This window comes from Subsaximicrobium wynnwilliamsii (genome assembly GCF_007997225.1).
Lineage (GTDB): Bacteria > Bacteroidota > Bacteroidia > Flavobacteriales > Flavobacteriaceae > Psychroserpens > Psychroserpens wynnwilliamsii.
The window spans coordinates 230,686-288,356 of sequence record NZ_VORM01000002.1; the positions used below are offsets into that span (position 1 = coordinate 230,686).

Sequence of the window (57,671 nt, forward strand, 5' to 3'; positions counted from 1 at the left end):
ATGGTGAAGCATTCTCTTATGTCATCACTTATGATGGTCGTTTCAAAAATCAAGAACAGTATGAGAATATCATATTGAAATCTTTAGGAGATGGAGAATTCTTGAGATTAAAGGATGTTGCGAAAATTGAATTGGATGCACAATCGTATGCCTCAACCGCAAATACAAATGGTAATCCCAGTGTAGCCTTAGGTATTTTTCAAACAAAAGGATCTGATGCACAAGCTATTATTGAGGAAGTTAAGGCCGAGTTAGCGTCATTAGAAAAAGATTTTCCAGAAGGTATTGACTATTTGATTCCTTATGACACCAATGAGTTTTTGAATGCTTCCGTAGAAAAAGTGACGACCACGCTCATTGAAGCTTTTATATTGGTGTTTATTGTGGTGTTTGTCTTTTTGCAGGATTTTAGGTCTACATTGATTCCAGCGATTGCAGTGCCAGTCTCTATTATTGGTACTTTTTTCTTCTTGAATTTATTTGGGTATTCCATCAACTTACTAACACTTTTCGCGATGATTCTTGCGATTGGTATTGTTGTAGATGATGCTATTGTGGTCGTAGAGGCCGTACATGCCAAGATTGATGAAGGCGCCACAGATGTTCAAAAGGCAACTATTGAGGCCATGAGTGAAATTTCTGGAGCCATCATATCAATTACCTTGGTAATGGCTGCGGTATTCATTCCTGTTACCTTCGTGACAGGTCCATCGGGGGTGTTCTATGAGCAGTTTGGTGTGACGCTAATTGTGGCAATCATGATTTCAGCAGTGAACGCATTGACCTTAAGTCCTGCCTTATGTGCTTTGTTTTTAAAGCCACATTCTGAAGAAGAAAAGAAAAAAACCTATTTGCAGCGTTTCTATAATGCCTTCAACAAAGGGTTTGGTGCGATGACCAAGAAATACGGACAGTCGATAGGATTTCTATACCGACACAAATGGATAAATGTGGTCATTCTTTTAGCAGCCATTGCGGGTATTTGGTACGCGTCTGAAACCACACCCACGGGGTTTGTACCAGATGAAGACAGGGGCTTGGTCTTTGTGAATGTTGAACTTGCTCCAGGAGCATCTGTAGATAGAACTGCGGAAGTGAACCGGGATTTACGTGCTAAAATTAGACAAGTTGAAGGTGTTGAATCCGTGACCTTGATTAATGGTAGAAGTTTGATTAGTGGTGCTGGTAGTAACTACGGATTGGGATTTATTAAGCTGGAAAACTGGAGTGAGCGCGAAACCGACGAAACCTCAATAGATGCCATCATCGGGAACTTGTTTGGTGTAGCATCCACAATCCCAGAAGCTAAGATTATTTTCTTTTCGCCACCAAGTATACCCGGCTTTGGAAATTCTGCTGGTATCGAAGTGAATTTGTTGGACAGATCTGGGGGTGATTTCGAATCACTTGATCAAGTCAATCAGGAATTCATTGGCAAGTTGAGCCAAAGACCAGAATTTCAATATGCGCAGTCATCATTCAGTACAAAATACCCACAGTACAAACTGGACATCAATGTGCCATTGGCAAAAGAATACGGCGTTGATGTGAATAACATATTCAACACCATGCAAGGCTATATTGGAAGTATCTATGCCGCAGATTTTTCGCGTTTTGGGAAGCAGTTTAGGGTGTATATCCAAGCATTGCCTAGTGACAGAGCAGATAAACAGGACTTGAGTAATTTGTTTGTGAGAACAGGAACAGGCGAAATGGCGCCAATCACGCAGTTTGTAAGTTTGGAGCGTACATTTGGTCCGCAATCGGTAACGCGTTTTAACCTCTTTAACTCCACATCAATCACAGGCGCTTTAAACAAGGGCTTTAGTACAGGTGATGGCATTGCAGCGGTAGAAGAAGTAGCAGCCACCTTGCCTAGTAATTATTCTACGGCGTATTCTGGATTGACACGTGAGGAGCTGAAAGCAGGTAACCAAACGACCACAATTTTAATATTGGTTATTGTATTTGTGTATTTCTTGTTGGCAGCACAATACGAAAGTTATTTATTGCCATTTTCGGTGTTATTTTCACTGCCTTTGGGAGTTTTTGGAGCTTTCATTACCACAAAACTAGCAGGGCTGGAGAACAATATTTATTTCCAAATTGCGCTCATCATGTTGATTGGTCTCTTGGCGAAAAACGCAATCTTAATTGTGGAGTTTGCCATACAAAGACGTAGACAAGGCGAAAGTATCTATGATGCCGCGATAGATGGAGCGAAAGCACGTTTGCGTCCAATTTTAATGACCTCCTTGGCATTTATCTTTGGGTTGTTGCCATTGGTGTTAGCCACTGGAGTAGGGTCTGAAGGTAATAGAGCAATTGGTACCGGAGCCGTTGGAGGCCTGTTAATAGGAACTATTTTGGGGATTTTCATCATTCCCATCTTATATATGCTATTCCAATGGTTACAGGAAAAAGTGAGTTCTAAATCCAAACCAGTAAAAGAAGAAGCCTAATAGCCAATTTGAAAAGTAAAAGAGAAATGAAAAATTCAATAATCATAAAATTCAGTGTAGTCATCGTTACAATGCTTACGCTTCAATCGTGTTTCGTAGCTGAGGACTACACTAAGCAAGAATTGAAAGATGTCAATATAGATGAAGCGAAGTTTAGAACCGATAACCTTTCACAAGACACGCTCACAATGGCAGACGTATCTTGGAAAGAGATGTTTTCCGACCCTGTTTTAACACAGTATATTGAAAAGGGACTGGAAAACAACATCGATATTCGTGTGGCTTTACAGCAAATCATAGCATCCGAAGCTTATTTCAAACAGGGTAAAGCTAGTTATTATCCAACGTTTTCTGTAAATGCACAATACACCCATCAGGAATTGGCACCAAACAGTCAATTTGGATCCTTTTTTGACGGCGCATTGGATCAATATGATTTGACAGGCGCCTTATCTTGGGAAGCCGATATCTGGGGAAAAATTAGAAGTAATGAACGGGCCTTTCAAGCCAGTTATTTACAAACCGTAGCCGCCCACCAAGCAGTAAAAACTCGGTTGATTGCTAATATTGCATCGGTGTATTATCAATTGCTCGCTGTGGATGAACAGATTATCATTACAGAAAGCACCATTGAAACCCGAAGCAATGGTTTGGAAACTACCAAAGCCTTAAAAGAAGCTGGTAACCTTACCGAGGTAAGTGTAAAACAAACGGAAGCGCAAATATACACTGCCCAGGGGATTTTGGTTGATCTAAAGAACCAATCGCATATTTTAGAGAATACATTGTCAATTCTTCTAGGCGATATGCCAAAGGAAATGGAACGTTCCACATTGGCCGAGCAAGTGGTCACAACCGATCTAACCCTGGGGGTGCCATCGCAATTATTGAGCAATAGACCCGATGTGATTGCTGCGGAATTCAATTTGAGAAATGCCTTTGAACTCACTAACGTCGCGAGAAGCAATTTTTATCCCTCATTAACACTCTCGGCAAGCGGAGGTCTGCAAAGTTTGGAATTCGATAAATTATTTAGTGCCAATTCAATCTTCGCCACCTTTATTGGTGGTATTGCGCAACCGATATTGAATGGTAGAAAAATCAAGACGCAATACGAAGTATCGCAAGCACAGCAGGAGCAAGCCAGATTAAACTTTAAGCAATCCCTGCTCGTGGCCTCTAAAGAAGTGTCTGATGCCATGTTCAATTATAAGTCGGCTTCGGAAAAAATAGAAATCAAACAAAAAGAGTTTAATGCCTATGATCTGGCGATTGAATATTCTCAGGAATTATTGAATTACGGTTTGGCCAATTATCTTGAAGTGTTGAGGGCTGAAGAAAATGCGCTCAATTCAAGTTTAGATTTAGTGGGTGCTAAAAACAGCCAGCTGCAAGCGATTGTAGATTTGTACCAAGCCCTTGGTGGCGGTTGGAAATAAAGAGCATGACGGCTTTTGAGATATTTTTTTTGTGATCGGGATGCCCAAGGGAGGTAAACGATCCAAATTTTCGATCGTGCATCGCGGCAAAACTATTCAAACCCTTTTTGTTTAGCGTTAAGGGTTAATGCAATCGTGTCAATGGAACTGAAGACTATTAAATAGCTTTATTGCATAGTAAGGATTCAATCTCTTTTGGATTTTATTTACAGTTTAGCGAGAGTATTTTTTCAGTGACGAAATAGAATACTAAAACAAACATGGCATGTTCATTATCGCTAAAGATTTACCAAAAAACAGTATTGGGATTAAAGCTTCGGGAGAGACTACAGCACTGAATTATGATGGGATCAATCCAGTTTTGGAAATTCGAGATGAGTTCAATCGCAAGGCAAAATTGTTTATTGAAATCAGTGATTTTGATGCTTCAGCGAGCCAATTTTTTGAGGATGTTAAATCGAGCTTTAACCATCTCGACGATATTTGCGCCATGGCTGTGGTTGCAGATAAAATAGGGTTGCATAAGGACTCAGATCTTTTTTCATTCCTATTCCCTGGTCTTTTGATCAAGGAGTTTGGCGCTCATGAATAGGATAAGGCGCTGGCTTGGTTGAAACAGAAGTGAAAACGAATGTCCCAACTAGAAGTTTAAGTGTCCTCAAATCTAGGTCATGCGCAATGCGGAATTGTTGAGCCAGAATAAATGCAGTTGTTAATTGTCTGAAGTCTGATTTTTAAGCGCTGTTTTAAAAAATTTGGTTATCGATAGAGCCTTCAATATTTGGCGACTATAAAACGTACAACCTGATAAATTTAAAAGCCGAGAACATTTTAATTGAAAGTTTGCAACAGGTTTAGGGACTATTACGATTAAAGCTTTTAGGGAATTGGGAAACCTCAAGTTCTGAGTGATACGTTCTTAAATGTTGTAATAATTGGCTCTAGTTCAATCAAGCGATGATTCTTTAAATTTAAAATTCAGATATTTTGAGCTGTCTCAATTCTAGAAAATACAATTATTCCCTTTAGGGTCAGGGCAAAATTAATTGAATTTTCGGCATCATGTTCTTGTCCCTACCGATAGATATCGCGTCTAAAGGGCCACATGATGCCGAAAATTGTAGTATTCAGTTATAGTACCTGTTTTAAACTAGAGCCTAATAATTAAAAAGTATAAACCAACATGAAAGAAAAGCACATTGTAATTATAGGAGGCGGATTTGCTGGGGTTCACTTAGCCAAGGAACTTGCCGGTAAAAAAGGCGTTAAAGTCACTTTGGTAGATCGTAACAACTACAATTTCTTCCCACCGCTTTTGTATCAAGTGGCAACGGGCATGTTGGACATTTCTAGTATTTCCATCCCTTTCCGAGCGCTTTTCAAAGGAAAGAAGAACCTCTTTTTTCGCTTGGGAGAATTTGAGGAAGTCTTTCCTGAAGCGAATAAAGTAAAGCTCTCCACGGGAGAATTGCATTATGACGCTTTGGTAATTGCCACTGGTACAGTGAGCAATTTTTTCGGTATGGAAAATATCGAAAAAAATGCCTTACCAATGAAAACCGTAAACGAAGCCATAAAACTGAGAAACTACCTCATCATGGAAGGTGAGAAATATACCTATTGCACAGATGAAGATGAAAAACGCAAGATGCGAAACATCGTTATCTCTGGAGCAGGACCTTCAGGCGTTGAAATCGCGGGGATGATCGCAGAAATGCGTAAACGTACCTTAAGGGACATCTATCCCGAGTTGATTGACGAGCAATTGAACATCTATTTGGTAGATGCCGCTCCAACTGTGTTGCCTCCAATGCGGGAAAAATCACAGACTTACACAAAAAAGAGTTTGGAGGACATGGGAGTCATCGTGAAACTGAATAAAATGGTTTCCGATTACAAAGGGGATAAGGTCTATTTTAAAGATGGTGAAACCATTGAGACCAAAACATTGATCTGGACCGCTGGAGTTACAGCCATGAAATACAAGGGGATGCCTGAGGACAGCTATGAAAAAGGAAACCGACTAACTGTTGACGCCTTCAACTTGATAGCACATACAAAAAACATCTATGCCATTGGTGATGCCTGCATTCAAAAAACAGATCCTGAGTTTCCAAAAGGCCATCCGCAATTGGGAGCAGTCGCACAACAACAAGGAAAAGCTTTGGCAGCTAATTTTTTAGCCATGGTTGAACATAAAGAGCGCGATCCTTTTAGATATAATGATAAAGGCGCCATGGCGATCATTGGAGATCAAAAAGCGGTCGCAGATTTAACCACACCAAAAACAACATTAACAGGCTGGCTCGCATGGATCTCATGGTTATTTGTCCACCTTTATTTGTTGGTGAGTTACAGAAACAGATTTAGAACCTTCTGGAATTGGTTTAACGCCTACCTCGGCAAAGGGCAATCCCAAGGCATTATGATTGGTCGCACTGCGACAGATACCACAGCTTTGGAACCAAAAAACGAAGTTTGATGTTTTAACAATGAGTGTCTGGTAAAACTATTTGTTAGTGCCAACCAGACTCATTTTGAAGACCTTTTGCGCTTAGTTGAAATAGCAGGGTCTGCATTTTGGTCTTGTTCAGCAAACCTAAAGAGTTCGCCCAAATGTGATTTTTACTATAAGTCTTCGTTCTCAACTGGAGATTACTACCTGGAAGATTGTGGTATTTTAATTTTCTGATTTCAATAATCTGTAGGCATTGATCTTGTGGGTTGATGAAGCTAAAAGAGACAGCTTTAAAAACTTAAGCATTCAATTCCAAACTGAAGCTTGAAAATGAAATGATGATGGATCACGTCGGGGCGAACATAGCTTGCTGCCCTATGAAAATCTCATAAGTTTTGCTTAAGGACCTTTTGATAACAGTATCGCAATTTACTCACACAGTTATGAGATGCATAAAGTAGACGCTAAGCATCATGTAAAACAGTAAAAGGTCCAAAAAAAACGGCTTGCTTTTATTTAGGGTTTCAAAATGGAAAATTTATTAAATCCACTACAATTTTTACCGATTAGGTCAAGATGCAATCAAGGTTTTTTGTTCTTTTTCCTTGTTAATAGATCCATTTTTTCAGTTATAAATATTTTGGCATTTTATTAAGATTGAATTGAGATATATTAATTAATTTAGAAAAAGTACGAATCAATAACCAAAAAATAAACATTAAATTATGAAGACCAACATTGGAATTTCAAAAGAACATAGAGAAAAAACAGTAGGAATATTGTCAAAATTACTGGCAGATGAATTCCTGATTTACACGAGAACACTCCGTGCACACTGGAATTTAGAAGGCCATGATTTTCATACCAAACACTTGTTCTTTGAAGAACATTACAACGCCATTAAATTGTTTACCGATAGCGTTGCAGAACGTATTAGAAAATTAGGGCATTACGCACCCGCAACCATGGCAGAGTTTTTAGAACTAACCCACCTTAGTGAGAAGTATGAGGGCGACAATACAAGTTTAGAATACATAGAAGTGCTTCTAAAAGATCATGATAGCGTGATTAAATACATTCGTGAGAACATCTCCAAAGTCGAAGATGAATATAAAGACGTAGGTACCGGGGATTTCTTGACAGGACTCATGCAAGAGCATGAAGAAATGGCATGGATGCTAAGATCGACCATAGCTAAGAAATAAAATTACAGTTGGTGCGGTAAGTAGATCTTCTATGTAGTGATGCACTCAAACTTTAATGGTGGTTAGAAATTTTTTCACGAAAATTCTAACCACTATTTTTATGAGGTGTAGGGAACATTTGGTCAAGCTAGTGCTCGCTAATATTAAAAAGCTCAAAAATTCCAAAAGAAGAATTAATCAATTCCCTCGGGGCAAGCCCACCAGGTATGAAATGAAAGATGTATTTTGTGTTTCGAGGCAAGCCTCTGGGAATAAAACCCTGTGGAGGGATTTAAAATACCTTTAAACATAATGGCATTGCAACAAAGCATTTTTTTTGAAAACAATTTTAATATTTGTTAGAACTATGGAACAATTTTTAGAAACCTATAAACCACATCTTATAACTGCCGTTGTGATAATTGGCGCGTATTTGATGCTCCGTTTGCTTACCAATTTACTGCACAAATGGCTTTTGAAAAAGGAATTTCAAAAAATTCCTGATGCCTCACGTAGACCCATCAACTTGGTAAAAAGGGTACTCAATGTACTTTGGCTCATTCTAGGGTGTATCGCTTTGAGCTCTATATTTGTGGATCGTGAAAAGGATGCAGCCTTGACAGCTTATTTTAAATTGGCTGGCTATTTGGGATTCTTGGCAGTACTCACAATTGTGGCAGCTACAGCGGTAAATGTATGGTTTAAGGTCAAGATCAAAGAGAAAATCGAAAATGAGTTTGATCCCACCAGTTATAAATTTTTACGCTATGTTGTTGTTTTTATCATTTGTTTTGTAGGCATCCTATTTGGCCTCTTGGCCTTCCCTTCGCTTCGCGGGGTTGCCCAAACCGCTTTGGGTGGGGCAGGGGTAATAGCGCTTATAGCAGGTGTGGCGTCTCAAGAGGCGCTGTCCAATTTGGTGGGTGGTGTTTTTATAATTTCCTTTAAACCTTTTAAAATTGGCGATATTGTTAAAGTCACAGATACCATGGTGGGCAGGGTCACAGATATCACTTTGAGACATACCGTCATTAGAAATTTTGAAAATAAAATGATCGTGATCCCAAACGCTATCATCAATAAGGAGAAACTGATTAATTATGATTTAGGGGAATTGAAATGCTGTGAGCACGTAGAAATTGAAATTGCCTTTGATAGTGATATTGATCTGGCAAAGAAAATCCTTCAGAACGAATGTGAAAAACATCCGCTTATTTACGATAACCGTACTTTATTGGAAAAGAAAGATGGAAAAGCCATGGTGCGAACAGCTCTAATTAAACTCAATGACTCCTCCATGACGATTAGGGCCTGGGCTTGGTCTGAAAATTTCACAAATTCCTTCGCACTCAAATGTGATGTGTTTGAGAGCGTGGTTAAGCGTTTTGCCAAAGAAGGTGTGGAGATACCATATCCTTACAGATCGTTGGTTTTTAAGCAAACTCTAGCCAATGAAGGCGAAGACGAACAAGCGGAAACAAAAGCGCAAACCAAATGAATACTACTGAACAAGAACTAAAGGAACGTATTAAGGAGCTTACTTGCCTCTACGAGGTGTCTTCCATAATTAGTCATGCCAATTACGAACTCATCCAAGACACTTTGAAGGCGATTGCCTTTAGTTTGAAAAAGGCATTCCAATATCCCGAAAAAACCGATATTACCATAAATACCAGCGTATTTTCATTTAGCACCAAAGCCATTCAAGATCCAGCCATAACACTGCGGTCTAATGTGCTCGTCTTCAATAAAAACAAAGGGCAGATCATAGCTCATGCCTTGGCTTCAGAATTCAAGCCGACTGATTTCCCGAAGGAGGAACAATTACTCTTGGATAATGTGGCGCTCAAACTGGGCAGTCTCTTTGAGCGCATAGAAATTGAAACTAATGAACGCTCCCTTAAGCGGCAAATGGAACGTGCAGACCGATTGGGTATCTTGGGTGAAATCACTGCGGGTATAGCCCATGAGCTCAACACCCCTTTGGCAAACATTCTCGGTTTTGCCGAATTATTACAAAACGAGCTCAAAAACGATCCCAAACATGCCGAGGATTTGGATAAAATCATCCAAAATGCCATATTTTCACGAGAAGTGGTCAAAAACTTAATGTTCTTTGCCTGTGAAATGCCTCAGGAAATGAAACGGGTCAACATCATCCCGAACATCAAAAATGCCATCCATCTTTTGGATGCCACCTTTAGAAAGGAAAAGATAAAATACTTGGTAAAAATTGATGCAGAAGAATTGTGGCTTCGTGCAGATCCCATACAGATCACACAGATTTTCTTTAATTTGTTGATCAATGCCATTTATTTCTCCCCGGAAAATGGATTGGTTGAAATTGAGGCGCATCAAAGCGAAACAGACATCATCCTTAAAATAGCAGATGAAGGCAAAGGATTTACTGCGGAAGCTTTAGAGCGTATTTTCGAACCCTTTTTCTCAACAAAGCCCATGGGAGACGGTTCTGGTCTGGGCCTAAGTGTGGTGCATGGCATCATTACCTCTCATAAAGGTACCATAGTTGCTGAAAATAACAGTAAAAATGGGGCTACCTTCACCATAACCTTACCTAAAAATTAACGCATGCAATTACGCAAGGAAAACATACTAATAGTTGATGATGATATCAATATACTTGAACTCTTGCAGCGACATTTGCAGTCTTGGGATTACCATAGCTTCAAAGCCGTTTCGGTCAAGGAAGCCGTTGCCATTTTGCGGGATACTAAAATCGATTTATTGATTACCGATTTAAGAATGCCTGAAATTGACGGGTTTGAGCTCATCAAATTTGTTTCTGAGCATTATCCGGGGCTCCCTAAATTGATGGTTACCGGCTATCCTTCGGTTCAAGATTCGCTTACCGCTATCAAATCGGGAGTGGTGGGCTATTTAACAAAGCCCTTTACTAAAGCCGAGTTGAAGTCGGCCATCGCCGCATCCCTGGCGGCTTCGGAAAAAGAAATAGCTCCTTCCTCAAAGCCTTCCGCAGCAAAAAATGAGGCTTATGGAGACATTATTGGTGCTTCAGAAAAAATCCGGGATGTCATCCAAATTATTGAACGGGTCAAAAATAACAAAGCAACGGTTTTTATCAAAGGCGAGAGCGGCACTGGGAAAGAGCTTGTGGCGCGTGCCATTCATTATCAGGGCCAATTTTCACGTGCACCATTTATTGCAGTCAACTGTGGCGCCATTCCAGAAAATCTGTTGGAATCGGAATTGTTTGGCTATGTCAAAGGTGCTTTTACAGGTGCCGATACCAACCGCAATGGCTTTTTTCAAGCGGCCGATGGGGGCAGTATTTTTCTGGATGAAATAGGCAATGCCTCCTTGGCTGTGCAATCCCGATTGTTACGGGTGCTGCAAGAGAAAGAAGTGATCAAGGTGGGGGCCACTAAATCAGAACCCGTAGATGTGCGTATCATCGCTGCCACCAATAGCGACCTGGGTGATATGATTCAGAAAAAGAGTTTTAGGGAAGATCTGTTTTACCGTTTGACTGTGGTTGAAATTGAGGTGGCACCACTTCGTCAACGCAAGGATGATATTGTACCTTTGGTCAATAAATTCTTGTTCAAGTACGGTGTGGAATACAAAGACCGCTATGTGAAGATCGCTCCAGAAGTTATGGCGATTCTAAAACGTTACGACTGGCCAGGTAATATTAGGGAACTGGAGAACATCATTCAACGCGCGGTGATCATGTGCGATAAAATAATTGAATTAGAGCATCTGCCAGACCATTTAAAATATAAGCTTAAACTTTCTAGCGATGTACTGTTGCCTCTTAAAGATATAGAAAGACAGTATATCGAAAAGGTGTTAAGAGCCACGGGAAACAATAAAACCAAAGCTGCAGAAATCCTGCAAATAGACCGCAAGACCATTCGGCAAAAATTAGCCGAGTAATGGCCTAAATAAGCGATACATTCGCACCCAGTTGGGTAATTTAGTACCGCATGAAAAAATATGTTTAATTTCTAAAAAACATGTAAATCATTTATTTCCAAGGAGTTAATTGTTTTTGATTCACATTTGAGTATTTATGGTATGGGCATTGCCTTTAAAGACTTGAAAATGATAAAAATTGAATTATGCGCTCAAATGATTTTAATATATGCCCATCATGTTCATATCTCAATACTTGTGTATTGACTGCTCATAAGGACACCGTTTGGTCATGTAGCGAATTTGAGGAAATGAAACCTCTAAAAGCTAAAAATACCCCAGTAAAGAAACCAGTGCCGCAATTTTTACATTTTAACCACTAAAAATAAAAGAATGATATCCAAGAAAATAATCAAAAAACTAAGAGAATTAATGCCATCTGGCAAGCTTGTTCAAGTGCGTCCCATTCCCATTGAAAATTTGGGAAATCACAAAATTTTTAAAAGAACACGATTGAGATAAAAGCATACCGAAAAACAAAATAACAAAAAATTAAACAAGAATTACATGACACTAGTAGCAGATCAAAAGAAACAGAAGAAACCAGCCGTAAGAGGCATGATGGAAAATGTTATGGAGCAGTTCAACAGTGCTGCAGACCAAATCAATTTGCACCCTAACATACGTAAGATCCTTAGTATTACCAATAATGAGATCGTTGTCAATTTCCCTGTAAAAATGGATAATGGCGAAGTAGAGATCTTTAGAGGCTATCGTGTACAGCACAATAATGCATTGGGGCCTTATAAAGGAGGTTTGCGTTACCACCCAACTGTTGATATCGATGCAGCACGCGCTTTGGCAATGTGGATGACCTGGAAGACCTCTTTGGCAGGATTGCCTTACGGTGGAGGTAAAGGTGGCATCCAACTAGATCCTTCAAAATATTCCAAAGACGAATTGGAGCGTATCACAAGACGTTTCACATTTGCTTTGGCAGATAATATTGGACCAGAGCATGATATACCGGCTCCAGACATTAACACCAATAGCCAAACCATGGCTTGGATGGCCGACACTTACATGAGTACAAGACCACCTGCAGAGCGTACCGCTAACCAGCATGTGGTTACCGGTAAGCCAGAAGGCAGTGGCGGACTCGAAGGCAGAGATAGAGCTACAGGTTATGGCGTTTATTTAACCATTAAGTTTTGGGCCGAAAAGAACGAAATGACTTTAAAGAACAAGAGATTCATCGTTCAAGGTTTTGGCAATGTTGGGTATTGGGCAGCGCATTTTCTTGAAAATGAAGGTGCTAAATTAGTTGCCGTTCAAGATGCTTATGGCAGTATTGAAAACCAAGATGGAATCAATGTGGCATCGCTTTTCAATTATGTACAAGCTCACAAAGGCAGTTTTGTTGATTTTCCAGATGCAGACCCTATAGATAAAGATTCTTTTTTTGGTACCGATTGTGACATTTGCATCCCTGCAGCATTGGGCAACCAAATCACAAAAGAAAACGCGTCTCAACTCAAGGCGACACTTATTGCTGAAGGCGCCAATGGCCCAATAAATGTGGAAGGTGAGAAAGCATTGTTGAAACTTGGCAAAACCATCATTCCAGATATTCTTTGTAATTCTGGTGGTGTGATTGGTAGCTATTTTGAATGGCTGCAAAACCGAAACGGTGAACTTTGGCAATTGGATGAGGTCATGGTCAAATTGGATAAGAAACTCAATGAGTCCTTCAATAAGGTCTGGGAATATTCACAACGCAGATCCATGGATATGAGAACTGCCGCTTATTGTATCGCTATTGAGCGTATTGAAAAAGCGTATGTGCAAAGAGGTATATTCCCATAAATAGATCAATGCAAAAGTCATAATGAAGTACGGAAGCTTAATATTGGAAAAAAAAGAGTATGTCTACCTAAAGCGTATTCTCAATATATCTGGCTATGTTGGCGACCATGAGACCCAAAAGTCTTTGGTAAAATTGGCCGAGGAACTTAAAACAGCTCATATCGTGGACGAGGAAAAAATGCCAAAAGATGTAGTGCGCTTTAATAGCCACGTCAAGGTGTCGTCAGACAAGGGCTGGGAGCGTGCGTTTCAAGTTGTGATTCCGGTGGATAAGGATTTTAAGCTAAATAAGATCTCTGTCTTAACGCCCATGGGATCAGTATTATTGGGCTATTCTGAAAGTGATACCGTAGATTGGAATTTACCTGGTGGTAACGAAAAATTGAAAATTACCAGCGTTCGCCATGAAGAAACCTATAATGGCATAGACATTACTTTGTAAATAATTGGGTTGTGCCCGTTTGTGGCACAACCTTGATTTTCAAACTCCATTTTGATTTTAAATGAAAATTTAAAATAGCGATTTTTGAAGATCTTTATGAGTGAGATTCAGGAACTAAAAAAATTTGAAACCATGAAAGCAAAACCTTTAGAAGTATTTGATCATGATACCGACGTTGATACTACCCATAAAAACAATTCCATTGAGCTGGATCATTGGATCAATCATTTGAGTTCCATCAAAAAAGAGTTGTTCAATCTTGTTGAGCTATGCAGTGCAGATTTAAACTTAGGCAAAGCTGAGAATGATGTGTTGAAGCGCCTTCAGAAGAAAGAAGATGAAAATGAGAATTTGTTGAATGCCATGTTGAGTTATTCAACTTCAAGAACCAATATCATTGAGTGTGAAGATACCCAATGCGACATATTTTACATTGCCGAGCATGAAACCTACAGAAGTAGCTATGACTATCAGATTGATAAATACCAAGGCTTAAAAGATAGATTCTTCAAGGAAGAGCATGGCAAAATCTCCCTAATTGAAGTACCTAAAAAATAGGGAAAGTTGTAGCGACTTTGTCTTCAAATGATGATAATGTCTTAGTGCCCATGCACTATACATGCCAAAGTGAAGTTTAAAGGCTATAGTGAACCAAAATCCAGTTTTAATGATGCGTTTAGCTGGGCACCAATTAAGAGTTTGAGACTATAGCATTAAGATATTTTTTTGTTTTTTGTTTTTCGATGAATATGGCAATACTTAGATAATTCTTATCTTTTTATTGTCATATTCTTATTTAAGACCTTTCCTAAAAAATAATGGTTTGTAAAAGGTAAATACAAATTTATGCTGAAATAATAGCCTTAACATTGTAACTTTGCACTACAAAAGCATCAATTATGGCACATAAAGCAGGTTTCGTAAATATTATAGGCAATCCCAACGTGGGGAAATCCACTTTGATGAATGCCTTTGTGGGCGAAAAATTGTCCATCATTACCTCTAAGGCACAAACCACGAGGCACCGTATTTTGGGCATTGTAAATGGCGAGGATTTCCAGATGATCCTAAGCGATACGCCAGGCATCATCAAACCCGCTTATGAGTTGCAGGCGTCAATGATGGATTTCGTTAAATCTGCCTTTGACGATGCCGATATCTTGGTGTACATGGTAGAGATTGGCGAACAGGAACTCAAGGATGAGGCTTTCTTTGTAAAGATTACCAATTCTAAGATTCCGGTGTTGCTGCTGCTCAATAAAATTGATAAGTCCAATCAAGAACAATTGGAAAGCCAAGTACAATTATGGACTCAAAAAGTACCCAATGCTGAAATTTTTCCCATCTCGGCCTTAGAAGGTTTCAACGTCAAGGAAGTTTTTGAACGCATTGTGGAACTTTTACCAGAATCACCTGCCTTTTATCCCAAAGATCAATTGACCGATAAGCCAGAACGCTTTTTCGTTAATGAAACCGTTAGGGAGAAAATCTTGATGCACTACAAAAAGGAAATCCCTTATGCAGTCGAAATCGATACTGAAGAGTTTTTTGAAGAGGAAACCATCATCAAGATGCGCTCGGTAATCATGGTTGAACGTGAAACCCAAAAGGGCATCATCATTGGCCATAAGGGCGCAGCGCTCAAAAGAGTAGGTGTGGAAGCCAGAAAGGATCTCGAAAAATTCTTCGGCAAGCAAGTGCATCTCGAGCTATACGTAAAGGTCAACAAAAACTGGCGTAGTGACCAGAGACAGCTCAAGCGTTTCGGGTATAATAAATAAATTTTCTTTGATTTCGCGGAAGGCTCTTATGCTCAAAACACCCGATAGACCGGATAGTTCAAATGTGCCTGTTCATAATTCGGGCTTTGTTTGTGTAGCCAATCCAACTGTGCGTACCAATTATTGGCGAAGTCTTGATCCTTATTTTTTTTCTGAAGAAACTCTGCTTTCAAATTGGGATGTTTTTTCAATAATTCAGCGGCCATATCTTCCCATACGTAAGGCGAAAATCCTTCTTTCTGCTGAAGTATGGTATCAAAGAAATTCCAATTGAAAAACGAGTCGGTTGCTTGTGGCTCTAAGGTTTCCAAAAGGTAGCGTATCCCGTCTTGTTGGGTGCTAATGAAGTAATCGCCTTTGCGGAAGCTCATTTCTTTTTCAGAAGTTTCCACGTTCACATCATAATGCGCATAATGGCCTTCATAGGCAGCAGTTCGGGTATCGTAATCCTTGATGCGGTAAGCACTAACGCTAAAGCTCGTATCTCGCTTGAATTGGGTCATCTCAATCGCGTTGATTTTTAGAAGCTCAATGACCTGCCACCAACCTTGGGGGATCACATAAGCCTTCGGGATTTGAACTTCCAGACTTGGTTTGAAATAATTCTGATAAGCAACTGCTTTGGTAAACGGTTTGGAGCGATCATACTTTAAACGATCGGCTCCAGTTAGGGTACTCTTTATCATTTGACCTTCATACCCTTTAAATTGCAAGGTTGACCTTTTACTGCTGTCCACTTCCCATTGTATGGGATAGCTGCTCTGGTTTTTAAAAGCTTCAAACGCAGCTTTTCGCAGTGCTGCAATTTTTTCCCCGTCTTTTTCGGTCAGTTCAATCATGCTTTTCATGAGCTCATAGGTGCCTTCAACGCGCTGTTTGTAGGGTTTGAGCATGTGTGTTTCTACCATCATGCCCAAACTATTCCAAAGCGTGGAGTAGCCAGTGGAATAACGTGGATGATCCATAAATTGGGAAAACCCTTTTTCTGGCACCGTATTGAAAACATTCACGTAGGGCGTAACGTCCCAGGATTTTTCAGTCAACTTTTGCTCTAAACCTGGCATCAATTCCTCATTGAGGTAAGTGCCCAGATTCCCGCCCAACTTATTGTGCTGCGTAAACAAGTGGGTCAAGGTATATTGATAATCGGCACCATTGCTTACGTGGTTATCAATAAACACATCGGGTTTTACCAAGTGGTAAATCTCAGCAAAGCTTCTGGCGTTTTTGGTATCACTTTTTATAAAATCGCGATTGAGGTCAAAATTGCGGGCGTTGCCTCTAAAACCATACATTTTTGGGCCGTTTTGATTGGTTCTGGAAGTTGGGTTTCGGTTCAAGCTACCACCCACATTGTAAATGGGAATCGTTACCAATACGGTAGTTTTTGGCATCTCAATCTTACCCTGAACAATGTCCCTAAACAAGAGCATGGTCGCATCAATGCCGTCGGGCTCTCCAGGATGAATGCCATTATTGATGAGCAGGATGCGTTTGTTTTTTCTAATTTCGGTAAAATCAAAATCGGCATCTGCATTTACAGTCACTACATGCAATGGCATGCCCGAATCGGTACTGCCCATGGCCTTTAAATTGATTTCAGGATAAGTTTCGGCCAGACGCTCGTAGAAATTGATGGTTTCCTCGTAGGTCGCGGTCTCTGTGCCATTGGAACTTTCAAATTTGGTATTGAAATCAAAAGTTGCTTGTTTTTTTTCCGAAGAACACGCGTAAAAGAGAAGGAGAATGCAGCAGAATTTTTTCATGGAATGGTGTTTAAATGCCTTCAAAATTAATCAAAAATAGGCTAATAAATTTGTGCTGTATTTGCAGGAGGTTCGCCCCTAAAATCCTTAATTTTGCAGATCAATTCATTTTAGATATGTCACAAATTACCAATACCATACTTATGATTCGTCCTATAAGTTTCAGGATGAACGAGGAAACTGCAGTCAATAATTATTTTCAGCAGGATTTGAGCATCAAAAATGCCGAAATCAATGCCAAAGCCCAACATGAGTTTGATGCTTTTGTTGAAAAGCTGAAGGCGGTTGGTGTGAACGTCATTGTGGTGCAGGATGACAAAACTCCAGATACACCAGATTCCATATTTCCAAACAATTGGGTAAGTTTTCATGAAAATGGGGATATTGGTCTCTATCCCATGTTTGCTGAAAATCGCCGTAAAGAACGCCGAGAGGACGTATTTCTGACTTTAGAGGAAGCAGGATTTAAAATCAACAACATTGTTGATTATACCACAGCAGAAGATGAAGCGCTATATTTGGAAGGCACTGGTAGTATTCTTTTGGATCGGGTGCATAGAAAGGCGTATTGTGCGTTGTCACCGCGCGCCGATGAGGATTTATTCATTGAATTTTGTGAGGATTTTGAATACACGCCTGTTGTGTTCAATGCGTATCAAGATGTTGATGGTAAACGCTTGGCAATCTACCATACCAATGTCATGATGTGTTTGGCAACCGATTTTGCGGTAATCTGTTTGGACAGTATTGATGATAAAAAAGAACGCAAGACCGTTGTAAACAGTTTAAAGCAAGATGGAAAAACGATAATTGCCATAAGCGAAGCACAAATGCACGAGTTTGCTGGTAATATGTTACAGGTGGAAGGCAAGAACGGTCAAGCCTATTTGGTCATGAGTCATGCTGCTCACGAAAGCCTAACAACCCAACAAGTTGGAACCATTGAAAAATTCTGCCCCATACTCTCCAGTTCTTTGGAAACCATAGAAACCTGCGGTGGCGGAAGTGCGCGATGCATGATGGCTGAAGTGTTTCTACCTAGGGATTAATGATTGACGATTTTTGATTTTTGATTTTCGAAGGTCGGGAATTTGGAACCTGCCGGCAGGTTTGAATCTTGATCTAAAATACTTTGAACCTTGAACCTTGAACCTTGAACCTTGAACTCTGAACTCGAAAACCCCTCTAGCTTACCGGTTTCATTTTAGGTAGCTCCACATAGAATTTTGTACCAACATTGAGTTTGCTTTCTACCCAAATTCGCCCACCATTGAGTTCTACCAATTCTTTGCAGATGGTCAAACCGAGACCGTTGCCTTTTTCATTGTTGGTACCGGTGGTTGTGAAGTTGGAGTTCAGGAAAATTTTTGAGAGGTTTTCATTGGAGATGCCAACGCCAGTATCTTCCACACAAATTAAGCTTTTGCCTTGATGATCGGTATTTGAGATCGTGATCACATCGCCCACGCTGGTAAACTTCACAGCATTTGTGATTAGGTTTTGAATTACGATTTCTACCATGCTCTTATCGGCATAGATGAAATCACGGTGAGATTCGTCAATAAATGCGATGCGTTTTTGCTCCACTTTCTGCTCCACCAAACTCATCTTATTGTGAAACACATCTTGGATGTTGAATATCTCAGGTTTCGGTTTTAGATTCTGCATTTGGGATTTGGACCAATTGAGCAGATTGAACAGCAAGTCTGATGCGCTATCGGCGTTCTCGCTCAATTCTGGAATGAGGTCTTGAAATTCCTCGCGAGAGAGGTTGTCATCCTTCAGCAAATCAATAAAGGCCTTTATCGAGGAAATGGAATCTTTTAAATCATGTGAAACTATGGAGAACAAACGATCCTTGACTTTATTGACTTCCTCCAAATTTTTGATCTTATCAGCATAGACCTTGTTTTGGGAAACGAGGCTTGCATCTGGTTGGGTGGAAACACTGTGTTTTTGCGATTTCTTCCTGCGTTCTATATAATAAAGTAAAAACATGGTGCCAACAATCAATAGCAATACAGATAGCACAGCTATTACAATTAGAAGTGCACCGTCAGTTTCCTTGTTGGTGTTGAGGGCCTCTTTCTTTTCGGCCAATGCTTTGAAATAGTTGATGTCCTCAAGTAGATCGGGTTGAGAATCTTCTGTTATGGTTGGGAGTATGGGAGTGTTTTCCTTATCCAAAGCTGTTTTGAGCGTGTAGTATTTACCTTGCCAGAAAAATGCATTTTGAAAATTCTTGTTAATGGAATCCCATTCTTTTTGCAACCGGTAATTGGTCAATAACTGGGATTTGTCAGTGATGCGTTCTGCAAGGTCGTGGGCTTCATTGATTTGGATTCTTGCCAAGCGCGTTTTTCCCTGTTGCATGTTCAAACTGCCCATGGCGTTCAATGAGCGTACGATGCCGTCACTGTTTTTGATGTTTCGATTGAATTTCAATCCTTCGGCCAAATAGTTCCCTGCTTTCTCATAATTCTTGAATTCCAGGTACTCCACGCCAATTCTTGGTAGGATTTCTCCTTTGAGCGTATCGTCTTCCGCAGCATTTAACAGTCCTAATACGTCTTCATAATACTCAATGGCTCTGCGATGTTCTTTACGTTCAGAATAAAGCATCGCGATGTTTTTTGTCGACAACTTAATGCCCAAACTATCGAGAAGATCTTGTCTTACTCGCAAGGCCTTTATGTTGTACTCTAAAGCTTTGTCTGTTTGATGTGTTCTGTAATACGCTTCAGCAAGACTGTTGTAAGCGCTGCTTAGTTCGGTTTTTAAGTTCTTATCCTCAAAAATTTTAATGGCCGATAGTGAGTTTTCGAGGCCAACGCTATAATTGCCCCGTTTGATTTCTATAATGCCAATGCTGTTATTGACCTTGGCAATGCCAATGGTATCGCCCAATTGTAAATAGATTTTGAGTGATTTGTTAAAACCGTCAATGGCATTGTAATAATCGTTTTTGTCTGAATAGATAAGTGCTTTGTAGTAATTGGCATCGGCAACACCTTTAGAGTGGTTCAATAGGTTGGCAAGACGCTCAGTTTTGTCAATATATAACAGTGCTTTTTTATAGTCCGCATTATGGTACAGTGCATTTACCAAGAGCAAAGAGGTCTCTACCTTGGCAGAGTCTTGCTTTTGATATGCTAACTGCACGGTCAGGCTGTCTATATTATCTGTTTGGGAAAAACCAAATAATGTAGCACATAAAACAGCTAAAGTCAATAACTGTTTCATAGTCTGGCTAGGGCAACTGTAATTGCAAAATTATTTCGGCGAAAATACCTTTTGAGGGATGGGTAAATAAGTCTCGAAAATAATAAAGACAATCTAAATAAAGATTGATTATTATATTTCATCAAGTTTGGGACTTTGATTAATAGCTACCCAAAAATGATTAAAAGGGTTCTAAATATCTAATTTTTGGGTTTTAATACCGATAAATTAGTTGAAGTGGTTTTAAGGCGTTTTTCAAATAATCGACGAATAGTTGAAATGCCAAAATCTAGGAGAAACGACACTATCATCGATGAACGGTAATCTAAACTTAGGCTATTGGTACGAGTCAACTAAAATCAATTATCCTCAAATACATCAAGTCCTGGCAAGGCCTTGTGTTCAAAGTCAAACAGGCATTGATTTTCGCAGGCCGAGCCTTGTGTTGAGGTGTTTTCATTTCCTGCAAAGGCCAACCAATCTGGCGCCCAACAGAAAAATAAATTTACGCTGTTGGGAATTCACTTTTAGGGTATCTACTTAACTCGAGAATTCTATCCTTTGAAGAAATTAGGGTTCACTTGAGATGCAAGGGCAATAATATCTTCGGAAGGATGACAACAAAACAACACCAAAAGTAAACCTAACAGCAAATTACGGTGCATCCTTATTTTTTTACAAATCTAAGCCATAAAGCTTAAGGCTCCATCAGGGATTTTTTGATAAAAACCGCTATCTTTGGCAGCTTAAACCCAATACAGATGACGCTTCAAGAGACATTAGGACAACAAGTAAAAGCTGCGGTACGACAGCATTTTGGTGCCGAAATAGAAACAGTCGAATTTCAGGCCACGCGCAAGGAGTTTGCTGGCGACATTACAGTAGTGGTATTCCCGATGTTGCGAGTGGTCAAAGGCAATCCAGCTCAGATTGGCGAGCAAATTGGTCTGTTTTTGAAGCAAGAAATGGACTTGATTACCGATTACAACGTGGTTAAAGGGTTTTTGAATTTGGAGATCAACGATCGATATTATCTGGATTTTTTCAGTAAAATACAGGACGACCCTCAGTTTGCATTTCTAAAACCCTCTGAAAACAACAAGGCCGTCATGGTTGAATATTCGTCGCCAAACACCAATAAGCCTTTGCATTTAGGGCATGTGCGTAATAATCTGTTGGGCTATAGTGTGGCTGAAATCATAAAAGCTTCAGGAAAAAAAGTCTATAAAACCCAGATCATTAACGATAGAGGCATTCATATTTGTAAAAGCATGTTGGCTTGGCAACGTTTCGGAAATGGAGAAACGCCAGCGTCAACAAACTTGAAAGGCGATAAACTGGTAGGCAACTATTATGTGAAGTTTGACCAGGAATACAAAAAGGAAATCAAACATTTAATTGCCGAAGGGAAAACCGAGGAAGAAGCCAAAAAAGAAGCGCCCATACTTTTGGAAGCACAGCAAATGCTCCAACAATGGGAAGCTGGCGATACTGAGGTAGTCGCGCTTTGGAACACAATGAATACTTGGGTTTACGATGGTTTTGATGTGACCTATAAAAATCTCGGGGTTGATTTTGACCAACTCTACTACGAAAGCCAAACCTACTTGTTGGGTAAGGAATTTGTGGCTGAAGGTTTGCAAAAAGGTGTGTTCTTTCAAAAAGAGGATGGCTCGGTATGGTGCGATCTAACGGAAGACGGTTTGGATGAAAAAATCGTGCTTCGAAGCGATGGCACTGCGGTGTACATGACTCAGGATATTGGCACTGCCATTCAACGTGTCAAGGATTTCCCTGATGTTGGTGGCATGGTCTATACGGTTGGCAACGAGCAGGAATATCATTTTCAGGTCTTGTTTCTCATCATTAAGAAATTGGGTTTCGATTGGGCCGATAATCTGTTCCATCTCAGTTATGGGATGGTCGATTTACCTTCCGGAAAAATGAAGAGTCGTGAAGGCACCGTTGTGGATGCTGATGATTTGATTGATGAAATGACGCAGACCGCTGCCGAAATTTCTGAGGAATTAGGAAAATTGGACGGCTACTCTTCTGAAGAAAAAAAGGAACTTTATAAAACCATTGGTTTAGGCGCGCTAAAATATTACATCTTAAAGGTGGATCCTAAAAAACGAATTCTCTTTGACCCGAAAGAGTCTATCGATTTTCAGGGCAATACGGGGCCCTTTATTCAATATACCTACGCGCGTATCCAATCTATTTTGAGAAAAGCAGAGGATGCTAAAGAAGTTAATTTTTCAACCTTGGAACTTCACGAAAAGGAACGCGAGCTTATCAAGCAGTTGGAACTGTTTCCTGAAGTGATTCAGAATGCAGCAGAACATCACAGTCCGGCATTGGTTGCCAATTATACTTATGATTTGGTAAAAGGCTTCAATTCGTTTTATCAAAATGTGTCCATTTTGGGCGCAGATGATGATAATGAAAAAGCATTTAGAACGCAATTGGCGCGCTTGGTGGCCAATACGATCAAGAATGCCTTTGGCCTTTTAGGCATAGAAGTGCCAGAGCGTATGTAGATTCATTCATTTTAAATTTGGAAAAGGCTACCCTGAGGTGGTCTTTTTTAGTGTTAAAAGCCGGTGTGGTGTTTTTCGCCAACATCTTCTCAATTTCGATAAATAGGCGCGTTTTCTGCAATCCTCTCGTGGGATTTATGCTTCTGAAAACTCAACTCGCCTAAATCCCGTATCTATTCACATGCAGCGATTAATCTTAACAATAGGTTTGGCACTTTTTTTCTTCGGAATCGGGAGGGCTCAGAAAATCCAACATCTGGAAGCCTTCCGAAGCATAAACAGTGAGCGCTATTTTCGATTTCATTATGACAACGATTTTTTTGCCGCCACCGATGAGATTTACACCCAAGGCTACCATTTTGAGTTTGTGGCACCTGTTTTCAGTAAAAACCCCTTGAATTTTATGTTGCTGAAACCGGAGGGATTCAAAACCAAATTCGGACTCTCACTGGAGCACATCGGGTTTACGCCCAATCATTACGAATTGCCAGAGATTCAGTACGGCGATAGACCATTCGCATCGGCCATTATGCTGAAAAGTTTTTCGGTTTCAACGCATACTCAACAAAAGCTGCGCTGGCATTCTTCCTTGAGTCTCGGGCTAATTGGCCCGGGTGCGTTTGGTGAGGAGATGCAAGTGGGCATCCATAAATGGACCGGTAATAAAACACCGCTCGGCTGGCGACATCAAATCAAGAATGATGTGGTGATCAACTATCAAGTAGGGATTGAAAAGCAAGTGTTTCAGTTCAATGATATTTTGTTTTTACAAGCCCAATCCACTTTAGACGTTGGGAGCTTGTTCACAAATATTTCCGCAGGTGCAAATTTAGTTGTGGGCCAATTTGAAAATGTGTTTTCTTCCGAAGCAAAAGAAGGCAGGTTCCAAATTTATGCCTATGCCCAACCTGTCGTAACCGCAGTGGGCCATGACGCGACCTTGCAAGGCGGACTCTTCAATACGAGAAGTCCTTACACCATCTCAAATGGAAACCTTGAACGGTTTACAGCACAATTTAATTTTGGTCTCGTCATCCAAACCAAAAGGCTTTACTTTGAATATTCGCGCTCCAGTATTTCAAAGGAATTTGAGACCGGCGAAACCGCTAAGTGGGGTGGATTTAGAGTTGGGTATCGATTTTGATCTCCAGAGGCTTTTATTCCCCCGAGGGTATTGATTTCATAGAATAGCGGGGTATTATTTCTCCAAAGTAAATGCTATTCCATGGGAAATGCTGAGATTTTGAGTTTACACAACCCACAACCCACAACCCACAACAAATTCACTCCGCACCCACATAAAACAACGCGTTGACAAAAAACAGTTTTCCATTGTCCCAAAAATTACGGAACAGCACATTGTCAACCATATAGATCACGCTTCCCTGACCTATAGGCTGCTCGCCGAACACCAAGGAGTTGTCCAATTTTTTGGCGGCCTCGTTACCCACAAATCCGGCAACACTTTTGGGGTCTTCGCCCAAATAGGCCACATTATAGCCAGATTCCAGCAACTGGTAGGAATCTGCCCCTAACTTTAAGCTAAAATAATCGTCGCCATATCCAAAAGCCATGGGATGGGTTGTATCGACTTTAGTCTTGAAAATGGCGCCGGTAATGCTATTTTTAATGGCTTCTCGCTCTCTGTCGGCATAAGGGATGAGCTTGTTTTTTTTAGCTACTTTAGATGAATCTGCTTCTTGCTTGTTCAAGCTCAGTCCGAAGCCTTCCTTATCCACAAAACTGCGCATGGCAGCATCTATGGCAATCAATTTGCCACCGGCACGAATCCAATCCTTAAGGTCTGCGAGCAGCTTGTCGTTTAGCAATTCGCTATAATTACCATTTGGCATGATGAGGATATCGTACTTTGACAAATCGCTGCGATACAGATATTTGGTGTTGATAGTGGTCACGGGATACTGTAGTTCCTGCTCAAAAAAGTACCAAATTTCGCCATAATTCAAGGAATAGGTGTAGTCTCCAGAAAGCAAGGCAATTTTAGGAGGATGCACCAATTTGACATCTGGCGAGCCAAAATCGGGCGCTGAGGTTGAGAATCCGGATTTGATGCCAATCAATCGCCGCTGGTGCTTGTTGCTTATTTGAAGCAGTTGGGCATCAAAATCGGCCAGGGTTTTATTATCGCCTCTTATAACGATCAAAGAACCTCTGTTGTAAACAGCACCTTGGGTATCCATTGGTTTTTCGGTAAATCGCACGCGTATGTTCGCTTTTAAAAGTTCAGCTAAAAATTGGGCGTCTTGCAATGAATTCCATTTGAATATGTAACCGGTGGCATTGTTACTGACCGTGTTTAATTGGGGCGATTTGCCAAGCGTGGACGTGGGTATCAAACTTTTACTTGCCAAAGCATCCAAGCCATAAGCAAAGGGTATGCTCCAAGCGGTAATATCATAAGTGAGCGAATCCACCAATTTGGTTTGGGCTTCAAACAGCACTTTTACCATTTTTCCTTTCGGTTGGTTGGTACTCACCACTAGATCTTCAGAGTCTGTACTTCGTTTACCTTCATTATTGCTGGCATAATCGTAACCGCTCACACTTCCGCCTTGAGCGAAACCATAGCTAATGGCATGTTTATCTAATAACTGGGTAAGGCGTTCTATTTTATCGGCGTTGCCTTGAAGCACATAGCTTTTGGTTTGGAGCGCGCTATTGTCAAAGAATTTTGCAAATTCAAGATTCAGTTTTGCGGCATTCTTGGAGGCCATTTCCACGGTGGAAAGCCCAGAAGTCGTATGATGCTTGAGTCGATCAATGAGCGTGAGTTCTTCGCCTTCATCGGTCATAATTCCCAATCCTGCGCGGCCGTGGCCAGCTTGCTCGTAGGTCATGCCAATCGCGCCCATGTACGTTGGGTAAGTGTCGCCGTAACTTGGGTATAGCAAATCAAAACGCTCCCTTGTAAAGTAGAGCCAACCATTTTGGTCAAAATATTTGGCGTTGTTTTTACCGATTTCCGTTTGAAAATCCCGCTGCCAATCGCTAATGATTTCATGAAAAGGGGCTGCGGCTGGCGCAAAATAATAAGGCTTTTCGATGCCTTGCTCATGAAAATCGACATGAATTTGCGGCAGCCATTGGTTATAGACTTTTAAACGCGCTTGGGTCTCTACTTGTGTAGCCCAAACCCAATCCCGGTTGAGATCAAAAAGGTAATGGTTTGGTCGCCCACCTGGCCAAGGCTCTTGATGTTCACTGGCCTGTTGGTCCTTATCATAAGGTAGGCTGGCGGTTTCGTTATACCAATTGACATAGCGGTCGCGACCATCTGGATTTACGCAGGGGTCTATGATTACGACCGTGTTTTTGAGCCATTCCTGTTTCTCGGTCAATAGCTTGTAGATGGTATTCATGGCAGCCTCAGTACTGGAGGCTTCATTGCCATGCACATTATAACTCAGCCAAACGATGGCAATGTTGTTTGCTTCAGAATTGCCTTGAGCAACACCCGCGTGCTTCAGGTTATTTTCACGGATTTGCTCCAGGTTCTTAAGATTTTCTTCGGAAGACACAAAGGCCAGCAACAGCGGTCGTCTTTCATTCGTCTTTCCGTAATACTGCAATTTCACTTGTTGCGGTGTTGCTTTTTGCACCTGTTCAAAATAATCGACCACTTGCGACTGTCTTGAGAATTGTGTGCCCAGTTCATAACCCAAAAATGCTGAAGGCGATTGAAGCTCTTGTGCTTGGATCGAAAATTGGATGAAAAGTAGTACTACTGCTAGAATGAATTGCCGCATGGGATTATTTAAAATTTGAATCGTAAAGATAGCGAGTGACTTTGAATTAACTAAAATTTAGCACTTGAAAAATGGCGAGAACCTTATCTTTACAGCTAATCGAAGCCAGTTTATGCCAACCCAATACATTCCGTTTAGAGAGACCCATTACTTTTCTTCATTGATTTGCGATTATTTGGATGAAAAGGAAGCGTTGAAACCCTTCTACAACCGATTTCCGAAGCTCGAAAATTTTGAGGGCCAAATTGCCGAAAAGCAGTCTCAATTTAGCGACGGTACTCGGAACATATTGGTAAAAAGTTTGATGTCACAATACGCGAATTTAAAGATATCGGCATTGACGCTTAGCAATCTTGACCTTTTAAAGGAACATACTACGTTCACTGTTACAACAGGGCATCAGCTAAATTTGTTTACCGGCCCTTTGTATTTTTTCTACAAGATCATATCAACCATAAACTTGTGCAAACAACTCAAAAAAGAACATCCCGATCACAATTTTGTGCCGGTGTATTGGATGGCCACAGAGGATCACGATTTTGAGGAAATCAACTTTTTTAATTTCGACGGAAAAAAAGTGCAATGGAACCGGGACGCATCTGGCGCCGTTGGCGAGTTGAGCTTAGACGGTTTGGAGGCGGTGTTTGAAGCCTTCGGAAAAGAGCTGAACACCACAGAAAATGCCAATGAATTGAAGCGTTTATTTAGTAAAGCCTATCTCGAGCATCACAATTTAACCGATGCCATGCGCTATTTGGTAAACACGCTCTTTAAAGCTTACGGATTGGTAATTGTTGATGGTAATGATGCCAATTTAAAACAAGTTTTTGCCCCTTTCATGAAAGCGGAATTAAAGCATAAAACCACTTTTGAGCAGGTTGAAGACAGCAGCGCGAAATTAAATGATTTGAGCGCCAATTATAAGACTCAAGTCAATCCCAGAGAAATCAATCTGTTTTATATAAGTAAAGGTTTACGTGAGCGTATCGTAAAAATTGAAAATCATTATCAAGTACTGGAAACCAATATCAAATGGACTGAAACCGAAATTTTGGCCGAATTGGAAAAACACCCAGAGCGTTTCTCACCAAATGTGGTCATGCGACCCTTATTTCAAGAAGTGATCTTGCCAAACCTGTGTTATATAGGAGGTGGAGGGGAGTTGGCCTATTGGCTGCAGCTCAAGTCTAGTTTTGAAACCCAAAACGTGGTGTTTCCTATGTTGCTGTTGCGAAATTCGGTACTGTTGGTCAATGAAAAACAACAGAAAAAACTGGATAAATTGGAAGTTTCAATTGAGGATCTGTTCTTGAAAACCTCCGATTTAAAAACAAAAGTGACCAAACAAATCTCTACAATTGACATTGATTTCTCCACACAGAAAACACAATTGGAGCAGCAGTTCAAGGAGCTGTACAGCATTGCCGAGCAAACCGATAAGTCCTTCAAAGGCGCAGTGGCAGCGCAGGAAACCAAACAAATCAAAGGCCTTGAGCATTTGGAAAGTCGGTTGCTAAAAGCCCAGAAACGCAAGTTGGACTCTTATTTAGCGCGCGTTACCGATTTGCAAGAGCAGCTGTTTCCCAATCACAGCTTACAGGAACGCCAAATGAATTTCTCCCAATTCTATTTGGAATACGGCGAAGCCTTTCTGCTTAAATTGAGAGATGAGCTGAATCCTTTACATGGCGAATTTGCCGTTATCACTATCTAATTTTTAGCGACTCGAAGCTTACAATACGTTTTCGATTTATCATTTTCACAGTAAAGGTATAGGCTTCCTTGACCCAAGGTTTTCCGCTATGGGTAAAAACCAACACACGTTCGCCATCTGTTCTAAGCTCTATGAGTCCAAAGTTGGTGCGTTCAAAGCCGGTAAAAACCATTTTTTTAAGAGCGCTATCGGTTATGCTTTCAGAAAAAAGCGTCATCAGTTCTGCCTTAGTATAGCTGTCTTTATCACTGTTCTTAAAAAAGTCCTTGAGATCACTATTTTTAAAAGATAGATCTTTATGCTTGAAGAAAGCAGCCAACTCCGTAGAAAAAATTATGCCTTGATCTTCTCTGCATATTTTTCCCAGGGCACATAATAAATTCGCTCTGGGGTGCATGTATTCCCAAAACTCACTGTCATCCCCAGAAGAGACGAGTGACACAATGGGCGCCATTTTTTGAAGTGTTTTGAAATCAAATTCGTGAGACCCGTGATGCGGTGCCTTTAATATTTCGGCTTTCAAGAGTCGGTCGTCTAATGTTTTGTCTAAAATCTGTAGGGATTCTTCGTTCAGGTCACCTGTAAAATTGATTCTAACGTTTCCGTAGCTCAACCGAAATGCCAAAGAATGCCCATTTATGGTATGTGAGGCAGAGTGTTGGTGTGTGCTGATGTCAAATTCATGGGTCTTGAGTTCAGGATCCGGTGCTTGTTTATGCAGAAATTGAAGCGCATCCACAACTTGACCATTTTGCGTTACTTTTCGGCTAAAAGGGCCATGTAGGTCAACTGCGATGCCTTCTTCCTCCAAAAAATCAAAGACGTCCTTCTCATCCATGCCGTGATGTACGGTTTTGAAGTCTATCGCTGCTCTCTGTTCCCAATGATCCAAACTTTTTGACCATGATTTGAAAACGGCGTTTTGCTCGTCTAGAGGAATGCTTCTAGGGTCTTTGACGAGATCGGTAATGTACAATTCATTATTATGAATCGCTGTTTTGCCGAGGCGCTGCTCTTCTGGCAAAGACGAGGGGCGCTTGATCAAGCCATTGTGCAAGATGCGTTTGGGTTGGATGGCGACTTTTTTAAAGCGTCTGGCGCCGCGGTAATTTTCGGCTTTGACAAATTCATTTAAGCCCTTGAAATGATCGGCATCGCCGTGTGTGATAATTATGGCCTCTACGGGTAATGGATTGCTTGAAGATGATTTTTTATGCTGAAAACGAGCCGCAAAGTGACGTGCAAATAACACGTTATGGCCACCATCTATTATGATGATCTTATCATCGGGAGTTTGCAAAACCATGCCATCACCTTGCTGCACGTCTACCATTGACATTTTTAAGGCACCTTTATTCATGGTCTTGGGCTTGCCTTTGACATAACCAATATAAGGGCTGAAGAACCGGTTTAAAACCCTGATTTTCGTTTTTTTGTGTGCGGTGGAATATTCCAAAACCTCAAAAGGATCGCCAAAAATCAACATGTCACTTTTGTTGAAATCGCCATTGGCATTTTTTCTATAAACGGAAACAAAATCCTCGGCTATAAAGGTTTTCATAATGGAACTGTTTATGTGTTGGCTTAAAGGTAATAAATGAAATTTAAATTATTGATATTCAGTTTGTTGTTTGTTTTGTTTTTTTGATTGAAGTTTTTTATTGAAGAAAAAGCCCATACCAAGACCTATAGGCTGTATGAATTTTACTAAGTTTAGCTTGATTTATCACATACCTCAACCATGTTTGGCTGAATGAACATCAAAGGGTATAATGTTGAAAGAAAGTCCATAAAAAATGTGAAAGGTAAAACGTAATAACTAAAACCTTGCTATTTTTGCACATGCAACACAATAAAGTCCTTATTTTAGATTTCGGTTCACAATACACACAGCTTATTGCGCGTCGCGTTAGAGAGCTAAACATCTATTGTGAAATCCATCCTTTCAATAAAATTCCTGTTGATTCTGAGAGTTACAAAGCGGTCATTCTTTCTGGTAGTCCCAATTCAGTTAGAGGGGAATCGGTTTTACATCCAGATCTCTCCCAAATTAGAGGTAAAAAACCACTTTTGGCCGTTTGTTATGGCGCCCAATATTTGGCCCATTTTTCTGGCGGTCTAGTGGAAGAGTCCAATTCGAGAGAATACGGCCGTGCCCATTTGAGTTACATCAAGCAGGACGAAGATTTCTTTACGGGTATTACAAAAGGTAGCCAAGTTTGGATGAGCCATAGTGATACCATTAAGCAATTGCCAACAAATGCCGTGTTGATAGCAAGTACGCACGATGTGGAGAATGCTGCTTTTAAGATCGCCGGAGAGACTACTTATGGCATTCAATATCATCCAGAAGTATATCACTCTACCGATGGCGGACAATTGCTACAAAATTTTCTCGTGCACATTGCCAAGGTTGAGCAAGACTGGACGCCACAATCCTTCGTTGAGGAAAGCGTTGATACGCTTAAGGAAACTTTGGGTAATGACAAAGTGGTATTGGGATTGTCGGGAGGTGTGGATTCCTCTGTGGCAGCAATGCTTTTGCACAAAGCCATTGGAAAGAATCTTTACTGCATTTTTGTGAATAACGGTTTACTTAGAAAAGATGAGTACACGAGCGTTCTTCAGCAATATGAAGGTATGGGCCTTAACGTAAAAGGGGTGGATGCTTCGGCACGCTTTTTGGATGCTCTGGCAAGCATTAGCGACCCAGAGTTAAAACGAAAAGCAATCGGGCGTACGTTCATTGAGGTTTTTGATGATGAAGCGCATGCGATTAAGGATGTGAAATGGTTGGCACAAGGCACCATTTATCCAGATGTGATTGAAAGTGTCTCGGCAACCGGTGGCCCGAGTGCGACCATCAAGAGCCATCATAATGTGGGTGGTTTACCTGACTTTATGAAGCTTAAAGTCGTAGAACCTTTAAAAGCTTTGTTCAAAGATGAGGTGCGCCGTGTGGGCAAATCGATGGGGATGGACCCTAATATATTAGGCAGACACCCATTTCCAGGCCCAGGTTTAGCCATTCGTATTTTAGGAGATATCACTCCAGAAAAAGTGCGAATTTTACAAGATGTGGATGCTATTTTTATAGAGAATCTAAAATCGTGGAATCTTTATGATAAAGTCTGGCAAGCTGGAGCCATTTTATTGCCTGTACATAGTGTTGGTGTAATGGGAGATGAGCGTACCTATGAGAAATGTGTAGCCTTGAGAGCGGTGGAGAGCACCGATGGTATGACTGCAGATTGGGTAAATTTACCTTATGAGTTTTTACAAAAAACATCAAATCAAATAATAAATAAAGTTAAAGGCGTTAATAGAGTAGTATATGACATTAGTTCAAAACCGCCAGCAACGATAGAGTGGGAGTAATACACCTGCGATAGCTGTCCGGATACGTCGGGATCATGTCTATTTACAAATCTTGAATTTAATAAATTTCCTTGCTATAATTTATTGTTGGGAAGCGGCATAAAAACATATAAATGAAAAAACTTATCATAATTATTACTTTGTTTTTTAGTGTTGTTGCCATTGGCCAAAACTATAAAACGCACATGGTAACAAATGGTGAGACCATAGAGTCCATCGCAAAGAAATATAAGGTTAGCACCAATGAACTCTATGCGCTCAATCCAGATGCGAAGACCAATTTCAATCAGGACATGATTCTAATCATTCCCGATGGCAATGCAGATGCGGGGGAGGTGAAAGAAACAAGAGCGTTTGTTGATTATAAGAAACATAGGGTAAAACGAAAGGAAACCCTGTATGGCATTGCAAAAGAATATGGCATTAGCGTGGACGACATCAAAAAACACAATACACGCTTATATGCCGAAAACCTTCAAAAGGGGGACAAAATCCAGATTCCAAGATTTAAAACAGTAACAACACAAGAAGTCAAAGTCAATAACACCATTAGAAAATATAAGGTTCAGCCTAAAGAGGGCGTTTGGCGCGTGGCTTATAAATTCAATATTAGTGTGGCTCAGTTAGAGTCGCTCAATCCAGATATGGGATTGATTCTTCAGCCAGGTCAAGAACTTAATGTACCGAATATCGATAACAAAGATGAAAAACGCTTTGAGGAAGATTATAACTACTACACTGTTTTGAAAAGTGAAGGCTATATGGCGCTCAATAGAAAATTAGGCGTGACCCAAGAAGAGTTGGAAGCGATCAATCCAGAATTAAAGGAAGATGGCCTAAAATTAGGAATGATCATCAAAGTGCCAAAGACCAGCAAAACCACTTTGGTAGTTGAAGATATCGTTAACACGAATCTAAGCTCGAAATTAACGAATTTCAAAGAAAAGAAAATTGCAGTGATGTTACCTTTTAGAACTGCCAAACTTAATTTGGATGCTATTGACGAGACCAAGAAAAAAATAAGAACCGATGCACTGCTATCGGCCTCACTCGATTTTCACGCAGGTGTTTTAATGGCCTTAGACTCAGCCAAACAATTAGGGATCTCCACGCATCTCAAAGTTTTTGACACCCAAAACCTAAGCACAGAGGTCGCAAAAATTCTTCGTGATAATGATTTTTCAGATTATGATGCGATCATTGGGCCGATGCTTTCAGAAAATTTAAATCAGGTTGCTTCAGAATTAAGAAAAGACAACATTCCAGTGTTATCGCCCTTGACCATGCCCATAAATTTGTTCGATAATGTCTACCAAACCATTCCATCTTCCGAATTGTTGGTGCAAACAATGATTAATTTTGTAAAGTCTGATACGCAACCAAAACATGTGGTCATTATCTCCGATTCTAAAAATAAAGTGATTAGTGACAAATTAAAGGGAGAGTTTCCTTCGGCAAAACAGGTGTTCTCAAGAAACGATAAAGAAGGCAAGGAAGCCTATTATATTAATCAAAATGATTTGGTCAATGTCTTCAGAACTGGAAGAAACATCGTCTTTTTAGAAACCATGAATGAAGGTTTCGCCTCAAACGTTATTAGTATGGTTAATGGGATGAGCACGAGTTCTACTCAAATCATTTTGATGACTACAGATAGAAACAAAGCTTTTGACGGCAGGGAAATTTCAAATTACCATTTGTCAAATCTTAAATTCCATTACCCGTCGCCAAACAAAACCACAGATATTTCGAGCACTATCAACCCCTTTGTGCGGGATTATAGGAGAATCTATAACGTAAGCCCAAACAAATATGCGGTTAGAGGTTTTGATTTGACCTTTGATTTATTGTTGCGTTTGGCCTCTGCAGATGATTTGTACCAAGCGTCTTCAGAAGATATCGAGACCGAATATTTCGAAAATAAATTTCGATACGCCAAAAAAATGTACGGTGGCTATTATAACGAAGCGGTCTATATTGTAAAATATGAAGATTTAACCATAGTAGAAGCAAAATTATGACCTCAAAAGTAACTTATCTGGGGAATTTGCGCACCGAAAGCGAACATCTAAAATCTGGAAGCACTTTTTTTACAGATGCACCAAGCGATAATAATGGTAAGGGTGAAGCATTTTCGCCAACAGATACGGTGGCCACAGGTTTGGCAAGTTGCATGTTGACGATTATGGGCATTAAATGCAAAGCTATGCATCTGGATATGGAAGGTACAATTGCTGAAGTCACAAAGACTATGGCTACCAATCCAAGACGTATTTCAAAAATAGACGTGATTTTCACTTTGCCTTTTGAAGCAGATGAGAAGACACGAAAAATACTGGAGCACAGTGCCATAACCTGCCCTGTGTATTATAGTTTGCATCCGGATATAGAAAAAAATATCGTCTTCAAATGGAAATGATGGCTTCAAAATATGCACTGCTGTTTGCTTTTATGTTGTTTTTTGGCGTTCAGCAAGAGACTGCATTTACATGGCAGCCCGATAGAAATTTAACTTGGGCCGATTATCAAGCAGTGGTGGATCCCAATAGTGATGCTGTGGCACTTACCGCCGCAGGCATTACGTTTTCCTATTCGTTGAAAGAAGCCGATAGGCGTTTTGTGAGTTTTGTTGCGACGGCAGAGGCTAATTTTTATCCTGAGAGTTCTTGGTATAAAAAAGACAAATGCAATGAAACCGTATTAGCACATGAGCAGCTGCATTTTGACATCGCTGAATTGCACGTAAGGATGCTAAGGGCAGCTTTGAACGATTTGGAAACTACGCAAGCGATCAAGTCTGATTTAAGACGCGTGCATAGAAATGCCAATAGAGATATGGCCAAGATGCAAAACACTTATGATTTGGAAACCAATAACTCCCGTGATGTTGAACAGCAAGAGCAATGGGCAAGTTTGGTAAAGAACGAACTTGAAAAATACCAGCAATTTGAGTCTAAATAACATGATACAGCCCGACCAAAATTTTCTCATACAATTGGCACATACCAAAATGCCTTATGGCAAATATGAAGGGCGATATCTCATTGATCTTCCAGAGTATTATGTGGTTTGGTACCACAACAAAGGTTTTCCAAAAGGGAAGTTGGGCGATATGTTAACTCAGGTTTACGAATTAAAACTGAATGGTCTTGAGGAATTGATTCGAAACATCAAGAAACGGTATCCGAAGTAAAACGTAGTTCACACTTGGCTTAAATGATTCCGTAAAGAGAACGTGCAGTTTTTTTTAATTAATATCAGTCACATTTTAATACTTTCCTTAACTTGACCCTAAATTGGGTCTTTTTTTTTGGAATCGTTTCAACCCAATGAGATACCAACTCACTCTAAACCGAATTTATGAAAGTCATTATCATCGAAGATGAAAAACCATCGGCAAGACGTTTACAGCGTATGCTTGCTGTTCTTGAGATTGAAGCGGAAACCATGCTGCACTCGGTTGAAGAATCCATTAATTGGTTTCAAAACAATGCACATCCCGATCTTATACTTTTAGATATACAACTCAGTGACGGACTCTCATTCGAGATTTTTGAGGCTGTTGAAATCCATTCCGCAGTGATATTTACTACGGCTTATGATGCTTATGCCTTGCAGGCTTTTAAATTGAACAGCATAGACTACTTGTTAAAACCCATTGACGATGGGGATTTGGAAAAGGCATTATCAAAATTCAAGGGGCGAAGTTCAAAGCAACAAGCAGTAACATTGGATTTTGACGATATTAAAAAACTCTTGGTAAATCCTTTAGAGCGCGAGTACAAAAAACGATTTTCAGTAAAAGTTGGCCAACATCTCAAATTAATCAATATTGATGATATAGAATGTTTTTACAGTGAAAACAAAGGGACTTATGCTTTTACTTCAGAAGGCAGAAACTATTTGCTCGACACCACGCTAGAGCAGTTGGAAGCCGAGTTGGAACCTCAAAAATTCTTCAGGATCAGTCGGAAATTCTTTGTGAATATCAATGCGATTAAAGATATGATTAGCTACACCAACTCAAGATTGCAGATTAAACTCAACAATTTCAAGGAACAGGAAGTCGTTGTCGCTCGAGAGCGTGTCAAAGATTTCAAAGACTGGTTGAGTTAAAAAAATCGGATAGGTTGATTTTTTAAACCAACCGATATTTCGTATATTTGTGGTATGTGGGAAGTAGATGTATCATATCGCGACACTTTACAAACAACATTCAATCGCTTGTTTGAGAAGGCAAACCTCTTGAAGACCTCAAGACCTTTGCCTCAAATCGCCTTGCAAAAACTCAAGGAAGCTCTATCCATTGAATGGACCTACAACTCCAATAGTATTGAGGGTAACTCCTTGACACTTCGTGAAACCCAACTGGTTTTGCAGGAAGGAATTACCATTAAGGGTGTATCACTTCGGGAGCATTTTGAGGCCAAAAACCATGAAACTGCCATTGACTTGCTCTATAATTTACTTCAACCAAACTATGTACTAAACAGTAAAGATATTTTGGCGCTGCATGCTTTGGTGTTACGATCAATTGAAGATGATCATGCCGGTCGCTTGCGCAATGGAGGTGTACGTATTTCGGGAGCCAATTTTATACCGCCAAATGCATCCAAAGTTTCCCAATTACTTGATGATTTGGTTCAATTTGTTGTTGAGAATCCGCTGGGGCTAAATGTTATAGAATTGGCAAGTGTGTTTCATCACAAGTTTGTCTATATCCATCCATTTTTTGATGGTAACGGGCGTACGGTGAGATTGGCCATGAACCTCATTTTGATGGCGCAAGGTTTTCCGCCGGCCATTATCTTAACCAATGATCGGCAAAAGTATTATAAGGCGTTGAACCAAGCCAATACCGGTAATTACGAGAAGCTCATGCTCTTGATGTGCCAAGCCTTGGAGCGCACACTTAATATTTATGTTTCGGCTTTGCCAGACAGTGATTTAGAGTATCAACCCATTTCCAGTGTGGTTGAAGACCCTTCGGTACCTTATGGGCAGGAATATGTGAGTCTTCTGGCGAGACAAGGTAAAATAGACGCGCATAAGGAGGGTAGAAATTGGTACACCACCAAAGCCGCTGTCATTGCTTATATGAAAGCCAAATAAATTGTCTTCGGAAAAACACAGAGCTTTTTTTGTGTTTTTTCCGAAGTTAAAAACACTTGCGTTTACTTTTCAATGTGATTGTCGTCAAATGCTGAAGGCAATAAATTAGGAATCAACTTTGCGAAAATAGGAAGCAGGATCGCTCCTCCAGGAAGCATAAATATAGCCAAACTAGGAATGGTTTTCAAGATTTCAAGCAATTGGGACTGCATTCGTTTTTGTTCTTCCTTGGTAAGATCGGTATGTGTGGATTTGGTGATTAAGGCCAATAGATCCTTGCTTTGCCTAAGTTCCTTTACCAAACGCTTGCTATTGCGGCGTATCAATTTATTGACGAGTCTGTAAGAGTTGTCAAAAAAGTTGCTGATGGGGTTGGTTTGCTGTAAAAGCAAAATTGTTTTCTTGTGCGCTTTTCTAAAACTGGTCACACACTTCATGGCGTTCGTAATATCAGATTCCTTGAGTTCTAATCTATTGGCAAGTTGGATCAAAAACTCAAATTCTGTCGCATCCATAAATTCGTCGTCCCTTACAGAAAGACAGACCAGATCGAGTAGGTATATTTTTTCTTCCTGGCTAATGTTGTAGTCAATATTGTAAATAAGATCTTCCGTAGCCGGCGCTTTTCTGTCGTCAAAGGCTTTGGAGGCTTCTATCATATCAACGACCGCTTTATCTTTAATAGTAATTTCGCCACGTGAATTTAAAGACTGATAAAGCGTACCAACGATAATTTGCTCTAAATAAGCAGCATTCGATTTAATTTCCAGATTAATATTTTTACTGGATTTTTCTAAAAAAAGTTTAAAGATGAAGACGTCAACACAGAGCAAAGAGTTGGTAAAGGATTTGTTGAAATTTTTGGAATGCGTGCTGTCTTCTAAACTAACTCGGTCATTAATCAAGCGTTCCAACCGTGCCGACTGACTCTTACCGATGAAAAACTTATCCCATCTAGAAAAATCTGAGATTTCCAGAGTTTCATAAAATTCGAGAAGTGTTATCGAGAAGCTCTTGTCATTCACGCTGCGATTTCGAAAAGCATACACATGATACATGGCAGTGATCAAGTTGATCTTTGCTAATTCATCTTCAGAATAATAACTGTTTTTAGTGGCAAAAGGTGCGACGCAAGAGACGTTGACGCCATAAATAAAGCCGTAGGTTTTTAAAGCATCGTAAAGCGCGTCGAAATTGCTAAATGGCAGCTGCTGTTTAGCAATTCTGGAGCAAAAATTTTCTATCCAACCGTTGGTTGATGGGTTCATAAGGCTAATTAAAATCGAATGTACAAAGGTATATTTTTTATGGCGATTTTTGAGAGCTCTTTTTTTCAAGAGTTACGAAACCGCAGTTGGTATTTTACCGTATGTAAAAATGATAGCATCAAAACTGGGCTTAAACCCTTTTTTTGCTTTTTGATTTTAATGATCAATAATTAATATCCTTGAATTAGACGGATAATTTGGTTTAGCCTTAACTAAATTTAATTTGTTGATTATGAAGGCTTACTGTATGAGAGTATGGTAAATTGAGAGTTTTTTTGTTAGTGGAAAGCACCTGTTCGTAGTCTGTGAACAGGTGTTTTCTTTTTAATGAAGCGTAAAAAAAAATCCCTGATGTTGAATCAAGGATTTTTGTGGTTTTTAAGAACTGGAATTATCCGTTCATGGACAATAAAAATTCTTCATTGTTTTTAGTTTGTTTGAAACGTTCGTTAATGAACTCCATGGCTTCCACAGGATTCATGTCTGCCAAATACTTACGCATGACCCACATTCGTTTAATGGTTGTTTCATCTAATAGAATATCATCTCTACGCGTACTTGAAGAGGTTAAATCAATAGCTGGGAAGATGCGGCGGTTTGAAATCTTACGATCCAATTGAAGCTCCATGTTACCTGTTCCTTTAAATTCCTCAAAGATCACCTCGTCCATCTTAGAACCGGTTTCTGTCAATGCCGTTGCAATGATGGTCAAAGAGCCACCGTTTTCAATATTTCGAGCGGCACCAAAGAAACGTTTTGGCTTGTGCAATGCATTGGCATCCACACCACCACTCAATATCTTACCTGAAGCTGGTTGTACCATGTTATAGGCACGCGCTAATCTGGTAATTGAATCTAAAAGGATCACAACATCGTGACCACATTCTACCAAACGTTTGGCTTTTTCAAGAACGATATTTGCGATTTTCACGTGTTCGTGAGCTTCTTTATCAAAAGTCGAGGCAATGACCTCACCACGCACATTACGTTGCATATCGGTAACTTCCTCAGGACGTTCATCAATCAATAAGATCATTTGATATACTTCAGGATGATTTGCTGCAATGGCATTTGCAACATCCTTAAGCAACATAGTCTTACCGGTTTTTGGTTGCGACACGATCATGCCACGCTGGCCTTTCCCAATAGGGGAGAACAAATCCATGATACGTGTTGATATGGTGCTTTGTTTTTCGGCGATATTGAATTTTTCCTGCGGAAACAAAGGCGTTAAATGCTCAAAAGACACGCGGTCTCTTACCACCTCTGGTCTTTGGCCGTTGATTTTACTCACTCTAATTAAAGGAAAATACTTTTCGCCTTCTTTTGGAGGTCTCACGTTTCCTAAAACCGTATCACCTGTTTTAAGTCCGAACAATCTAATTTGTGATTGGGATACATAAATATCATCTGGAGAGGACAGGTAATTATAATCTGAAGATCTCAAAAACCCGTATCCATCTTGCATGATGTCTAAAACACCCTCACTTTGTATGATGGCATCAAACTCAAAATCAGGCTCTCTGTAACGATTTCTTGTGTCTTGATTGCCATTGCTGCCACTATGCACATTACCATTTCGTTCTCTAGAACGGGGATTGGGCTGTTTGTTATTATTATCGTTGTTGCTTTTTGGGCGTGGGTTAGGTTTTGGTTTGCTGTCCTTTTGATTTTTGGAGCGTGTATCCTTATCCTGTTTCTTACGCTGTGGCTGCGCTTTTGAACTTGTATCCTTGGCGTCCTCTTCTTTTGATTCGGCTTTTGGCGACTTATCGCTACCAGTGTCTTTTACTTCAGTTTTTTGCTCCTTATGATCTGGCTTTTTATCGCTTTGAACACGCTCTCTAGCCGGTCTAGGCTTTTTGTTGATCGCAGGTTTTTTGACGGGTTTAGCTTCTGAAGAATCGTCTTTTGAAGACTCCTTTTTAGGGGCGTCTTTTGAATCGTCCTTAGAGTCACTGCTTTTGGAAGCGGTGGTCTTGTCATCATCCTTGTTTGAACTTACTTCGATGATTTCTTTTTTTACCTTCTCTGGATTAGCAGCCTGAAGATCCAATATTTGGTAGACAAGATCTAGTTTTTTTAGTGTGCGGTATTTAGGCACATTCAATTTTTGAGCTATAGCCTGAAGTTCAGGAAGCTTTTTTGCTTTTAATTCGGAAATTTCGAACATGTATGTATTTACTAATTAAGATTATTCTATGACATATGATTTGTTTCTCAACTTTTCTGAAATTCTAAATACTGTGGGAAAAATTTGAAATAAATCTGAAGATTAACAAACTGCTACTCTGTAAGTAACCAAGTTGCAATTGCAATAATACAATTTTATTTTATAAATAGATATAAGTTTACAAAAGAAACTACTAATTTTGTGCTTCATTTGATCAAAAAACAATGATTCAACGCATACAAACCATCTATTTATTACTTGCAGCTATCGCGTCTGGAGGACTAATTTTCGTTTTCCATCTTTGGACCAACAGTGAGGATGTGGCGGTATACGCAAAAGACAATTATTTGTATTTAGGTTTGTTTTTGGGGTCTGCTTTGTTATCTTTGATTTCCATATTTAGCTATAAAACTAGGAAGTTCCAATTTGTTTTGGGACGACTTAACATCATATTGAACTTTTTATTGTTAGGACTGTTGATTTATCAACTACTAATGCCGCCTGGAGAGAGTCACATCTCAGAGAAAGGTGTTGGGATTTTTATACCTATTATATCTACCGTTTTGTTGGTCTTGGCCAACAAAGCCATAAAGAAGGATGAAGACCTTGTAAAATCTGTGGATCGATTGCGATAAGCCTATAATCTTAATTATTTTAGTGCGTGAACCCAGGGTGAAGACCCTGGGTTTTTTTAGTGAAACCCAAATCCCAAAAGCCGAAGGCGCATTGGGATTTGCTGGTTGAACTAATCCCGCTTTTTGGCGGGATCTTTTGTTATTTAGTTGAAATCACTACGCCAAATCCCAAAAGCCGAAGGCGCATTGGGGTTTGCTGGTTGAACTAATCCCGCTTTTTGGAAGGATCTTTTGTTATTTTAGTTGAATCACTACGCCCAAATCCCAAAAGCCGAAGGCGCATTGGGATTTGCTGGTTGAACTAATCCCGCTTTTTGGCGGGATCTTCTTGAGTACCTATAAACATCCTTGCTGGACTAAAAATCCCAAATCCCAAATCTCAAATCCCAAATCTCTAAAGCCAAAAGGCAATTTTGATCTTTAATACGAATGGATTTTTCTCGCAGTATAAGTATTGCCAAAAGATAATACCGTTCAAAGCTGTCAAAGCATCCAAAGTTGCATCTGTTTTGGCAAATAAAACTCCTATAAATCATCTCGTAGGAAACTCCACCACTTCCAAATTCTCAATTTTAGCACCCTCAATTGTAAAGCGCAACATGGTGCGCACTTGATGAAACCCGTGTTTGCCAACCGCTCCAGGATTCATGTGCAATATATTGAGACGTTTGTCGGGCATGACTTTGAGGATGTGTGAATGGCCGCAAATAAAAAGCTTTGGTGGGTTGGCTTGAATCAATTCCCGGGTTCTCGGGTTGTATTTTGGCGGATAGCCACCAATATGCGTCATCAACACATCAACGCCTTCGCACATAAACCGGTTATTTTCTGGAAATTCAGCGCGCGCTTCCTTACCATCGATATTGCCGTAAACCGCTCGCAATGGTTTTAGTTTTTTAATGGCGTCGGTCACTTCGAGATTGCCAATATCGCCTGCATGCCAAACTTCATCGGCTTGTCTCACGTACTTTAGGATAGCATCATCTATATAACTGTGGGTGTCTGAAAGTAAAAGGATTTTTGTCATAAACTGAAAAGGATTGTCAAATACTAAGGAATTTCAAATAAACAGAAGCTGTGTTTCAGTGCTGTTTAAACCAGATTTCCTTCCGAAGCAAAACTAATAAAACGTTAATGCAAGGCAATTCACATCAAAACTAATTATCTTTGCCTTTTTACAAAAGTATAGGTTTCCTTTGAGATATTTTATTGAATTATCATATAACGGAACAGCATATCATGGCTGGCAAAATCAACCTAATGCCATCACGGTGCAACAGGTTTTGGAAGAGACGCTTTCTACTCTTTTCCAGCAAGATATCGCGATTGTAGGCGCCGGCAGAACAGACGCTGGTGTACACGCCTCGCAAATGTTCGCCCACTTTGAAACGGCCTTGGAGTTCCCCGAGAATTTAATTTTCAAACTGAATTCCTTTTTGCCAGACGACATTGCGGTACATGATATTTTTGAGGTGCAAGCTAATGCTCACGCGCGGTTCAATGCCTTAAGCAGAAGCTACTGTTATAAGATTTCGACAAAAAAGAATGTGTTCAATACCCATTTGGCTTACGCATTGCATCATGAATTGGAAGTTTCCAAAATGATTCAAGCCTGTGAAATCCTCATGCAATACAAGGATTTTCAATGTTTTTCTAAGTCCAAAACCGAAGTAAAAACTTATAACTGTGATATCATGCAGGCCAGTTGGGAGCAAAGTGCCGATGAATTGGTTTTTACCATCAAAGCCGATCGGTTTTTACGAAATATGGTAAGAGCTATCGTGGGCACCCTCATTAATATTGGCGCTGGTAAATTGGAAGTTGAACAATTGCACGAGATCATAAAGTCTAAAGATCGCAGTGAAGCGGGTTTTTCAGTTCCTGCACATGGCTTATATTTGTTTCATATAGAATACTCTGAGCAGATTAGGAAATAGAGGTCAGCTTCGAGGATGAATGATATAAAAAAGAAAATAGCGAATAGAGGATATAAAAAAGGCATGTAGAACATAGAGACTTTGAGCCTCACAAACCTATAAGCTCGGGGCAAGACCACAAGGTGTGAATTGAAAGCTGTTCTTTGTATTCAGAGCCAAGCCTCTTGTAATAAAACCCTCTGTAGGGATTTAATTGAGACCGCAAACTTCCCAAGTATTTGGGAATTTATTAATTTTAAGAAAAAAAATAACACCAAGTATATAAATGGATACCCCTAAAAAGAAAAAAGCGTTCGACCTTTCCTTATTTAAGCGCTTGTTGCTTTACATACAGCCCTATAAATCGGTGTTTTTTGTGGCCTTGATTTGCGTCATAGGGTTGGCGGTATTTGGTGCTTTGCGACCATTGGTTTTGCAAAAAGCCATTGACGAACATATTGCCATAAAAGAGTATGACGGTTTTATGTTATTGATCATTGCCATGGCGGTTTTGCTCGTGTTGGAAGTCGTGAGCCAGCTGTTGTTTATTTATTATGCCAATTGGTTGGGGCAATCTGTTGTTAAGGATATTCGAGTAAAATTGTATGACCATGTCTTGAGGTTTAAAATGAAGTATTACGATAATTCTTCCGTAGGCGTTTTAATTACTAGAACAGTGACCGATATGGAGCGTATCGCAGATATTTTTGGCGAAGGTCTGTTCATGATTTTTAGCGATTTGCTTAAAATGTTGGTCGTTGGTGGGATGATGTGTTTTATCAATTGGAAATTAAGCCTCATCGCTTTTATTACCATGCCCATTGTTTTGTTTGCCACAAAGATTTTTCAGAAGTATATGAAACGCGCCTTCGAAGAGGTTCGTAATGAGGTTTCGAACCTTAATTCTTTCGTGCAAGAACGGATTACTGGGATGAAAATCCTACAACTGTTCACAAGGGAAGACACGGAATATAAAAATTTCAAAGCCATTAATGAACGTCATAAAAAAGGTTGGTTAAAGACGGTTTGGTACAATTCGGTCTTTTTTCCCATTGCCGATTTGCTCTCGTCCATTACCTTGGGCGCCATCATTTGGGTGGGCGGCTTAATGGTAGTCATGGGCAATACTGCTACTGAAGGTGAACTCTTTGCCTTCATCATGTACGTGCCTATGCTTTTTAGACCGTTGAACCAGATTGCCAATAAATTCAATACGCTTCAAATGGGAATGGTTGCTGCAGACCGCGTTTTTAGGGTGTTGGATACCACATCGCAAATTGATGACGCTGGGACTGAAATTGCTTCAGAATTTAAGGGGGACATCACATTTAAGGACGTTCATTTTTCTTATGTCGCCGATGAGCTCGTGCTTAGAGGTATTTCTTTGGAAGTCAAAGCTGGTCAAACCATTGCCATTGTTGGAGCTACAGGAGCCGGGAAATCGACCATCATCAATTTACTGAATCGGTTTTACGACATTCAGAGAGGCAGCATTTGCATTGACGGTAAAGATATTAAAAGTCTTACCTTAAAGTCCTTGAGAGCACAGATCGCCGTGGTTTTGCAAGACGTATTCCTATTTGCCGATACCATTTTGAACAATATTACCCTCAAGAATCCCAACATTACTGAAGCTGAAGTTATACAGGCCGCCAAGGACATTGGCATCCACAGTTTCATAATGAGTTTGCCAAATGGGTATAAGTACAATGTTAAGGAGCGCGGTGTCATGCTCTCTTCTGGCCAGCGCCAATTGATTTCCTTTTTACGGGCTTATGTGACCAATCCAAGTATTTTGGTTCTGGATGAGGCGACGTCTTCCGTAGATTCTTATTCTGAACAGTTGATACAGGATGCCACCGAAAAAATAACCAAGGATCGCACCTCAATTGTGATCGCGCATCGCTTGGCAACGGTACAGAACGCAGACCAAATCATCGTGATGGATGCGGGCAAAATCGTTGAAAAAGGGACGCATCAAGAATTGTTGAAACTGGAGAATGGCTACTATCGTAATTTGTATGAAGTTCAGTTTCTAAAGGCTGAGGCGGTGTAAAATTTTTATTTAGGTGGTAAAAAATCTTGAGGATTGACAGTGCCTGTAAAAAAAAGTATGAATACTACCAAAATGCTAGTTCCTATGTATATAATGAAAAAAGCAATCAAAAATAGCAATACTTTAATAGTAAGCTGCTTGATGCTTAGTTTGAACAATCGTGTCAAGATATAGCAGTGGTAAACAACTATGAATACGTACATCACATTGGCAAATGTGAAGTAATAGTCTGGTGCAATTGCTAAAACGGATAAGCCGAAAACTACAGACAGCAACGAATAGACAGACATGCTATATAAATAAACAATAACATGTTCGGTATAATTATAGCTTTTATTGTAAAACACGATGAGACTTACCAAAGCCGCGACCGGAATTAATAAGGAGAAAAACAATGAGGCATATTCTAAGGATATATCGGTAGAGAGTGCCATGATCTTTTTGGTGGCTTCATTGTTGGCTGCGTCAATATTGCCTACCAAATCAGTGGCATCCAGATATTTCTTATAGAACTTATTTATTATAAATATGTTCAGTCCGTTAAGGGTTAAGATGATTCCAAAGAAGCCTATAGGATTTACATAACGATTTCTTGTGCCTTGCACATAGCTATCAATTACTACTTCTGGTTTTTTGAACAGATCAATAAAGGTTGACAAAAACTTATTGTCATAATTGAAAAAGGTCTCCCCTACATGCGCGCAAAGGTTTTTAAAGCTAAGTCGTTTTTTTATGACTTTACCACCGCAGGAGTGGCAGAATTGGCTTGCTTCAGCGAGTGGCAAATAGCAGTTTTTACAATCCATTTTCCTAAGATAAATCTTTGTTGAGCAAAGTTGTCAATTCTGAAATGTCTTCAAAAACCACAAATTCACCAGCTTTGATGTAGGAAATCTGTCCGGTTTCTTCACTTACAACTAAGGCGACCGCATCGGTTCTTTCAGTGATGCCTACTGCTGCACGATGCCGCAAACCAAAACGTTGGGGGATGTTGCGCTCGCTGCTTACAGGAAGGATGACCCGTGTGGCCTTGACCACATTGTTCTCAATAATTACGGCGCCATCGTGAAGCGGACTATTTTTAAAGAAGATGCTTTCAATGATGGGCTGGGTCACTTTAATGTTCATTTCATCACCAGTGCTGGTCAAAAAATCCAGACTGTTGTTGCGTTCCAAGACGATGAGCGCGCCCGTGTGGGATGAGGACATCTTATCGCAGGCCGAAACTATGGCCACAATGTCGTTTTCGGTCTCATGTTCTGTTTTTAAAAACGTGATGCGCTCAAACAATTTACTTCTTCCACCCAAATTAGTGGAGCCAACCATGAGTAAGAATTTCCTTATTTCCGGCTGAAAAACAACAATCAAAGCGATAATACCCACACGGATGAAGCCGTCAAAAATACGATTGAGCATGAACATATTCAGCAAATCGGTTAGGCGCCAAACCAAATAGATAATGATAATACCAATAAAAATTTTTATCGCAACTGTTCCTTTGATAAGCTTGTAAATATAATAGAGTAGGATGGCAACGAGAAACACATCGATAAAATCAATGATCCCGAAATCCCAAAATTTGAATTTATCCAAAGTGCTGGTGTTTTTGTAAATTTAACAAAATAGGGTTAATAAATAAATTCATTCTGGTCTATCGTGATATAATTGGAATCTGCGGCTGTCAATTGCGATTTCACATGGATGTAGTCCTGAAAACTAAGATTTTTGTCAAACCACAATATCAAAATAAATCCCTTGGCATTGATTGCTTCCCTAATGGTAGTAATTTTACTCAATGCATTTTCAATGTCCAAAAGCTCTCCGTTTAAATAGGTATTACCGTCTTCTTGGATGTAAATTTTCAAAACGGGCATTTTGCTGGTGATGCTTGGGTTTTTTAGGTAATCTTCCACTCTAAGCTCCAGCTTTGGTATGGGCTTGGTTTTGAGCTTCTGGATTTTGTAATAGACCTCGGTAAACTCCAAAAACCCTAGGTTTTTGATGCTGGTATCGTTGCAAGTGTAGTAGTTTTTCGCGTTTTCATTCTTGTGCAGTTCCGCATTGCGTTTTTTATCCTGCATGATTTGAATCTTCGGGATGGCTTGCGAAAGTTTAAGACGCTTATCCACATTGACCAGCCAATTTGTGGTGCTGATGAGGTTTTTACGGTTGAGCTCCACACTATCTGCTTTGGTTTCATCATAAAACAGGTAGGCAGGAGAGACGTCTAAGACTTCAGTGATTTTGGCATTTTCAATTTCGGGCAGAAGGATTTTTTTTTCATTTCCGCAGGAAAATAAAACCATGCTAATTAGAACTATGTATATTTTTTTCATTTTTTTTTACTTAACAACTTAACAACTTAACAACTTAACAACTTAACAACTTAACAATTCAATAACTTTACTAAATGAACACACTCCATCGCTTCCTTGACATCATGCACACGAAGAATTTTGGCGCCTTTCTGAAGGGCAATGGTATTGAGAATGCTGGTGCCATTGAGTGCTTTTTCCGCAGTGGTATTTAGACTTTTATAGATCATCGATTTTCTTGAAACCCCTACCAAAACTGGTAACTCTGCCATTTTGAGCAGTTCGAGTTTGTTGAGCAACTCAAAATTCTGTTCTAAAGTCTTGGCGAAACCAAAACCAGGATCTAAAATTAGATCGCTAATGCCCAAGTGTCTTGCTTTTGCAATCCGTTCAGAAAAATAAAATACGATTTCCTTAATCAAATCCTCGTAATCAGTGAGATTTTTCATGGTTTTTGGAGTGCCTCGCATGTGCATCATGATGTAAGGCACCTTGAGCTTTGCGATGGTTTCCAACATTTGTGCATCCAAATGCCCTGCCGAAATATCGTTGATCATACAGGCACCAGCATGAACAGCCTGTTTTGCAACCTCACTTCGGAAGGTGTCCACAGACATCAAAATCTCAGGAAATTGCTGCTGCAGTAATTCTAATACTGGCAAAAGGCGTTGCAGTTCTTCTGCTTCGGAAACCGTTTCAGCATCAGGTTTGGAACTTTGTGCCCCAATGTCGATAAACGTGGCGCCTTCCTTCAGCATGAGGGTCACTTGATCTAAGATCGCTTTTTCCGATTTAAAACGACCCCCATCATAAAAGGAATCTGGTGTAACATTTAAAATGCCCATGACCTTTGGCGTGGTTAGGTCTATGAGTTGGCCTTTGCAATTGATGGTCATGAGGTGGATTTCGAGTTCAAAGTTTAAAATTCAAATTTATAGCTATTTACTAAAATTAAGTTCAGTTCAGGATAAAAATTAGTATAACCTTCATTTAATCCTACTTTGTAGTGATGAAATTAAGAACTAATGGATTTTCAATCAAAAAACCGTGGGAAATCAATAACCTCGGGGCAAGCCTACAGGATATGGGTTGAAAGATGTTTTTTGTACTTCGAGGCAAGCCTCGGGGGAGAAAACCCTCTGCAGGGATTTGTAGGTCTTAAACATCCAATGGTTTAAAATTATTGAAAATTGGGAACTCAAGGGATGTGATTCAATAGTTGTCAAGTTCTTATTAAATTTGGCGGTATCTCTGTAAAACTTTAAACCCTGAACTTTGAACTCTGAACTATTTAGGCGAAATTTACGCAAAATTAAAAATGTTCCATGAAGGATACCTCGAAGCAGTACGACGCAGTGATTGCGAAATGCAGAAGTCTTTTTGTAAATAAAATGGCCGATTATGGCAGTGCTTGGCGTATTTTGCGATTGCCAAGTTTAACCGATCAAATTTTTATCAAGGCGCAACGCATAAGAGGTTTACAACAAAATGAGGTTCGCAAGGTCGACGAAGATGAAGTGAGCGAATTTATTGGCATCATCAATTATAGCACCATGGCTTTGATTCAATTGGACAAAGGAGTTGTAGAGCAACCTGACCTTGACTTAGCGGAAGCCGAGCAATTATACGATCAAAAAATTGCCATTGCCAAACAACTGATGCTTGATAAAAACCACGATTACGGAGAGGCCTGGCGCGACATGCGTGTTAGCAGCCTAACCGATTTGATCTTGCAGAAATTGTTGCGCGTGAAGCAAATAGAGAACAATGCAGGCAAGACAATTGTTAGCGAAGGGATTGAAGCCAATTATCAGGACATGATTAATTATGCAGCGTTTGCGTTGATTCATCTAAACCAAGATGGCGAAATCGCATAAATTCCAGAATACAAATATCAAATTGAAATTTGCTTTAATCCATTCAGCATAAAAAAAGAATAATGAGAATAATTGTCAACATTTGCAGAATCTTAGTAGGAGCCCTCTTCATTTTTTCAGGTTTTATTAAACTGAATGATCCGCTTGGCTTTTCATATAAACTTGAGGAATATTTTAGCTACGATGTGTTGAATCTTCCTTTTCTAATGCCTTATGCATTGGGGTTGGCCATATTTGTAGTGGTTTTTGAAGTCGTATTGGGCGTGTTTTTGCTCATTGGTTATAAGCCCAAATTCACTGTGTTTAGCCTTTTGGCGATGATCGTCTTTTTTACATTCTTGACGTTTTATGCAGCTTATTTCGAAAAAGTCAAAGACTGCGGTTGTTTTGGGGATTTTCTAAAACTCACTCCCTGGGAATCATTTACTAAGGACCTCATCTTGTTGACACTCATTATTGTCTTGGTAATTGGCAGGCGTTTCATCAAACCCGTATTTAGTAGATTTGGCTTGACCGTTGCGGCATTGCTGAGCTTTATAGCCTGTTTGGGTTTTGGTTATTATGTATTGATGCACCTTCCTGCTTTAGATTTTAGACCTTATAAAGTAGGGGACAATCTTCTGGAAAACATGGAATTGCCAGAAGATGCACAAATGGCAATTTCAGATTATACATGGCATTATACGGAAGGAGGGGAGGAGAAAACCTTGACCGATCGTGGGCGCGGGCCAAAATCTTACGATAAAATAATTAGTGTTGATACCAAAGTGATCCAAGAGGCCGATGTGCCTAAAATTCAAGATTTTTCCATTGAATCTGAAGATGAGGATTTGACTGAAGCATTTTTAAATAAAGACAAATTGGTAATCGTAGTGGCCTATAGCTTGGAAAAAGCAGAAACTGCTGGTTGGAAAGATATAAAAGTCAAAACCGACGAGCTGAAGAAAAAAGGCTTTACTGTGATTGGAATGACCGCTTCTGGGGATGATAAAAAACAGGAGATTAGCGAGGCCTATGATTTGGATTTTGAGTTTTATCTGTGTGATGAAAAAGTGCTGAAAACAATTGTGCGCTCTAATCCAGGACTTGTTGTTCTCAAAAAGGGAACCGTGATTCAAAAGGTGCATTGGAATGATATCGACGATTTGGAATACTAAGCACCACGCATTATAATTTGCAATGGATGCCAATAAACAGTTCCAAATTAAATGAAAACGAAGCTCGTCATTGAGAATCTCAAATTGAAATCTGTTAAGCGGTTTAGAGTTCCTTGACTTATATCGGCCTCGAAAGTGGCTTGCTGAAACAATTCATCCTAAATGAGATCTGAGATGTTTAGCTGAAGCATTGGTTGCTTTTGTGAAAATCAATGGCAAATTGAAAGTCGGTAAGACGCCTTTCATACATAAGTGCAGAGGAGATCAAGACCATTGAATCTGAATCAAGACGTTTTAAAAAGGAATCTGTCGCATTTGAAACTCATAAACGGGATCCGCTCAAAATCACAGACAAAAATGAATCTATAGTACCGATACCATTTTTTATCTTAACAACAAACAACAAACCAACTGCTAAACTACCTCCTAAATAAAATCTTTTACGCCTTACTTACCTTATTTGGTGTGGTTACTGTGATATTTTTTTTATTCAACGTTTTGCCCGGCGATCCCGCGCAAATGATGTTGGGACAAAATGAGGACAGTGATCAAATTGCTGCCGTAAAAGCGAAGTATGGCTTTGACAAACCACTTTCCACACAGTATTTTTATTATTTGAACGATTTGTCTCCTATTTCGTTTCATTCCACCAAAACAAGTGATTACACGTATTTGGCAGAAGGTAAATATTCAGCAATAACATTGTTCACCATTGGAGAACATACCACTGTAATCAAATTTCCTTACTTACGCGAAAGTTTCACAAAGCAAGGAAAAAAGGTGTCTGAGGTAATTGCTGAAACCTTGCCCAATACGGCGATTTTGGCGGTTTCGGCCATTTGCATCGCCATTATTCTGGGCGTGATCTTGGGGATAGTATCTGCATTGTTCAAAGACCAATGGTTGGATAAGACCATACAGGTGTTCAGTACATTGGGTATGAGTGTGCCCTCGTTTTTTAGCGCGATTCTCTTTGCCTGGTTTTTTGGGTTTGTCTTGCACAAATACACCAACCTCGAAATGACAGGAAGTCTCTACGAACTCGATGATTTTGGCGAAAAGATGCAGCTCCAATTAAAAAATCTAATTCTACCAGCAGTGGTCCTGGGCATTCGTCCCTTGGCAGTAGTGATCCAATTGATGCGTAATTCTTTGTTGGAAGTTTTCAATCAAGATTACATTAGAACTGCAAGGGCTAAAGGGTTGAGTGAAATTCAAATCATTAGAAGACACGCCGTGAAAAACGCATTGAATCCTGTGGTTACAGCCATTTCCGGCTGGTTCGCTTCCATGCTGGCAGGAGCGGTTTTTGTAGAATACATTTTCGGTTGGAATGGCCTCGGTAAAGAAATCGTGAATGCCTTAAATACGCTGGATTTACCAGTGATTATGGGTGCAGTTTTGGTTATTGCATTGCTTTTCATAATCATCAATATTTTTGTGGATGTCATTTATGGCTGGTTGGACCCGAAGGTTAAACTTGAATGACTTGTCTCAGTCCCAGTTTTCAGTCGCAGTCTCAGTCGTGATTGAATTGTTTCTTCGCGTGCAAATTAGTCAGACAACTTTGCGCCTTTTAGGCTTCGTTAGAATACACAGCCAGCAACAACAAGCAACACTCCGATATAAAAATAATCCTTAGCCTGTGCTTCTGTATAAATATTTCCATGTACCAAAGTCCATGTTCATAGCACCCATTCTTCCGAAGCATCCTTAGGTCAGAATTTTTGTCAATTCCGAAGTGGAAAAGCTTACTTTCATAGAGCTCATAAAATGACATGAGGATAAAAAAGGCTAGCCGAATCTCAAAACATTGCAGACAGAAACTCCAGAAATCGCCTTTTTGTTTTTATCTTTGAATAAGACACGGCAAATTTGTTGACGCAGCAGCATGAACTATAGGTTTATGCTCTGTGTTATTTCAAAATATGGGTTTTTAATTTACTTGGCGATAGCGCTTCTTTCAATATTTTGAACAAGCGATTCAGCGACTAAAATGCTGTCAAAATTTTAGAATCTCAATTCAATAGATTTAAGATCAACTAATTTCGACAAGACTTTGAAGGCCTTGTCATTATAAATAAAATTAAAGTTTAACTAAAACATACCACGCTCAAGACGTGGCACAGCGATGAGAAAACACATAGTAGCAGGCAACTGGAAAATGAACAACGATCTAGCGGAAACAGAAACTTTACTTTCCGATTTGAAAAAACAATCCAAAACCTCAAATGCCGAGGTCATGATTTCTCCAGCATTCACAAATCTTTGGCATGCTTTTCAGTCCACTCGAGAGGATGATATTGAGGTCATCGCCCAAAACATGCACTTTGCTGAAAACGGGGCTTATACAGGCGAGGTTAGCGCCAGCATGCTCAAAAGCATTGGTGTTAAGACGGTGATTTTAGGTCACAGTGAACGTCGCGCTTATTATAATGAAACCGACGCATCTTTGGCAAAAAAAGTAGATGCAGCTTTAGCAAACGAGTTGCGCGTCATTTTCTGTTTTGGAGAGGAATTGAAAGATAGAAAGGCTGGAGATCAAGAAAAAATCGTTGCAAGCCAGATCAAGAATGCGCTATTTCATTTGGATGCAGCCGCTTTTAAGAACATCGTTTTGGCCTACGAGCCTGTTTGGGCCATCGGTACTGGAGAAACTGCAAGCCCAGAGCAAGCGCAAGACATGCACGCGTTTATTAGAAAAACTTTAGACGGTAAATATGGTGTCAACGTGGCCAATACCATGAGTATTCTTTATGGCGGAAGCGTAAAACCTGCAAACGCAAGAGAGATTTTCTCCAAACCCGACGTTGACGGCGGATTGATTGGGGGCGCATCCCTCAAGGCAGAAGATTTCTACGCGATTGTGAATGCTTTTTAAGAGAACAAGATCGTTTTAGATTAAATTCCTATTTCAACCTGAAAGCGTAAATACCAGTTTTCAGCATGGGTAGTATCAAAATAGTTGAGGTCAGTTCTTGTGACTTCCGCTTGCAGTTTGAGAGCATGTTCCCAGATGTATTTGGTAACTCCCAATGTGTACTGATTGGCTTGAGGTGTTAAACTTGCAATTTTAGCATTGGGTGTTTGATGTGAAAATCGACCAATCACTTCATAGTTGTTTTCAAATAGATAGCTTAACTGCGTATCAAACCCGTCGCCAACATAAGCGTATTCGAGATTGTTGCTATCGTTTGGATTGATTGTGATGGGGTCATCAGCCATCCGTTTCATATAAGCCGCTTGAAAGGCCCAGCCATCATATTTGACGACCGTATCAACAAACAAGGATTTCAAATCCCGTCTCTCAAATAGTTCGTTTCCCAGTGTTCCTTGGTTTCGTCTTGCTTTCTCGTTGTAATGATACACTCCAGAAATCATGATTTTAGGCCTGTCTTCGCGCTTTAAATCACCTTCAAAAAATGTTCCGTTGCTTTGAAAAGAGCCAAGAGGGAACAGTTCCAGTTTACCTGTAAATGCCAAACCATTATCGGGTTCTCTGGTCCAGTTTCGCCCTTCTCCAGTGCTGATCGCTGTTTTGACATTGTATGAAAATTTAGTTTCCAACTCGTTCAGATAGTAAATTTGTAGACCAAAATCACGATCAATATTGAAACGTGCATTATTGATACTTCTGTCGGTTAATTGTAATGCGCCAGAAGAGTTGATACGCTGTCTGTTTCCAGGTAATTTTGTTTGACCAAACCCAATGTTCCAATGTTTGTTTGGCCGGTAAAAAACGACTGCATCTCTAATGATATTTATGTTCTCTCCATTTTCAATTGCGCCAACATCTCCAGGTGAAAATGACAATTGGATCACGTAAATTATTTTTGGGTCACCAACATAACCATCAAATCGCAATCGCAAGCGTCTTATCAAAGCTTCATAAGCTGGGTCCTCATCATCATTGCGGAGGTAAGTAACCCTGTTTTGCATCCTAAAGCGAATATTAAGTTGAAAAATACTGTCGGCTGATGTAATTCCTAAGCCTTTTCCATAATTGTAATAGGGAAGTGCCGAAAGTTTTATATCGTTATTATCCTGTGCTTTTACAGAAGAAAAAACGAGTAATACCATTAAACAAAAAAACAGATTTTTCATAAAATTTTTTATTGGCCGCAAATGTACTAACTAATATGAATGATTAGTAAATTTGAAAAAAAAAATCATGGCAGAAGGATATATAGAATATCAGTTTAAAGTCGAACCCTTACAACCAGCAGTAGACATTCTAATCGCTGAATTGGGCGATGCAGGTTTTGAAAGTTTTGTAGAAACCGAAGCAGGTGTTTCCGCTTACATCCAAAAAAAGGAATGGCACGACGGTATCTTAGACGATACCCAGATTTTAAAGTCCGATGAATTTGAGATTTCCTACACTTCTGAAGCAATTGAACAAACCAACTGGAATGTAGAGTGGGAGAAGAACTTCAATGCTATAGTTGTCGATGATATGTGTTCTGTAAGAGCACCTTTCCACGAGAAGCCCAATACCAAGTACGATATAATCATTGAACCAAAGATGAGTTTTGGCACAGGACATCATGAAACAACGCACATGATGATTCAGCATATTTTGAAAGCAGATCTTCAGGATAAATCGGTGTTAGACATGGGTTGTGGTACAGGAGTTTTAGCGATACTTGCCGAAATGAGGGGCGCCAAACCCATTGATGCCATTGATTATGACAATTGGTGTTATCTCAACAGTCTCGAGAATGTGGAGCGTAACAATTGCGAACACATCACTGTGCTCGAAGGTGATGCGCAGCTGCTTTGTGGTAAAAATTATGATGTTATTATTGCCAATATCAATAGAAATATCCTGCTTCAAGATCTTGCTGTTTATGCAAAGGCGTTAAATAGTGAAGGCTCGTTGTTTCTCAGCGGATTCTACAACGAGGATATCGCTAGTATTGAAGCCGAATGTGAGCGATTAGGCCTAAAGCGTTCAGCGACATTAGAACGTAATAAATGGGTGGCTTTAAAATTCAAGAACTAATAAATGTTAAGATATTGAGAAGCTTTAAAACCGTAAGCTTAAATTTTGTAATTTTGCTATGGGTACAAGAAATTTGCCTCTATTATACTCAAATTTAAAGAAGTACGCATAAATTATGAGCACCAAAGAAAAAATACAGGAAGAATCACAAGTTGATACTTTAGAACAGCATCTCAATGAGATTGTGTTGTTTAATGACGATGTCAATAGCTTTGATCATGTCATAGATACCTTGATGTATGTGTGCAACCACACGCCAGAACAGGCGGAGCAATGCTCAATCTTAGTGCACTACAAAGGCAAATGTACCGTTAAGACCGGTACATACGATGAGCTTGAACCTAAATGCTCCAAGCTTTTGGAAGCAGGTTTGAGTGCTGAAATTGTGTAATTATTAGTTGATTGTTTTAATCATTTTTGAATACGCTTTTCCAATTTCTCAACAACTATTAATTTTTCAATGAGTATTTTACTACTGAATTGTTCAGGAGATGAATCTAGATCTCCATGTTGAATAAGTAATTTTTTGCTAACCATCTTCTAAATTTTTTAGCTGAACACAATTTTTATTGATTGGAAGTATCAAAAACAAGAAACGGTTCAGGATTATAAAATCTCGGAAGGTTTCGTGTTTTTGACTCTGCGTTGCTGCGATAAAAAACTACAATGTAGACGGACAAATAAATTCTGTAATTGGCAAATCGGTATGTTTAATCGCGCCAAATCCTCCAGCAACATCTACCAAATCATGATATCCTCTAGCCTTTAAGATAGAGGCGGCAATCACACTTCTGTAACCACCAGCGCAGTGTATGTGGTAAGTTTTGTCTTTAGAGACTTCATTCATGTGGCTATTGATATAATCCAAGGCAAAATGCTGTGCATCTTCCAAGTGCTTGCTTTTATATTCGCCATCTCTTCTAACGTCCAAGATGTTGAGATCTTCAGATTTAGCCAATTTGGCAAATGTTTCCGCAGAAATGGATTTTAGTTTATCAATATCTCTGCCCGAAGCTTTCCAAGCATCCATGCCACCTTCCAAATAGCCCAAAGTATTGTCATAACCCACGCGTGATAGTCGCGTCACGGCTTCTTCGCTTTGACCTTCTGGCGCAATCAATAAGATGGGTTGCTTGATATCGGTTATCAAAGCGCCAACCCAAGGGGCGAATTGCCCGTTGAGACCTATGAAAATGGAATTAGGGATGTGGGCTTCAATGAAATCTGCTTGGTTACGCACATCCAAAACCAGGGCGTCTTGATTATTGGCAATCGTTTCAAATGCTTCAGGCGATAACGGAATGTTTCCGGTCTTTAACACAGTTTCAAAATTATCGTATCCAGACTTATTAAGCATGGCGTTTTTGGCGAAATATTGTGGGGGTGGTGCGATACCGTCCAATACTTCTGCAACAAATTCAGCCTTGGTCATATCTTTCCGTAGGGCATAGTTGGTTTTTTTCTCATGGCCTATGCTTCCCACCGTTTCTTTGCTCAAGTTTTTTCCGCAGGCCGATCCAGCGCCGTGTGCAGGATATACAATAACCTCATTGGCGAGTGGCATTATTTTATTCCGAAGGGAATCATAGAGCATGCCTGCAAGGTCTTCCTTGGTTAAATCGGACTTAATTGCCAAATCAGGACGTCCAACATCGCCAAGAAACAAGGTGTCTCCAGAAAATAGGGCGTGATCTTTCCCCTGCGCATCAATGAGCAAATAGCTTGTGGATTCAAGCGTGTGCCCGGGTGTATGTAAGGCTTTGATGATGATGTTTCCCAGTTTGAATTCCTCATTATCTGCTGCTGAATGGATGTCGTAACTCGTTTTAGCTCCCGGGCCAAAAACGATGGTAGCGCCGGTCTTGTTTGCCAAATCAATATGGCCAGAAACAAAATCGGCATGGAAATGCGTCTCAAAAATATATTTGATTTTTGAACCACTAGCTTGGGCTTTATCAATATATTGTTGCGTCTCTCTCATGGGGTCAATGATGGCCACTTCGCCTTGGGATTCGATATAATAAGCGCCTTGTGCCAGGCAGCCTGTATAAATTTGTTCAATGTTCATAAACTGAAAGATTTAGGTTGTAACTAAAAGAAATTTGGTACTTATTTTGTTTCCTTCAAAGATAGGGTACCGTTGAAGTCCACTTTGTGACTTTTGTCACTGTACTAAAATAGTTCCCGGTATAGGATCGCTATGGCCACTAAAAGTGTAAACCATCCAAAACCGCGTTTTAA

General features: G+C 39.9%; 47 protein-coding genes (2 of these 47 only partly in view). 32 read left to right on the forward strand and 15 right to left on the reverse strand.

Features of this window, described 5'->3' with window-relative positions; translation table 11 throughout:
- The 12 genes from ESY88_RS02385 to era form a co-directional block, all read left to right on the forward strand.
- A protein-coding gene (locus tag ESY88_RS02385; protein ID WP_147085300.1) for an efflux RND transporter permease subunit crosses the window boundary here: on the forward strand, nt 1–2,462 show its 3' portion. The gene continues 670 nt to the left of window position 1, outside the view; the window shows 2,462 of its 3,132 coding nt (coding positions 671–3,132); its start codon lies off the left edge, out of view; the stop codon is at nt 2,460–2,462.
- A gap of 26 nt (nt 2,463–2,488) precedes the next feature.
- Complete coding sequence (locus ESY88_RS02390) at nt 2,489–3,901, forward strand: efflux transporter outer membrane subunit (RefSeq protein WP_147085301.1); 1,413 nt, start codon at nt 2,489–2,491, stop codon at nt 3,899–3,901.
- Nucleotides 3,902–4,166: 265 nt separating this feature from the next.
- Nucleotides 4,167–4,493 (forward strand): SpoIIAA family protein, encoded by a 327-nt coding sequence (locus ESY88_RS02395; protein WP_147085302.1) that lies wholly within the window; start codon nt 4,167–4,169, stop codon nt 4,491–4,493.
- A 591-nt stretch (nt 4,494–5,084) separates the two neighbouring features.
- On the forward strand, nt 5,085–6,383 hold the full coding sequence (locus ESY88_RS02400) for an NAD(P)/FAD-dependent oxidoreductase (protein ID WP_147085303.1): 1,299 nt from the start codon (nt 5,085–5,087) through the stop codon (nt 6,381–6,383).
- Nucleotides 6,384–7,084: 701 nt separating this feature from the next.
- A complete protein-coding gene (locus ESY88_RS02405) occupies nt 7,085–7,564 on the forward strand; it encodes a Dps family protein (protein WP_147085304.1) in 480 nt (159 codons plus the stop codon).
- A gap of 346 nt (nt 7,565–7,910) precedes the next feature.
- Complete coding sequence (locus ESY88_RS02410) at nt 7,911–9,041, forward strand: mechanosensitive ion channel family protein (protein WP_147085305.1); 1,131 nt, start codon at nt 7,911–7,913, stop codon at nt 9,039–9,041.
- Nucleotides 9,038–10,129 (forward strand): sensor histidine kinase, encoded by a 1,092-nt coding sequence (locus ESY88_RS02415; RefSeq protein WP_147085306.1) that lies wholly within the window; start codon nt 9,038–9,040, stop codon nt 10,127–10,129. The genes ESY88_RS02410 and ESY88_RS02415 overlap by 4 nt, the downstream gene beginning before the upstream one ends.
- Before the next feature lie 3 nt (nt 10,130–10,132).
- Nucleotides 10,133–11,461, forward strand: a complete 1,329-nt coding sequence (locus tag ESY88_RS02420) for a sigma-54-dependent transcriptional regulator (RefSeq protein ID WP_147085307.1) — start codon at nt 10,133–10,135, stop codon at nt 11,459–11,461.
- 546 nt (nt 11,462–12,007) lie between these two features.
- Complete coding sequence (locus ESY88_RS02425; protein ID WP_147085308.1) at nt 12,008–13,306, forward strand: Glu/Leu/Phe/Val family dehydrogenase; 1,299 nt, start codon at nt 12,008–12,010, stop codon at nt 13,304–13,306.
- A 22-nt stretch (nt 13,307–13,328) separates the two neighbouring features.
- The gene (locus ESY88_RS02430; RefSeq protein WP_147085309.1) at nt 13,329–13,748 is read left to right on the forward strand and encodes a GreA/GreB family elongation factor; all 420 of its coding nucleotides are present in this window, start codon (nt 13,329–13,331) and stop codon (nt 13,746–13,748) included.
- A gap of 132 nt (nt 13,749–13,880) precedes the next feature.
- Nucleotides 13,881–14,306, forward strand: a complete 426-nt coding sequence (locus tag ESY88_RS02435) for a hypothetical protein (RefSeq protein WP_147085310.1) — start codon at nt 13,881–13,883, stop codon at nt 14,304–14,306.
- Between the two features lie 341 nt (nt 14,307–14,647).
- On the forward strand, nt 14,648–15,529 hold the full coding sequence (gene era, locus ESY88_RS02440; protein ID WP_147085311.1) for a GTPase Era: 882 nt from the start codon (nt 14,648–14,650) through the stop codon (nt 15,527–15,529).
- A 32-nt stretch (nt 15,530–15,561) separates the two neighbouring features.
- Here the strand turns inward: era and ESY88_RS02445 are convergent, their stop codons facing one another.
- Nucleotides 15,562–17,295 (reverse strand): M14 family metallopeptidase, encoded by a 1,734-nt coding sequence (locus tag ESY88_RS02445; RefSeq protein ID WP_147085312.1) that lies wholly within the window; start codon nt 17,293–17,295, stop codon nt 15,562–15,564.
- Between the two features lie 116 nt (nt 17,296–17,411).
- Between ESY88_RS02445 and ctlX the strand changes: the two genes are divergently transcribed.
- Nucleotides 17,412–18,344, forward strand: coding sequence for a citrulline utilization hydrolase CtlX (gene ctlX, locus ESY88_RS02450; RefSeq protein ID WP_147085313.1), 933 nt, complete (start codon nt 17,412–17,414; stop codon nt 18,342–18,344).
- A 136-nt stretch (nt 18,345–18,480) separates the two neighbouring features.
- On the opposite strand, the gene ESY88_RS02455 is transcribed toward ctlX, so the two are convergent.
- A complete protein-coding gene (locus ESY88_RS02455) occupies nt 18,481–20,538 on the reverse strand; it encodes an ATP-binding protein (RefSeq protein WP_147085314.1) in 2,058 nt (685 codons plus the stop codon).
- Between the two features lie 338 nt (nt 20,539–20,876).
- Nucleotides 20,877–21,038 carry a glycosyl hydrolase 53 family protein gene (locus ESY88_RS21860; protein ID WP_147085422.1) on the reverse strand — a complete coding sequence of 54 codons (162 nt, stop codon included), beginning with the start codon at nt 21,036–21,038 and terminating at the stop codon, nt 20,877–20,879.
- Nucleotides 21,039–21,278: 240 nt separating this feature from the next.
- Between ESY88_RS21860 and argS the strand changes: the two genes are divergently transcribed.
- Together argS and ESY88_RS02470 are read left to right on the forward strand one after the other, a co-directional pair.
- Complete coding sequence (argS, locus tag ESY88_RS02465; RefSeq protein WP_147085315.1) at nt 21,279–23,057, forward strand: arginine--tRNA ligase; 1,779 nt, start codon at nt 21,279–21,281, stop codon at nt 23,055–23,057.
- Nucleotides 23,058–23,238: 181 nt separating this feature from the next.
- A complete protein-coding gene (locus ESY88_RS02470; protein ID WP_147085316.1) occupies nt 23,239–24,201 on the forward strand; it encodes a lipid A deacylase LpxR family protein in 963 nt (320 codons plus the stop codon).
- Nucleotides 24,202–24,340: 139 nt separating this feature from the next.
- On the opposite strand, the gene ESY88_RS02475 is transcribed toward ESY88_RS02470, so the two are convergent.
- Complete coding sequence (locus ESY88_RS02475; RefSeq protein WP_147085317.1) at nt 24,341–26,824, reverse strand: M14 family metallopeptidase; 2,484 nt, start codon at nt 26,822–26,824, stop codon at nt 24,341–24,343.
- 64 nt (nt 26,825–26,888) lie between these two features.
- Here ESY88_RS02475 and bshC point away from each other — a divergent pair, with 64 nt between their 5' ends.
- Nucleotides 26,889–28,538 (forward strand): bacillithiol biosynthesis cysteine-adding enzyme BshC, encoded by a 1,650-nt coding sequence (gene bshC, locus ESY88_RS02480; protein ID WP_317128650.1) that lies wholly within the window; start codon nt 26,889–26,891, stop codon nt 28,536–28,538.
- On the opposite strand, the gene ESY88_RS02485 is transcribed toward bshC, so the two are convergent.
- Complete coding sequence (locus tag ESY88_RS02485; RefSeq protein ID WP_147085318.1) at nt 28,531–30,099, reverse strand: ComEC/Rec2 family competence protein; 1,569 nt, start codon at nt 30,097–30,099, stop codon at nt 28,531–28,533. The genes bshC and ESY88_RS02485 overlap by 8 nt on opposite strands.
- A 281-nt stretch (nt 30,100–30,380) precedes the next feature.
- On the opposite strand from ESY88_RS02485, the gene guaA reads away from it, so the two are divergent.
- The 7 genes from guaA to ESY88_RS02520 all read left to right on the forward strand — a co-directional run bounded on the left by guaA (nt 30,381) and on the right by ESY88_RS02520 (nt 37,028).
- Nucleotides 30,381–31,916: a glutamine-hydrolyzing GMP synthase gene (guaA, locus tag ESY88_RS02490; protein ID WP_147085319.1), complete on the forward strand. Its 1,536-nt coding sequence runs from the start codon at nt 30,381–30,383 to the stop codon at nt 31,914–31,916.
- A 113-nt stretch (nt 31,917–32,029) separates the two neighbouring features.
- A complete protein-coding gene (locus tag ESY88_RS02495) occupies nt 32,030–33,937 on the forward strand; it encodes a PBP1 and LysM peptidoglycan-binding domain-containing protein (protein ID WP_147085320.1) in 1,908 nt (635 codons plus the stop codon).
- The gene (locus tag ESY88_RS02500) at nt 33,934–34,335 is read left to right on the forward strand and encodes an OsmC family protein (protein WP_147085321.1); all 402 of its coding nucleotides are present in this window, start codon (nt 33,934–33,936) and stop codon (nt 34,333–34,335) included. The genes ESY88_RS02495 and ESY88_RS02500 overlap by 4 nt, the downstream gene beginning before the upstream one ends.
- A complete protein-coding gene (locus ESY88_RS02505) occupies nt 34,335–34,877 on the forward strand; it encodes a DUF922 domain-containing protein (RefSeq protein WP_189702493.1) in 543 nt (180 codons plus the stop codon). The genes ESY88_RS02500 and ESY88_RS02505 overlap by 1 nt, the downstream gene beginning before the upstream one ends.
- Nucleotide 34,878: 1 nt before the next feature.
- The gene (locus ESY88_RS02510) at nt 34,879–35,109 is read left to right on the forward strand and encodes a DUF3820 family protein (RefSeq protein ID WP_147085323.1); all 231 of its coding nucleotides are present in this window, start codon (nt 34,879–34,881) and stop codon (nt 35,107–35,109) included.
- A gap of 167 nt (nt 35,110–35,276) precedes the next feature.
- Nucleotides 35,277–36,032: a LytR/AlgR family response regulator transcription factor gene (locus ESY88_RS02515; RefSeq protein WP_147085324.1), complete on the forward strand. Its 756-nt coding sequence runs from the start codon at nt 35,277–35,279 to the stop codon at nt 36,030–36,032.
- A 54-nt stretch (nt 36,033–36,086) separates the two neighbouring features.
- Nucleotides 36,087–37,028 carry a Fic family protein gene (locus tag ESY88_RS02520; RefSeq protein WP_147085325.1) on the forward strand — a complete coding sequence of 314 codons (942 nt, stop codon included), beginning with the start codon at nt 36,087–36,089 and terminating at the stop codon, nt 37,026–37,028.
- Nucleotides 37,029–37,090: 62 nt separating this feature from the next.
- On the opposite strand, the gene ESY88_RS02525 is transcribed toward ESY88_RS02520, so the two are convergent.
- Complete coding sequence (locus tag ESY88_RS02525; RefSeq protein ID WP_147085326.1) at nt 37,091–38,296, reverse strand: LETM1-related biofilm-associated protein; 1,206 nt, start codon at nt 38,294–38,296, stop codon at nt 37,091–37,093.
- Nucleotides 38,297–38,687: 391 nt separating this feature from the next.
- Entirely contained in the window at nt 38,688–40,469 is a 1,782-nt protein-coding gene (rho, locus tag ESY88_RS02530; protein ID WP_147085327.1) for a transcription termination factor Rho, read from the reverse strand.
- A gap of 224 nt (nt 40,470–40,693) precedes the next feature.
- Between rho and ESY88_RS02535 the strand changes: the two genes are divergently transcribed.
- Nucleotides 40,694–41,104, forward strand: a complete 411-nt coding sequence (locus ESY88_RS02535) for a DUF4293 domain-containing protein (protein WP_147085328.1) — start codon at nt 40,694–40,696, stop codon at nt 41,102–41,104.
- Nucleotides 41,105–41,636: 532 nt separating this feature from the next.
- Here ESY88_RS02535 and ESY88_RS02540 read toward each other — a convergent pair.
- A complete protein-coding gene (locus tag ESY88_RS02540) occupies nt 41,637–42,131 on the reverse strand; it encodes a metallophosphoesterase family protein (RefSeq protein WP_147085329.1) in 495 nt (164 codons plus the stop codon).
- A gap of 169 nt (nt 42,132–42,300) precedes the next feature.
- On the opposite strand from ESY88_RS02540, the gene truA reads away from it, so the two are divergent.
- Together truA and ESY88_RS02550 are read left to right on the forward strand one after the other, a co-directional pair.
- Entirely contained in the window at nt 42,301–43,041 is a 741-nt protein-coding gene (gene truA / locus ESY88_RS02545; protein ID WP_147085330.1) for a tRNA pseudouridine(38-40) synthase TruA, read from the forward strand.
- A 265-nt stretch (nt 43,042–43,306) separates the two neighbouring features.
- Nucleotides 43,307–45,076 carry an ABC transporter ATP-binding protein gene (locus ESY88_RS02550; protein ID WP_147085331.1) on the forward strand — a complete coding sequence of 590 codons (1,770 nt, stop codon included), beginning with the start codon at nt 43,307–43,309 and terminating at the stop codon, nt 45,074–45,076.
- A 5-nt stretch (nt 45,077–45,081) separates the two neighbouring features.
- On the opposite strand, the gene ESY88_RS02555 is transcribed toward ESY88_RS02550, so the two are convergent.
- From ESY88_RS02555 to folP, 4 genes are read right to left on the reverse strand one after another with little or no spacing between them, the layout of a single operon-like run.
- Nucleotides 45,082–45,861, reverse strand: coding sequence for a DUF3667 domain-containing protein (locus tag ESY88_RS02555; RefSeq protein ID WP_189702494.1), 780 nt, complete (start codon nt 45,859–45,861; stop codon nt 45,082–45,084).
- 25 nt (nt 45,862–45,886) lie between these two features.
- Complete coding sequence (cdaA, locus tag ESY88_RS02560) at nt 45,887–46,669, reverse strand: diadenylate cyclase CdaA (protein WP_147085333.1); 783 nt, start codon at nt 46,667–46,669, stop codon at nt 45,887–45,889.
- Nucleotides 46,670–46,704: 35 nt separating this feature from the next.
- Complete coding sequence (locus ESY88_RS02565) at nt 46,705–47,412, reverse strand: ExbD/TolR family protein (protein WP_147085334.1); 708 nt, start codon at nt 47,410–47,412, stop codon at nt 46,705–46,707.
- 50 nt (nt 47,413–47,462) lie between these two features.
- On the reverse strand, nt 47,463–48,287 hold the full coding sequence (gene folP / locus ESY88_RS02570) for a dihydropteroate synthase (protein ID WP_147085335.1): 825 nt from the start codon (nt 48,285–48,287) through the stop codon (nt 47,463–47,465).
- A 429-nt stretch (nt 48,288–48,716) separates the two neighbouring features.
- Between folP and ESY88_RS02575 the strand changes: the two genes are divergently transcribed.
- From ESY88_RS02575 to tpiA, 4 genes are all read left to right on the forward strand, one after another.
- Nucleotides 48,717–49,268 carry a DUF1599 domain-containing protein gene (locus ESY88_RS02575; protein WP_147085336.1) on the forward strand — a complete coding sequence of 184 codons (552 nt, stop codon included), beginning with the start codon at nt 48,717–48,719 and terminating at the stop codon, nt 49,266–49,268.
- A gap of 62 nt (nt 49,269–49,330) precedes the next feature.
- The gene (locus tag ESY88_RS02580; RefSeq protein ID WP_147085337.1) at nt 49,331–50,425 is read left to right on the forward strand and encodes a BT_3928 family protein; all 1,095 of its coding nucleotides are present in this window, start codon (nt 49,331–49,333) and stop codon (nt 50,423–50,425) included.
- Nucleotides 50,426–50,836: 411 nt separating this feature from the next.
- Nucleotides 50,837–51,913 carry an ABC transporter permease gene (locus tag ESY88_RS02585; protein ID WP_147085338.1) on the forward strand — a complete coding sequence of 359 codons (1,077 nt, stop codon included), beginning with the start codon at nt 50,837–50,839 and terminating at the stop codon, nt 51,911–51,913.
- 643 nt (nt 51,914–52,556) lie between these two features.
- A complete protein-coding gene (gene tpiA, locus ESY88_RS02590) occupies nt 52,557–53,306 on the forward strand; it encodes a triose-phosphate isomerase (protein WP_147085340.1) in 750 nt (249 codons plus the stop codon).
- A gap of 20 nt (nt 53,307–53,326) precedes the next feature.
- Here tpiA and ESY88_RS02595 read toward each other — a convergent pair whose 3' ends face one another.
- Nucleotides 53,327–54,529, reverse strand: coding sequence for a porin (locus ESY88_RS02595; RefSeq protein WP_147085342.1), 1,203 nt, complete (start codon nt 54,527–54,529; stop codon nt 53,327–53,329).
- A gap of 67 nt (nt 54,530–54,596) precedes the next feature.
- Here ESY88_RS02595 and prmA point away from each other — a divergent pair, with 67 nt between their 5' ends.
- Both prmA and ESY88_RS02605 read left to right on the forward strand, forming a co-directional pair.
- Nucleotides 54,597–55,430 (forward strand): 50S ribosomal protein L11 methyltransferase, encoded by an 834-nt coding sequence (prmA, locus tag ESY88_RS02600; protein WP_147085343.1) that lies wholly within the window; start codon nt 54,597–54,599, stop codon nt 55,428–55,430.
- A 115-nt stretch (nt 55,431–55,545) separates the two neighbouring features.
- Nucleotides 55,546–55,821, forward strand: a complete 276-nt coding sequence (locus ESY88_RS02605; protein ID WP_147085345.1) for an ATP-dependent Clp protease adaptor ClpS — start codon at nt 55,546–55,548, stop codon at nt 55,819–55,821.
- 270 nt (nt 55,822–56,091) lie between these two features.
- On the opposite strand, the gene ESY88_RS02610 is transcribed toward ESY88_RS02605, so the two are convergent.
- A complete protein-coding gene (locus ESY88_RS02610) occupies nt 56,092–57,498 on the reverse strand; it encodes an MBL fold metallo-hydrolase (RefSeq protein ID WP_147085346.1) in 1,407 nt (468 codons plus the stop codon).
- Nucleotides 57,499–57,602: 104 nt separating this feature from the next.
- A protein-coding gene (locus tag ESY88_RS02615) for a sulfite exporter TauE/SafE family protein (protein WP_147085348.1) crosses the window boundary here: on the reverse strand, nt 57,603–57,671 show its final stretch. 729 nt of this gene lie beyond the right edge of the window; 69 of the gene's 798 nt are visible here — the last part of the coding sequence; its start codon lies off the right edge, out of view; it ends in the stop codon at nt 57,603–57,605.

Coding starts and splice junctions, on each gene's coding strand:
- ESY88_RS02610 (WP_147085346.1), bottom strand. CDS start 57,498: ATGAACATTGAACAAATTTATACAGGCTGCCTGGCACAAGGCGCTTAT.
- era (WP_147085311.1), top strand. CDS start 14,648: ATGGCACATAAAGCAGGTTTCGTAAATATTATAGGCAATCCCAACGTG.
- ESY88_RS02580 (WP_147085337.1), top strand. CDS start 49,331: ATGAGAATAATTGTCAACATTTGCAGAATCTTAGTAGGAGCCCTCTTC.
- ESY88_RS02575 (WP_147085336.1), top strand. CDS start 48,717: ATGAAGGATACCTCGAAGCAGTACGACGCAGTGATTGCGAAATGCAGA.
- ESY88_RS02425 (WP_147085308.1), top strand. CDS start 12,008: ATGACACTAGTAGCAGATCAAAAGAAACAGAAGAAACCAGCCGTAAGA.
- ESY88_RS02515 (WP_147085324.1), top strand. CDS start 35,277: ATGAAAGTCATTATCATCGAAGATGAAAAACCATCGGCAAGACGTTTA.
- ESY88_RS02605 (WP_147085345.1), top strand. CDS start 55,546: ATGAGCACCAAAGAAAAAATACAGGAAGAATCACAAGTTGATACTTTA.
- ESY88_RS02400 (WP_147085303.1), top strand. CDS start 5,085: ATGAAAGAAAAGCACATTGTAATTATAGGAGGCGGATTTGCTGGGGTT.
- ESY88_RS02510 (WP_147085323.1), top strand. CDS start 34,879: ATGATACAGCCCGACCAAAATTTTCTCATACAATTGGCACATACCAAA.
- ESY88_RS02550 (WP_147085331.1), top strand. CDS start 43,307: ATGGATACCCCTAAAAAGAAAAAAGCGTTCGACCTTTCCTTATTTAAG.
- ESY88_RS02540 (WP_147085329.1), bottom strand. CDS start 42,131: ATGACAAAAATCCTTTTACTTTCAGACACCCACAGTTATATAGATGAT.
- ESY88_RS02520 (WP_147085325.1), top strand. CDS start 36,087: ATGTGGGAAGTAGATGTATCATATCGCGACACTTTACAAACAACATTC.
- guaA (WP_147085319.1), top strand. CDS start 30,381: ATGCAACACAATAAAGTCCTTATTTTAGATTTCGGTTCACAATACACA.
- ESY88_RS02495 (WP_147085320.1), top strand. CDS start 32,030: ATGAAAAAACTTATCATAATTATTACTTTGTTTTTTAGTGTTGTTGCC.
- rho (WP_147085327.1), bottom strand. CDS start 40,469: ATGTTCGAAATTTCCGAATTAAAAGCAAAAAAGCTTCCTGAACTTCAG.
- ctlX (WP_147085313.1), top strand. CDS start 17,412: ATGTCACAAATTACCAATACCATACTTATGATTCGTCCTATAAGTTTC.
- ESY88_RS02415 (WP_147085306.1), top strand. CDS start 9,038: ATGAATACTACTGAACAAGAACTAAAGGAACGTATTAAGGAGCTTACT.
- ESY88_RS02565 (WP_147085334.1), bottom strand. CDS start 47,412: ATGAAAAAAATATACATAGTTCTAATTAGCATGGTTTTATTTTCCTGC.
- ESY88_RS02395 (WP_147085302.1), top strand. CDS start 4,167: ATGTTCATTATCGCTAAAGATTTACCAAAAAACAGTATTGGGATTAAA.
- argS (WP_147085315.1), top strand. CDS start 21,279: ATGACGCTTCAAGAGACATTAGGACAACAAGTAAAAGCTGCGGTACGA.
- ESY88_RS02420 (WP_147085307.1), top strand. CDS start 10,133: ATGCAATTACGCAAGGAAAACATACTAATAGTTGATGATGATATCAAT.
- ESY88_RS02410 (WP_147085305.1), top strand. CDS start 7,911: ATGGAACAATTTTTAGAAACCTATAAACCACATCTTATAACTGCCGTT.
- tpiA (WP_147085340.1), top strand. CDS start 52,557: ATGAGAAAACACATAGTAGCAGGCAACTGGAAAATGAACAACGATCTA.
- ESY88_RS02390 (WP_147085301.1), top strand. CDS start 2,489: ATGAAAAATTCAATAATCATAAAATTCAGTGTAGTCATCGTTACAATG.
- ESY88_RS02500 (WP_147085321.1), top strand. CDS start 33,934: ATGACCTCAAAAGTAACTTATCTGGGGAATTTGCGCACCGAAAGCGAA.
- ESY88_RS02455 (WP_147085314.1), bottom strand. CDS start 20,538: ATGAAACAGTTATTGACTTTAGCTGTTTTATGTGCTACATTATTTGGT.
- prmA (WP_147085343.1), top strand. CDS start 54,597: ATGGCAGAAGGATATATAGAATATCAGTTTAAAGTCGAACCCTTACAA.
- ESY88_RS02475 (WP_147085317.1), bottom strand. CDS start 26,824: ATGCGGCAATTCATTCTAGCAGTAGTACTACTTTTCATCCAATTTTCG.
- ESY88_RS02430 (WP_147085309.1), top strand. CDS start 13,329: ATGAAGTACGGAAGCTTAATATTGGAAAAAAAAGAGTATGTCTACCTA.
- ESY88_RS02435 (WP_147085310.1), top strand. CDS start 13,881: ATGAAAGCAAAACCTTTAGAAGTATTTGATCATGATACCGACGTTGAT.
- ESY88_RS02525 (WP_147085326.1), bottom strand. CDS start 38,296: ATGAACCCATCAACCAACGGTTGGATAGAAAATTTTTGCTCCAGAATT.
- ESY88_RS02595 (WP_147085342.1), bottom strand. CDS start 54,529: ATGAAAAATCTGTTTTTTTGTTTAATGGTATTACTCGTTTTTTCTTCT.
- ESY88_RS02505 (WP_189702493.1), top strand. CDS start 34,335: ATGGCTTCAAAATATGCACTGCTGTTTGCTTTTATGTTGTTTTTTGGC.
- ESY88_RS02485 (WP_147085318.1), bottom strand. CDS start 30,099: ATGAAAACCTTTATAGCCGAGGATTTTGTTTCCGTTTATAGAAAAAAT.
- folP (WP_147085335.1), bottom strand. CDS start 48,287: ATGACCATCAATTGCAAAGGCCAACTCATAGACCTAACCACGCCAAAG.
- ESY88_RS02405 (WP_147085304.1), top strand. CDS start 7,085: ATGAAGACCAACATTGGAATTTCAAAAGAACATAGAGAAAAAACAGTA.
- ESY88_RS02470 (WP_147085316.1), top strand. CDS start 23,239: ATGCAGCGATTAATCTTAACAATAGGTTTGGCACTTTTTTTCTTCGGA.
- ESY88_RS02445 (WP_147085312.1), bottom strand. CDS start 17,295: ATGAAAAAATTCTGCTGCATTCTCCTTCTCTTTTACGCGTGTTCTTCG.
- ESY88_RS02535 (WP_147085328.1), top strand. CDS start 40,694: ATGATTCAACGCATACAAACCATCTATTTATTACTTGCAGCTATCGCG.